Annotated in this window: 49 protein-coding genes, 1 tRNA gene, 2 other RNA genes, 4 pseudogenes and 1 riboswitch (1 of these 57 only partly in view); all 56 genes and pseudogenes read left to right on the top strand. The window is 52.8% G+C overall.

Features of this window, described 5'->3' with window-relative positions:
• Positions 1-344: 344 nt before the first annotated feature.
• Positions 345-2351 carry a single-stranded-DNA-specific exonuclease RecJ gene (gene recJ, locus KIB08_RS04235; protein WP_303990018.1) on the top strand — a complete coding sequence of 669 codons (2007 nt, stop codon included), beginning with the start codon at positions 345-347 and terminating at the stop codon, positions 2349-2351.
• Positions 2339-4558 carry a RelA/SpoT family protein gene (locus KIB08_RS04230; RefSeq protein ID WP_303990015.1) on the top strand — a complete coding sequence of 740 codons (2220 nt, stop codon included), beginning with the start codon at positions 2339-2341 and terminating at the stop codon, positions 4556-4558. The genes recJ and KIB08_RS04230 overlap by 13 nt, the downstream gene beginning before the upstream one ends.
• A complete protein-coding gene (gene dtd, locus KIB08_RS04225) occupies positions 4558-5007 on the top strand; it encodes a D-aminoacyl-tRNA deacylase (protein WP_303990012.1) in 450 nt (149 codons plus the stop codon). Before KIB08_RS04230 ends, dtd begins: the two co-directional genes overlap by 1 nt.
• Before the next feature lie 7 nt (positions 5008-5014).
• Complete coding sequence (locus tag KIB08_RS04220) at positions 5015-5656, top strand: MBL fold metallo-hydrolase (RefSeq protein ID WP_303990009.1); 642 nt, start codon at positions 5015-5017, stop codon at positions 5654-5656.
• Positions 5623-6723: an AI-2E family transporter gene (locus KIB08_RS04215; protein WP_303990006.1), complete on the top strand. Its 1101-nt coding sequence runs from the start codon at positions 5623-5625 to the stop codon at positions 6721-6723. Before KIB08_RS04220 ends, KIB08_RS04215 begins: the two co-directional genes overlap by 34 nt.
• Positions 6724-6738: 15 nt before the next feature.
• Complete coding sequence (locus tag KIB08_RS04210; RefSeq protein WP_303990003.1) at positions 6739-7197, top strand: Fur family transcriptional regulator; 459 nt, start codon at positions 6739-6741, stop codon at positions 7195-7197.
• Positions 7194-8633, top strand: coding sequence for a coproporphyrinogen dehydrogenase HemZ (hemZ, locus tag KIB08_RS04205; RefSeq protein WP_303990000.1), 1440 nt, complete (start codon positions 7194-7196; stop codon positions 8631-8633). The genes KIB08_RS04210 and hemZ overlap by 4 nt, the downstream gene beginning before the upstream one ends.
• Positions 8630-9898 carry a histidine--tRNA ligase gene (gene hisS, locus KIB08_RS04200; protein ID WP_303989997.1) on the top strand — a complete coding sequence of 423 codons (1269 nt, stop codon included), beginning with the start codon at positions 8630-8632 and terminating at the stop codon, positions 9896-9898. The genes hemZ and hisS overlap by 4 nt, the downstream gene beginning before the upstream one ends.
• Positions 9899-9902: 4 nt before the next feature.
• On the top strand, positions 9903-11696 hold the full coding sequence (gene aspS, locus KIB08_RS04195; RefSeq protein ID WP_303989995.1) for an aspartate--tRNA ligase: 1794 nt from the start codon (positions 9903-9905) through the stop codon (positions 11694-11696).
• Between the two features lie 62 nt (positions 11697-11758).
• Positions 11759-11917, top strand: a non-coding RNA gene (ssrS, locus tag KIB08_RS04190) — 6S RNA.
• 53 nt (positions 11918-11970) lie between these two features.
• Positions 11971-13311 (top strand): replication-associated recombination protein A, encoded by a 1341-nt coding sequence (locus tag KIB08_RS04185; RefSeq protein ID WP_303989993.1) that lies wholly within the window; start codon positions 11971-11973, stop codon positions 13309-13311.
• On the top strand, positions 13292-15565 hold the full coding sequence (locus tag KIB08_RS04180; protein WP_438362035.1) for a DNA translocase FtsK 4TM domain-containing protein: 2274 nt from the start codon (positions 13292-13294) through the stop codon (positions 15563-15565). The genes KIB08_RS04185 and KIB08_RS04180 overlap by 20 nt, the downstream gene beginning before the upstream one ends.
• A complete protein-coding gene (locus tag KIB08_RS04175; protein WP_303989990.1) occupies positions 15562-15993 on the top strand; it encodes a helix-turn-helix domain-containing protein in 432 nt (143 codons plus the stop codon). Before KIB08_RS04180 ends, KIB08_RS04175 begins: the two co-directional genes overlap by 4 nt.
• Positions 15994-16130: 137 nt before the next feature.
• Entirely contained in the window at positions 16131-19616 is a 3486-nt protein-coding gene (smc, locus tag KIB08_RS04170) for a chromosome segregation protein SMC (protein WP_303989988.1), read from the top strand.
• Positions 19613-20566 carry a signal recognition particle-docking protein FtsY gene (gene ftsY, locus KIB08_RS04165; protein ID WP_303989983.1) on the top strand — a complete coding sequence of 318 codons (954 nt, stop codon included), beginning with the start codon at positions 19613-19615 and terminating at the stop codon, positions 20564-20566. Before smc ends, ftsY begins: the two co-directional genes overlap by 4 nt.
• 129 nt (positions 20567-20695) lie before the next feature.
• Positions 20696-21274, top strand: a pseudogene (locus KIB08_RS04160) (NUDIX hydrolase); the annotation flags it as partial.
• Positions 21271-21483 carry a heavy-metal-associated domain-containing protein gene (locus KIB08_RS04155; RefSeq protein WP_303989980.1) on the top strand — a complete coding sequence of 71 codons (213 nt, stop codon included), beginning with the start codon at positions 21271-21273 and terminating at the stop codon, positions 21481-21483. The pseudogene KIB08_RS04160 and the gene KIB08_RS04155, both read left to right, overlap by 4 nt.
• Complete coding sequence (locus tag KIB08_RS04150; RefSeq protein WP_303989977.1) at positions 21483-22127, top strand: precorrin-2 dehydrogenase/sirohydrochlorin ferrochelatase family protein; 645 nt, start codon at positions 21483-21485, stop codon at positions 22125-22127. Before KIB08_RS04155 ends, KIB08_RS04150 begins: the two co-directional genes overlap by 1 nt.
• A gap of 27 nt (positions 22128-22154) precedes the next feature.
• Positions 22155-22607: a hypothetical protein gene (locus KIB08_RS04145; protein WP_368487382.1), complete on the top strand. Its 453-nt coding sequence runs from the start codon at positions 22155-22157 to the stop codon at positions 22605-22607.
• Positions 22608-22610: 3 nt separating this feature from the next.
• A complete protein-coding gene (locus KIB08_RS04140) occupies positions 22611-23075 on the top strand; it encodes an NAD(P)-binding domain-containing protein (RefSeq protein WP_368487381.1) in 465 nt (154 codons plus the stop codon).
• Positions 23039-23419 (top strand): annotated as a pseudogene (locus KIB08_RS04135) (porphobilinogen synthase); the annotation flags it as partial. The gene KIB08_RS04140 and the pseudogene KIB08_RS04135, both read left to right, overlap by 37 nt.
• Before the next feature lie 38 nt (positions 23420-23457).
• Entirely contained in the window at positions 23458-24285 is an 828-nt protein-coding gene (locus KIB08_RS04130) for an aminotransferase class III-fold pyridoxal phosphate-dependent enzyme (protein ID WP_303989974.1), read from the top strand.
• 99 nt (positions 24286-24384) lie between these two features.
• Positions 24385-25329 carry a glycosyltransferase family 2 protein gene (locus KIB08_RS04125; RefSeq protein WP_303990030.1) on the top strand — a complete coding sequence of 315 codons (945 nt, stop codon included), beginning with the start codon at positions 24385-24387 and terminating at the stop codon, positions 25327-25329.
• An 8-nt stretch (positions 25330-25337) separates the two neighbouring features.
• Positions 25338-25464: riboswitch (cyclic di-AMP (ydaO/yuaA leader) on the top strand.
• Positions 25459-26121, top strand: a complete 663-nt coding sequence (locus KIB08_RS04120) for a C40 family peptidase (RefSeq protein WP_303989971.1) — start codon at positions 25459-25461, stop codon at positions 26119-26121. Its footprint overlaps the riboswitch before it by 6 nt.
• A gap of 53 nt (positions 26122-26174) precedes the next feature.
• Positions 26175-26891, top strand: coding sequence for a metal ABC transporter ATP-binding protein (locus tag KIB08_RS04115; protein ID WP_303989968.1), 717 nt, complete (start codon positions 26175-26177; stop codon positions 26889-26891).
• A complete protein-coding gene (locus KIB08_RS04110) occupies positions 26888-27706 on the top strand; it encodes a metal ABC transporter permease (RefSeq protein WP_303989965.1) in 819 nt (272 codons plus the stop codon). Before KIB08_RS04115 ends, KIB08_RS04110 begins: the two co-directional genes overlap by 4 nt.
• Positions 27707-27757: 51 nt before the next feature.
• A complete protein-coding gene (locus tag KIB08_RS04105; protein WP_303989962.1) occupies positions 27758-28543 on the top strand; it encodes a carbon-nitrogen family hydrolase in 786 nt (261 codons plus the stop codon).
• Between the two features lie 79 nt (positions 28544-28622).
• Positions 28623-31229 carry an alanine--tRNA ligase gene (gene alaS, locus KIB08_RS04100; RefSeq protein WP_303989959.1) on the top strand — a complete coding sequence of 869 codons (2607 nt, stop codon included), beginning with the start codon at positions 28623-28625 and terminating at the stop codon, positions 31227-31229.
• 13 nt (positions 31230-31242) lie between these two features.
• A complete protein-coding gene (locus KIB08_RS04095; RefSeq protein WP_083631536.1) occupies positions 31243-31503 on the top strand; it encodes an IreB family regulatory phosphoprotein in 261 nt (86 codons plus the stop codon).
• Positions 31500-31967, top strand: coding sequence for a Holliday junction resolvase RuvX (gene ruvX, locus KIB08_RS04090; RefSeq protein ID WP_303989954.1), 468 nt, complete (start codon positions 31500-31502; stop codon positions 31965-31967). The genes KIB08_RS04095 and ruvX overlap by 4 nt, the downstream gene beginning before the upstream one ends.
• Positions 31933-32241 carry a DUF1292 domain-containing protein gene (locus KIB08_RS04085; RefSeq protein WP_303989951.1) on the top strand — a complete coding sequence of 103 codons (309 nt, stop codon included), beginning with the start codon at positions 31933-31935 and terminating at the stop codon, positions 32239-32241. Before ruvX ends, KIB08_RS04085 begins: the two co-directional genes overlap by 35 nt.
• A gap of 97 nt (positions 32242-32338) precedes the next feature.
• Positions 32339-33382: an ABC transporter substrate-binding protein gene (locus KIB08_RS04080; RefSeq protein WP_303989948.1), complete on the top strand. Its 1044-nt coding sequence runs from the start codon at positions 32339-32341 to the stop codon at positions 33380-33382.
• Positions 33379-34722, top strand: coding sequence for a 30S ribosomal protein S12 methylthiotransferase RimO (rimO, locus tag KIB08_RS04075; protein ID WP_303989945.1), 1344 nt, complete (start codon positions 33379-33381; stop codon positions 34720-34722). Before KIB08_RS04080 ends, rimO begins: the two co-directional genes overlap by 4 nt.
• A complete protein-coding gene (locus KIB08_RS04070) occupies positions 34722-35228 on the top strand; it encodes a CinA family protein (RefSeq protein WP_303989942.1) in 507 nt (168 codons plus the stop codon). The genes rimO and KIB08_RS04070 overlap by 1 nt, the downstream gene beginning before the upstream one ends.
• On the top strand, positions 35218-36270 hold the full coding sequence (gene recA / locus KIB08_RS04065; protein ID WP_303989939.1) for a recombinase RecA: 1053 nt from the start codon (positions 35218-35220) through the stop codon (positions 36268-36270). Before KIB08_RS04070 ends, recA begins: the two co-directional genes overlap by 11 nt.
• The gene (locus KIB08_RS04060) at positions 36260-36724 is read left to right on the top strand and encodes a regulatory protein RecX (protein ID WP_303989936.1); all 465 of its coding nucleotides are present in this window, start codon (positions 36260-36262) and stop codon (positions 36722-36724) included. The genes recA and KIB08_RS04060 overlap by 11 nt, the downstream gene beginning before the upstream one ends.
• A 385-nt stretch (positions 36725-37109) precedes the next feature.
• Positions 37110-38630, top strand: coding sequence for a ribonuclease Y (gene rny, locus KIB08_RS04055; RefSeq protein WP_303989932.1), 1521 nt, complete (start codon positions 37110-37112; stop codon positions 38628-38630).
• 95 nt (positions 38631-38725) lie between these two features.
• Positions 38726-40501, top strand: coding sequence for a DNA primase (gene dnaG, locus KIB08_RS04050; protein ID WP_303989929.1), 1776 nt, complete (start codon positions 38726-38728; stop codon positions 40499-40501).
• 20 nt (positions 40502-40521) lie between these two features.
• A complete protein-coding gene (gene rpoD / locus KIB08_RS04045) occupies positions 40522-41613 on the top strand; it encodes an RNA polymerase sigma factor RpoD (RefSeq protein ID WP_303989926.1) in 1092 nt (363 codons plus the stop codon).
• A gap of 59 nt (positions 41614-41672) precedes the next feature.
• Positions 41673-42446 (top strand): annotated as a pseudogene (locus KIB08_RS06935) (RNA polymerase sigma factor region1.1 domain-containing protein); the annotation flags it as partial.
• A 393-nt stretch (positions 42447-42839) separates the two neighbouring features.
• Positions 42840-43553 (top strand): annotated as a pseudogene (gene rpoD, locus KIB08_RS04035) (RNA polymerase sigma factor RpoD); the annotation flags it as partial.
• 54 nt (positions 43554-43607) lie between these two features.
• A tRNA-Ile gene (locus KIB08_RS04030) sits at positions 43608-43682 on the top strand.
• Positions 43683-43736: 54 nt separating this feature from the next.
• Positions 43737-44465 (top strand): tRNA (adenine(22)-N(1))-methyltransferase, encoded by a 729-nt coding sequence (locus KIB08_RS04025; protein WP_303989923.1) that lies wholly within the window; start codon positions 43737-43739, stop codon positions 44463-44465.
• Positions 44447-45562, top strand: coding sequence for a Nif3-like dinuclear metal center hexameric protein (locus KIB08_RS04020; protein WP_303989920.1), 1116 nt, complete (start codon positions 44447-44449; stop codon positions 45560-45562). The genes KIB08_RS04025 and KIB08_RS04020 overlap by 19 nt, the downstream gene beginning before the upstream one ends.
• A gap of 32 nt (positions 45563-45594) precedes the next feature.
• Positions 45595-45933, top strand: an RNA gene (gene rnpB / locus KIB08_RS04015) — RNase P RNA component class A.
• A 187-nt stretch (positions 45934-46120) separates the two neighbouring features.
• Positions 46121-46447, top strand: coding sequence for a thioredoxin (gene trxA, locus KIB08_RS04010; protein WP_303989918.1), 327 nt, complete (start codon positions 46121-46123; stop codon positions 46445-46447).
• Positions 46448-46599: 152 nt separating this feature from the next.
• Entirely contained in the window at positions 46600-46851 is a 252-nt protein-coding gene (locus KIB08_RS04005) for a type B 50S ribosomal protein L31 (protein WP_024048524.1), read from the top strand.
• 107 nt (positions 46852-46958) lie between these two features.
• Positions 46959-47786 (top strand): DUF1385 domain-containing protein, encoded by an 828-nt coding sequence (locus KIB08_RS04000; protein WP_303990027.1) that lies wholly within the window; start codon positions 46959-46961, stop codon positions 47784-47786.
• Positions 47773-48849 (top strand): peptide chain release factor 1, encoded by a 1077-nt coding sequence (gene prfA / locus KIB08_RS03995; protein WP_303989915.1) that lies wholly within the window; start codon positions 47773-47775, stop codon positions 48847-48849. Before KIB08_RS04000 ends, prfA begins: the two co-directional genes overlap by 14 nt.
• Positions 48849-49706, top strand: coding sequence for a peptide chain release factor N(5)-glutamine methyltransferase (gene prmC, locus KIB08_RS03990; protein ID WP_303989913.1), 858 nt, complete (start codon positions 48849-48851; stop codon positions 49704-49706). The genes prfA and prmC overlap by 1 nt, the downstream gene beginning before the upstream one ends.
• Positions 49703-50731 (top strand): L-threonylcarbamoyladenylate synthase, encoded by a 1029-nt coding sequence (locus tag KIB08_RS03985; protein ID WP_303989912.1) that lies wholly within the window; start codon positions 49703-49705, stop codon positions 50729-50731. Before prmC ends, KIB08_RS03985 begins: the two co-directional genes overlap by 4 nt.
• Positions 50732-51196, top strand: coding sequence for a low molecular weight protein arginine phosphatase (locus KIB08_RS03980; protein ID WP_303989908.1), 465 nt, complete (start codon positions 50732-50734; stop codon positions 51194-51196).
• Between the two features lie 63 nt (positions 51197-51259).
• Positions 51260-51715 (top strand): ribose 5-phosphate isomerase B, encoded by a 456-nt coding sequence (gene rpiB / locus KIB08_RS03975; protein WP_303990024.1) that lies wholly within the window; start codon positions 51260-51262, stop codon positions 51713-51715.
• Complete coding sequence (locus KIB08_RS03970; RefSeq protein WP_303989906.1) at positions 51708-52250, top strand: TIGR01440 family protein; 543 nt, start codon at positions 51708-51710, stop codon at positions 52248-52250. Before rpiB ends, KIB08_RS03970 begins: the two co-directional genes overlap by 8 nt.
• A 26-nt stretch (positions 52251-52276) precedes the next feature.
• Positions 52277-53512 (top strand): serine hydroxymethyltransferase, encoded by a 1236-nt coding sequence (glyA, locus tag KIB08_RS03965; RefSeq protein ID WP_303989903.1) that lies wholly within the window; start codon positions 52277-52279, stop codon positions 53510-53512.
• 11 nt (positions 53513-53523) lie between these two features.
• Positions 53524-54034, top strand: partial view of a uracil phosphoribosyltransferase gene (upp, locus tag KIB08_RS03960; RefSeq protein WP_024048533.1) — the 5' portion only. The gene runs 116 nt beyond the window's last position; 511 of the gene's 627 nt are visible here — the first part of the coding sequence; its start codon is at positions 53524-53526; its stop codon lies beyond the right edge, outside the window.

Below are 54034 nucleotides of genomic sequence, written 5' to 3'. Positions count from 1 at the left end.
TAAGCTCGTAAACGCCGAAAGTACTTGGCTGGAAACGGCCCGGGAGCATAGGTAGCTGCTGATTACGCGAAGAGACCGTCGAATGACGGTCTCTTTTTTTATTGCGCGCAGGTATTTTCGTCCGATTATTTTTATGAAATAAACGCTAGCGAACATCGCATGCTTTACACCGTGATTTTCATTTTCGTTTTTGGAGAACACAAAGAGCGATGGCTAAATCGTTGTATAGAAAAGACTTATTAAAGATGATTGAGATGGACTTTGCATACAAATATTGAAAATAAATAGTAATTGAGAATAAAAAGTGCTACAATAGAAAAATAGTAAAAGAAACTGGTGGAAGTATGCAAAAAAAACATTGGCAATTTGTGCCGGTAGAGGAAAATACGGAACAAGCGGATGTACTGGCCCATGCATTCGATTTGCCGCTCATCGTGGCGAATATGCTGGTACAACGGGGGATCTGCACCGTGGAGGCGGCGCAGAATTTTTTTCATGCAACACTTGCGGATCGGTTTGATTCGGCGCTTTTAAAAGGAACAAAGAAAGCGGTAGAGCGTATTTCGCAAGCGTTAAAAGCGCAAGAAACAATCGTTATCTACGGCGATTATGATGTCGACGGAATTACTTCCACGTCGGTGATGTTACGCTGTTTGCGTCGACTTGGCGGCAATGTAGAGTATTATATTCCCGATCGCATTGAGGAGGGTTACGGCCTGAACGAAACGGCGCTTGCGGAACTTGTCGCCAAGGGCGTGAAACTAGTCATCACCGTGGACTGCGGAATCAGCTCGACGCAGTTGTGCAACCGTTTTCAAGGACCGTTGGATTTGATCGTGACGGACCATCACCAACCGCCGGAAGAATTGCCGCAGGCGCTTGCCGTCATCAATCCGAAACAGCCCGGCTGTGCCTATCCCGATAAAAATCTGGCGGGGGTAGGCGTGGCTTACACACTGTGCCGCGCGCTTTGGTGGGAGATCAAAGGCGAAGATTATACGGATGATATTGAACTCGTGACGTTGGGGACGGTCGCCGATGTGGTGCCGTTATTGGCGGAAAACCGTTTGTACGTCAAAGAGGGATTGAAACGGTTTGCAACGACGGATAATGTCGGTTTACGCGCGCTTTTACAGGTCTGTGAAATTGATCCGGAGCAAGTGACCTCCGAGCGCATCGGATTTTCCATCGCGCCGCGCTTAAATGCGGCGGGACGTTTGGCGCATGCGCGTTTGGGCGTGCAGCTTTTAACGGCGACCGACGCGGAGGAAGCGCTGGCGCTCGCGCAAAAATTATTTACGATTAACAGTGAGCGCCAGGCGTTGGAACGTGAGCTGGTGACCGCGGCTCGGCAGCGCTTGGCAGAGCTTGGCACCGGTGATGACCGCATGCTGGTGGTGGACGGAGCGGCTTGGCATCCGGGCGTCATCGGTATTGTGGCCTCGCGCTTGGTGGACAGCTTTCATCGCCCCGCCTTGGTGATTTCCATAAACGACGGGATCGGCAAAGGTTCATGCCGGAGTATTCCCGCTTTGGATATATATGACGCGCTGCATTCCTGCGCGGACATTTTGGAGCAATTCGGCGGACATCATCAGGCGGCCGGATTTTCCATTCGGGAAGAACGCATTCCCGAATTGCGCAAGCGTTTACAGGAGTATGCCGATACGCATTTAACACCGGACGATTTCATACCGGTGCTGCGCGTGGAACGCGCGCTTGCGTTGACGGATGTCGATTTGGATTTCGTCACGGCGCTCGAACGATTAGAGCCGTTCGGCGAAAGCAATCCGTCGCCTTTGTTTGCGTCCCGCGATCTGACCGTGCAAAAAATTCGCCGTATCGGTAAAGATCGGCGCCATTTGAAAGCCAACTTTGCGCAGCAAGGCGATGAATTGGAATGTGTCGGCTGGGGATTTGGGGAACTGACCACCGAAATTTTCACCGGCGATACCGCCGCGATCGTTTACGCGCTGCAAAAAAATATTTGGCAGGATCAGGTGCGGGTGCAGGGCGTGGTGAAAGATATCACGTGGGAAAACGAGCAAAAAGCGCATTTAGACCGCGAAATTATGGTGGCCGTGTATCGTGAACTGCGCGTTCTTTTAGAGCCGCATAATCGGACCGTCGCGCAAGTTCAGACCATTCTCGCGGAGCAGAGCGGCTTGCCGTATGCCGCGCGGGATTTGTTCGCGGCGGTGACCGTGTTGGAAGAACTGCATTTGTTGGAACGTCAACAGTATGAAAATGAAACCTGGTATGCTTGGCGGCCCAGCCACGAAAAACTCGCGCTGGAAAATTCCGCCACATATCGTGCTGGTACGGGAAAGGAGGATATATGGAAACCGTAAACACGGAATTTGATCGGGAAGCGGCGTATGCGAAATTAGTCGCCGATGTCAAAAAATATTTGCCCGATCTCGATGAAGATTCCCTGCGTGAAGCGTATGAACTTGCCGATACGGCGCATGCGGAACAAAAACGTGTTTCGGGCGAACCATATATTATGCACCCGTTGGCCGTCGCCGACATTATCGCCGGCTTGCAAATGGACCCGGACGGTATCAAGGCGGCATTGCTGCATGATGTTGTGGAAGATACCGATTATACGCTGGAAGATATTCGCATGCTGTTCGGCGATGAAGTGGCGTTTCTGGTGGATGGCGTCACCAAGCTCAACCGGATGAATTACAAAACGAAAGAAGATCAGCAGCTCGATACCTATCGTAAAATGTTTCTCGCGATGGCGAAAGATGTGCGCGTGGTCGTTATCAAATTGGCCGACCGCTTGCATAATATGCGGACGCTGTCCTTCGTACGGGAAGAAAAGCAGCAGCGCATTGCCCGCGAAACACTGGAGATTTTTGCGCCGCTCGCGCATCGGCTCGGTATTTTTAACATTAAGTGGGAACTGGAAGATCTTTCGTTCCGCTATTTGGAACCGATGGCTTACTACGATCTCGTCGAGCAGATGCAGGTCAAACGCCAGGTGCGCGAAGAAATCATCAAGCAGACGATCGATATCTTGCGCGATTCACTGCAAAAAAACAGTATCGAAGCGGACATCAGCGGTCGTCCGAAACATTTTTACAGTATTTACAAAAAAATCAAGAAAAAACATCAGGATATCAGTGAGATTTACGATCTGTACGCGACTCGCGTGATCGTTAACACGATTCCGGAGTGTTATGCGGTTTTGGGGATCGTCCACAGCTTGTGGAAACCGTTGCCGTATCGGTTCAAAGATTATATCGCGATGCCGAAACCGAATATGTATCAGTCGTTGCATACGACGGTCATCGGTGAATCGGGGCAACCGGTCGAAATCCAGATCCGTACGCAAGAAATGCACCAGGTCGCCGAGTACGGCGTGGCGGCGCATTGGCGTTATAAAGAAGGCACGAAAAAAGCGTCGCAGCAGCAAAATTTTGATGAAAAAATCGGTTGGCTGCGTAAATTGCTCGAATGGCAGGATACGAGCAATTCGAAGGAATTCGTCGACGCGTTGAAACTCGATGTATTCGCCGACGAGGTCTTTGTGTTTACGCCGAGCGGCGACGTCATTGATTTGCCGCAGGGCGCTATTCCGCTGGATTTCGCGTACCGTATTCATACGGAAGTCGGCAATACCTGCACGGGAGCCAAAGTCAACGGTAAAATCGTGCCGATCGACTACAAACTGAAAAACGGCGATATCGTTTCGATTATTACATCCAAAAACGGCAAACCGAGTTTGGACTGGCTGAACATTGTCGCGTCGTCGGAAAGTCGTTCGAAAATTCGCGGTTGGTTTAAGAAGGAAAATCGCGCGGATAATATTGCCAAAGCGAAAGAGGCGTTGGAGAGCGAAGCGAAAAAACTCGGGTATGAGTTCAAGACGCTGAATAAGCCGGGACGCTTGGAAGCGGTCGCCGAACAGATCAATGCGGGCACGCCGGAGGATTTGCTGGCGGCGGCCGGCTATGGCGGTTTAACCGTGCGCGGAATTACGCTGAAACTGATTGATCTGCACAAAAAAGAGGAAGCGAAGAATAATCCGATTTCTTCTCAGCTGCAACAAACGCTCGACAGCTTGCGGGTCAGCAAAAAGGCGACGAAGGGCAACAGCGGCATTCTCGTCAAAGGCGAGCCGGGGCTGTTGGTGCACATGGCGCGTTGCTGCAATCCGGTGCCGGGCGATCCCGTTATCGGCTACATCACACGCGGCCGCGGTATTTCCGTGCATCGTTTGGATTGCGACAATATTATTCACAACGATGATCCGAATCGCCTGATCGAAGTCAGCTGGATGTACGGGGCGAATGAAACTTTTTTGGTGGTCGTCGAGATCGAAAGTTACGATCGTCGCGGCTTGCTGGAAGATGTCTTGGGCGTCGTTTCGGAAATGAAATTGTCCGTCGGCTCGGTGAACGCCGATTTGCCGCAGGATAATGTCGCCAAAATCCGGCTGGGCGTACAAATTAAAGACTTACATCAATTGGAATTTATGATGACCAAGCTGCGGCGGATTCGCGATGTGTATTCCGTGCGCCGCTTGGAATCGGCCGGAGGAGCGTAATGCGTGCAGTCATTCAACGAACGACACAAAGCCAAGTAACGGTAGACGGTGAACTCGTCGGCAAAGCCGGCGCGGGATTGACGGTGTTGCTTGGTGTCGGGGCGGAAGATACGGCAGAAGATGCCCGTTATCTCGCCGATAAAATCGTTAATTTGCGTATCTTTGAAGACGCGGACGGCAAGATGAACCGGTCTCTTTTGGATATAGGCGGCGAAATTCTCGCAATCTCCCAATTCACTTTATACGGCGACGTACGCAAAGGCCGGCGTCCGAGTTTTACCGCCGCCGCTCCGCCAAGTCTCGCCGAGCCGCTTTATGAAGTATTTGTCCAAGCGTTGCGCGCGCATGATGTGACGGTCGGGACCGGTCGTTTTCAAACGGAAATGCAGGTTACATTGACGAATGACGGACCGGTGACCATTTTGCTGGATAGCGGAAAGTTATTTTGAGGTGGCTATGAAAATTATCGCGTTAACACTCGGACCGCTGGCGACCAATTGCTACATTCTGTTTTCGGAAACGACCAAGCATGCGATCGTCATCGATCCGGCAGCGGAAGCGAAAGAAATCCAAAAAACGCTGACAAAATTTGATTTGCAATTGAAAAAAATTCTGCTGACGCATGGTCATGCCGATCATATCGGAGCATTGGAAGAGCTGCGAGCGTTGTACCCGGACGTGCCGGTGGCGATGCATCAGGCGGATCAGGCCTATTTGAGCGATCCGAAACTGAATTTATCGGCCTACCAATACCAACGCGTGACGGCGCAGCCGGTGGAAGAATATCTGGCGGAAGGTGATACCGTCGTTTTAGATGATATCCGACTTGAGGTTTTGGAGACTCCGGGGCACACGCCCGGCGGCATCAGTTTTTATGTCGCCGAACCGGGAGTGGTATTTGTCGGTGACGCTCTGTTTCAAGGCTCGATCGGGCGCACAGATTTTCCGGGCGGCTCGATGTCGCAACTAATTACAGGTATTGAGGAAAAATTATTATCCCTGGACGATGCTACCGTGGTCTTATCCGGACACGGACCGTCGACTACGATCGGAGAAGAAAAAAGATGCAACCCGTTTCTGAACATGAAAAAACAGTAAATGTCGTACCTTTGAAACGCGATGCGCAATTTTGGCTGCGCATCGCCCTGGTGATTGCTATCGTTTTCACCGTCTACTATGTTCCGTGGATTGTCGTGCCGTTTTTATTCGGTCTCTTTTTGTGTCTGATACTGCGACCGCTCGTCGAATTTCAGATGAAAGTGGCACAGAAATTACGCTGGCACCGGTTCCCTGTCGATATTGCCATTATCATTGCGTTCTTGGTATTTATCGCGGTGATGACCATTCTGGTACGCAGTATTTTCGTGCCGTTCTGGCATCAATTTGAAGGCTTTGTATTACAGATTCCGTTGTTGACGTCGCAACTTTTAGAAACCATGCAGAGTTTGCAGGCGCGCTATATTGACTTCATCCCGCCGGAAGCGCAGAAAATGATCAATGACTCGCTGGTGCGTGCGGGTAACTACTTGATTGACGTTGCGAAAAACGGTATCTTCGCCGTGATTGCATTTACCGGTACTTTGGTCGAGCTGGTCGTCGTGCCGATTATTACATTTTACATGTTAAAAGCGGGCAGCACATTCAAACGCATTTTTGCCGCGTTGTTCCCGATGGAGTATCGTCAACATATTATGGATTTGGTGCAGGAAACGGATCATATTCTGAGCGCCTATATTCGCGGTCAGTTGATTTTGTGCGTGGCGATCGCGAGCATGGTATTTATCGGCATGTGGTGGCTGGAAGTTCCGTATCCGTTGGTCATCGCGTTGCTCGCGGGGATCGTGGAACTGGTGCCGATCGTTGGCCCGATTGTGGGCGCGATTCCGGCTCTTTTATTGGCGCTTACCATCAGCGGCTCGCTCGCCGTAAAAGTACTGATCTTCTACATCATCGTGCAACAGTTTGACGGGCATATCTTAATGCCGAAACTCATGGGCAACGTCATTGAGATTCACCCGGTCGCGATTATCGCCGGCGTTCTTTTGGGAAGCGCCGTTCTCGGCGTGTTTGGCATGATGCTTGCCGTACCGACACTCGCCGTGTTGAAGGTCATTACCAAGCATATGTGGTATTACAACAAGTATAGAGAAATCGCACGTAGTTAACAGAAAGGATTTATCATGCGACAAAATGAAATTATGCGGACGTTGCGCGAAAAGATCAAAGAACACAAGTATAAATTTACCTCGCAGCGGCAGGATATTTTGAAAGTGTTTGTGGAAAGCGACGAAAAACACATGAGCGCGGAAGATGTCTACAATGCGGTCAAAGTCATTCAGCCGGACATCGGTTTGGCAACGGTATATCGTACGCTCGATTTATTTGTGGAACTCGGCTTGTTGAAGAAATTGGATTTCGGAGATGGTCGTTCGCGCTACGAATTATTTGATGATAATATGCCGCATTTCCATCATCACCTGATTTGCTTGGGTTGCGGCGCCATTAAAGAATTTGAGTACGATATGCTGGATCCGCTGGAGCAGATCATCGAAGAAGAGGAGCGGTTCCAAATCGTGGATCATGTGTTGAAATTCTACGGCTACTGCCGGCAATGCCGTCGTAAACAGCGTCGTATATGACGCTGCACACTTACTGCCTGGATGGACCGGCGGCATGGCATTCCCCCGTGGCGCAGCTGATGCTCCGCTTCGGTTTGCGTTGGGACGAAAAACAGCCGGATTGTCGGGTACGAGTGACGCCGCAACATAATACGTACCGGGTAGAATTGTTCTTGGGTAACACCTCGTATGCTTCGCAAACAGTTTCCACGCGGCGCGCGGGCGGTCATTTTTTGAGTGACGTACTTGTTACTCTTTGCGAAAAGCCGCTCGGTGAATGGGGTTACCTTGTCGGGATGCGTCCGACCAAGCTTTTGCACCCGTTGCTTGCAGAAGATGATTTCGCCGCGCAGGCGGAGGCGCTGTGGGCGCGCGAAAAAGTCGCGCCGCGCTGGGGACGACTTTTAACCGCGATCGGTGAACGCCAACGGCCCTATCTTTCCACCGATTGGCGGCAAACCGATCACCAAGCGGCGGTGTATATTGGTGTCCCGTTTTGTCCGAGCCATTGCGTGTATTGCTCGTTTCCGGCTCGTGTCGCGCGACCGGATGAAGATTGGGATGGATTCCTGGCGGCGCTGCTCGAAGATGTGCAGCGCGCCGGCGCGTTGCTGCGCCGACATCAGTTGATGATCGACAGCGTCTACTTCGGCGGCGGTACACCGACCGTACTGCCGGAGCAACACTTGCAAACGTTATTGACGGCGTTACAAACGGAACTTGCGATTCCTCCCGGTACGGAATTTACCGTTGAAGCGGGGCGCCCGGATACGATTACCGCGGCGAAGCTGGCGGCGATGCGTATGGCGGGAGTGACACGGTTGAGTATCAACCCGCAAACATTGCAGGATCGCATTTTGCAAACGATTCACCGCGCGCATACCGGCGCACAGATCGAACACGTGTACGCCGAGGCGCAAACCTATCATTTTGACGCGATCAATATGGATTTTATTGCGGGTTTGCCCGACCAGACCATCGCGGATATGAAAGAAAATCTCGACGCGGTGGCGCGTCTGCGACCGGAAAATGTCACCGTGCATACGTTGGCGTTGAAGCGGCACAGCCCGTTGATGCAAACGGCGGGCGCATACCGATTGCCGTCCGCGGAAACGACGCGCGCGATGGCGGATCTCGCTTATGAAACGTTGTGCGGCATGGGTTATGAGCCGTACTATTTATATCGTCAGAAATATCTCGCGGCGGATTTGGCCAATATCGGGTACGCCTTGCCCGGCACGCTTTGCCGCTATAATATACAAATGATGGGCGAACGCATTCACATACTCGGCATCGGACCGGGAGCGACGAATAAAGTGATCAAAAATGCCGCGTTTCAATTTGATCGTTGCTATTTTCCCTGGGACAATGCAGCGTATTGTGAACGGTTGGAGTCATACCTTACGGAAAGAGATCGCCTGTTTCAATTGATATCGCAAAGGAGCGAAACACAATGATTAAAGCCTTGCGAGGAACGCAAGATATCTTGCCGCCGGAAAGTGAGCAATGGCGGTATGTCGAAGAAATGATACGTAAATTGTGTGCGCAGTACGGATTTCAGGAAATTCGCACGCCGCATTTTGAAAAGACGGAACTGTTTCAACGCGGTATCGGGGAAACGACCGACGTCGTTTCCAAGGAAATGTATACGTTTACCGATCGCGGCGATCGTTCGCTGACGCTCCGCCCGGAAAATACGGCGGCGGCGGTGCGCGCTTATTTGGAACATAAAGTGTATGCGGATCAGAACGTGACGAAATGGTATTACATCGGTTCGATGTTCCGTTACGATCGGCCGCAGGCCGGACGCTACCGTGAATTTCACCAATTCGGCGTGGAAGTATTGGCGACGCCATCGCCGCAGGCGGACGGGGAAATTATCGCGCTCGCGGTACAACTTTTCCAAACGCTCGGCTTACACGATCTGAACGTGTTTGTGAACTCGGTCGGTTGTCCGAAATGCCGACCCGTATATCGGGAAAAACTGATCGCGTACTACGAGGATCATCAGGACGAATTGTGCGAAGACTGCAAGACGCGCTTATATAAAAATCCGTTGCGTCTGTTGGACTGCAAAGAGGAAGCGTGCCGAAAGCTCGCGCAGGACGCGCCGGAAATCACCGATTACCTTTGTGAGGAATGCGCCGATCACTTCGCCGCTACGCAGAAGCTGCTCACGGCGGCGGGGATTCCGTTTACGTTAAATCCGCGTCTCGTGCGCGGTTTGGATTACTATACGAAAACCGCTTTTGAAATTCAGTACGCGCCGCTCGGCGCGCAAAGCGCTATTTGCGGTGGCGGACGTTACGACGGACTCGTCGAAGATATCGGCGGTCCGCATACGCCGGGCATCGGTTTTGCCGTCGGCCTCGAGCGCTTAATGCTCGCGTTATCGATGCAAGATTTATTACCGGAGGTCACCGCTGCCGGCGATGTCGCGATCGCAACTCACGGCGAGGCCGCGAGTGAACTCGGGTTCGCGATTGCGCAGGAATTGCGGGCGGCGGAGTTTACCGTCGATACCGATCTTTTAGGTCGCAGTTTAAAGAGCCGTTTGAAGCAGGTCGGTAAAACCGGCACTAAGTATGTTATAATTATTGGCGAAACAGAATTAGCAGACGGCACCGTGATTATACGCGATTTGGCCGCGCGTGAGCAGACAACGCTGGCGCGCAGCGAGGTTGTCGGCTACTTGCAAAATGAACGAGAACGGAGAGGATAAAGGAATGGAAACAATGGCAGGTTTGCACCGTACGTTGATGTGCGGCGAAGTGACCGAGGCGCAAAACGGCAACGAAGTCGTTTTATGCGGATGGGTGGAACGACGTCGCGATCACGGCGGTTTGATTTTTGTGGATTTGCGCGACCGGACCGGTGTAGTGCAGCTGGTGGCCTTGCCCGATTATGACGAGGAAAGTTTTCATAAAGCGGAAGGCATCCGGAATGAATACGTGATTTGCGTACGCGGTACGGTGCGTGAACGCGATGCGCAAACGGTCAACGAAAATATGCCGACCGGCAAATGGGAAGTCGTAGTGTATGAAATGCGCGTCTTAAATGCCGCCAAAACCCCTCCGTTTTACATCGAAGATAATGTTGATGTGGATGAAAATATCCGCCTGAAATATCGTTATCTGGATTTGCGCCGTCCGGAAATGCAAAAGAATTTGCGGCTGCGTCACCAAGTAGCGAAAGCGATGCGAGACTATTTGGACGAGCACGGTTTCTGGGAAATTGAAACGCCGATGCTGACTAAAAGCACGCCGGAAGGCGCGCGCGATTACCTGGTACCGAGTCGTGTCAACCCGGGCAAATTTTACGCGTTGCCGCAATCCCCTCAGATCTTCAAACAGATCCTGATGGTGTCCGGCATGGACAAATATTTCCAAATTGTACGTTGCTTCCGCGATGAAGACTTGCGTGCGGATCGCCAGCCGGAATTCACCCAGCTGGATATTGAAATGAGCTTTATCGAACGCGACGATATTTTGAAATTAATGGAAAACATGGTCGCTTTCATTTTTGAACGCGCGCTCGGCAAAAAGATTCCCACGCCGTTCCCTCGTATCAGCTATGATGACGCGATGAACCTGTACGGTTCGGATAAACCGGATCTGCGTTTCGAAATGCCGTTCTTCAATGTGACGGATATTGTAGCCAAGACCGATTTCAAAGTGTTCCGTTCGGTCGTCGAAGCAGGCGGCGAAGTCAAAGGCATTGTGGTGAAAGGTTACTCCGACATTCCGCGTCGCGAACTCGACGGACTGGTCGACTATGTCGGCCGTTACGGCGGTAAAGGCGTGGCTTGGATCGTAGTCAATCCGGACGGCTCCGTCAAATCGCAGATTGCCAAATTCCTCGGTGAGGAAATGGTGCAGTCGATTATCGCTCACAGTGAAGCGCAGCCGGGGGACCTGATCCTCATGGTAGCGGATAAAGCGAAAGTCGTTGCGCAGGCGTTGGGCGAATTGCGCTTGGAAATGGGGCGTCGTCGCAACCTGATCGATCCGGATGAATTAGCGTTCACCTGGGTGCTCGACTTCCCGATGTTTGAATACAGCGAAGAAGAGAAACGTTACGTCGCGATGCATCACCCCTTTACGATGCCGCGTGATGAGGATATCGAGTTCCTCGCATCGAATCCGGAACGCGTGAAGGCAAAAGCGTATGACCTTGTCCTGAACGGTATCGAAGTCGGTGGCGGCAGTTTGCGTATTTACCAGGAAGAACTGCAGCAGAAAATTTTCGCGGCGATCGGCATCAGTCAGGAAGAAGCGCAGCAAAAATTCGGTTTCCTCATGGAGGCCTTTGAATTCGGCGCGCCGCCGCACGGCGGTATCGCCTTCGGTCTGGACCGTTTGGTCATGCTGATGGCCAATCGTCAGTCGATTCGTGACGTTATCGCGTTCCCGAAAACGCAAAGCGCGATCGATCCGATGACCCAGGCACCGTCGGAAGTAGCGCCGAAACAATTGCGCGAACTTTCCATTCGTACGGAAGACGATCTCGTAAAAAAATAATTGCAGCGGCGGCAATATAACTTGAAAAATTGCCTGCACTTTGCTATTATATAAGTGTAAAGAAACCCCTACCGTGCACGTGTGGCTAACGTTATTTTGAACCAACACCATCGATAAGGGAGTCCAACTTCGCTCGCGGAGTAGATTTTCTTCGGGCGGGAAGACACCCACCTGCACATGCAGGCTCAAAATACAGCAAATCACGACATGGTGGGGATTTTTCATAGCCGCTGACTTTATGGACAGCGGTTATTTTTGTATGTCGGGAGAGAATATGGCCAATTTATTCGAGCAGACACAGCGCGCGGATTTTCGGCCGCTGGCGGTACGTATGCGGCCCCGCACTTTGGAGGAGATTTACGGACAGGAAGCCGTCGTCGGTGCGCAGAGTTTTCTAGCGGCGATGATTCGCTCGGATACCGTGCCGTCTCTGCTTTTATTCGGACCTCCCGGCACCGGTAAGACAACGATTGCCCGAGTTATCGCCAACCTCACGCAAAGCGAATTCGTGACGGTGAATGCGACGACCAGCGGCGTGGCCGAACTGCGTAAAGTGATTGCCGAAGCCAAAGAGCAGGGCAGTCTTTACGGTCGGCGCACGATTGTTTTTATCGATGAAATTCATCGTTTTAATAAAGGTCAGCAGGATTTATTACTGTCCTATGTGGAAGACGGCACCATTACGTTGATCGGCGCCACTACGGAAAATCCGTTTTTTGAGGTGCAGAAGGCACTTTTGTCCCGCTTGCGTCTGATTCGTTTGGAAGCGTTGACACCGGCGGCCATTGTCCGGATTTTGCAAAATGCGGTGACGGATGCGGAGCGCGGCTTGGGTAAACAAAAACTTACCGTGGCGCCGGAGGTGCTCCGTGAACTCGCGCTACAGGCTAATGGCGATGCGCGGCTCGCGCTGAATATGCTCGAGCAGACCGCGGCCGGACTTGCGCCGGGCGCGGAAGTGACGCTTGCGGAAGTCGAGCGGGCGGCCGGTATCGGGCGATTGGCCTACGATAAAAGCGGCGACAGCCATTACGATATCGCGTCCGCGTTTATCAAAAGCATGCGCGGCTCGGATGCCGATGCGGCGTTGCATTACCTCGCCCGCATGATCGAAGGCGGCGAGAAACCCTCGTTCATGGCGCGACGGATCATGATTTGCGCGGCGGAAGATGTCGGACTGGCCGATCCGCAAGCGCTTGTTGTCGCGCAGGCGGCGGCGCAGGCGGCGGAGATGGTCGGCTTTCCCGAAGCGCGGATTATTTTAGCGGAAGCGGTGTTGTATGTTGCGCTGGCGCCGAAAAGCAACTCGGTGATTACCGGGATTGACGCGGCCTTGTCGCGCGTGCGGCAGGGCGCCATGGGAAATGTACCCGCGCATCTGCGTGATGCGCATTACAGCGGCGCGCAACAACTGGGTCATGGACAAACGTATCGATACGCCCATCAATATCCGAACGGATGGGTCAAGCAGCAGTATTTACCCGATCCGATCGTGAATGATCAGTACTATCAACCGAAAATGTACGGCAGCGAAGAGGAGCTCGTCCGCCGCTGGAACGAACGGCGCGGTCTTAGCGCTACAAAGGAGAAACAGAGTGCCCAAAGCAAATCGTAAATCCCCAACCAAAACAGAAACGGCACGGCAGGAAAGCCGACGCTTTGAAATCGGCGGCGTGCTGATGATCGCCGTCGGGTTGTTCGCATTGATCGCGATTGCCCGTTTTGATGTCGGTATCGCCGGGTATTGGACGCACACGATTTTGGAATATTTATTCGGTCTCGGCGCGTTTATTCCGGCGCTGGCGCTGATCTTCCTCGGCGCGCGATACGTTTATCGCCCGCGCGCGATGGCGGTGAAAACACGGGATACGGCCTGGATTATTTACTTTGTTCTCGGACTGATCACGTTGCACTGGTGGTACGTGCCGACCGGTCAGGAAATCCAGCCGTCCTGGTTTCCGCAGTACGGCGGCGCGCTTGGCGGCGCGGGTTTGCTGTGTCTGCGCACGCTTTTCGGTGAGACGGGCGTGAAACTTGCGCTGCTCGTCATTCTCGTGGTGAATACTATTTTCGTCAGCAAATGGACGGTGACGGACGGCGTCAACTTTGTCAAAGGCAAAGCGCAACCGCATTGGGAAAAAGCGAGTGACAAAGTGAAAGAAACCGTAGAGGCGCATCGTCATGTCGAAACCACGCCTACGGAACAAAAACAGCGCGCGCAGTTTTTTGATTTTGACAAGTCGAAAGAGAAACCACCGGTAAACGATGAACCCTCGTCGGATCGCCATACGCCGGCTGCGGCAGTTACCCCGTTTACACCGCCCGTGAAGGCATCGGCTGTCGCGCCGGAACCGAGCTGGATGAAGCCGGAACCGGACACCGATACGGAACAAGTGAAGCCGGATATCGCGCCCGCGAAGCCGAAAAGTGATCGCGCTGATTATAAATTGCCGCCACTGAGTTTGCTTACCAAAACGCGACAAAGCACGGCCGACACGCAGGCGGAAGTAGCGGAAAACGCGCAGAAACTCGAAGAATTATTGGCGAGCTTCGGCGTGGAAACTAAAATTATTCACGCCAGCCGCGGTCCGTCCGTGACGCGTTACGAGCTGGAACCGGGACCGGGCGTGAAAGTAAGCAAAATCGTTAACTTGGCGGACGATATCGCGCTGCAACTCGCGGCGACCGACGTCCGTATCGAAGCGCCGATTCCCGGCAAAGCGGCGGTCGGCATCGAAGTGCCGAACCGGGAAATTTCTTCCGTGGGCTTACGCGAAGTGCTTGCCTGCGACGAATTTCAACATGCGGTCGGCGGCATCGCCGTCGGTTTGGGAGAAGATATTACCGGTCAGCCGGTGATTACCGATCTTGCCAAGATGCCGCACCTTTTGGTAGCGGGCTCCACCGGTTCTGGCAAAAGCGTTTGCATCAACACGCTGGTATCCAGCATTTTGCTGCGTTCGTATCCCGATGAAGTGAAATTAATTCTGATCGACCCGAAAGTAGTCGAACTCGCGCAGTATAACCATATCCCTCATCTTTTGACGCCGGTTGTCACCGATGTCAAAAAAGCGGCGGGCGTATTGCGTTGGGCGGTGCGTGAAATGGAAAACCGCTACCGTTTATTCGCTTCCGCTAAAGTGCGTAACATTACCGGTTACAATGAAGCGAATCCGGATTCGCCGTTGCCGCTTGTCGTCATTATCATTGACGAACTCGCGGACTTGATGATGGTCGCGCCGCATGATGTGGAAGACGCGATCGCGCGTCTCGCCCAAATGGCGCGCGCGGCCGGACTGCATCTCGTGCTCGCGACGCAGCGTCCGTCCGTTGACGTATTGACGGGTACCATCAAAGCCAACATTCCGAGTCGAATTTCGTTTGCCGTTTCGAGTCAAATCGATTCGCGCACGATTTTGGATATGGCGGGGGCGGAGAAATTACTTGGTAAAGGCGACATGCTTTTCTACCCGATCGGCGCACCGAAACCGCGGCGCGTGCAAGGCGCGTTTATTTCCGATGCGGATGTGGAAAAATTGGTGAATTACATCAAAAAGCAGGGGCAACCGGAGTATAATGAAACAGTTGTGCAACCGGTCGCGGAAGCCGAGGAAGCGCAACAGCCGCGTTGGGAAGATGAACTTTTGCCCGATGCCATTCGCATGGTCATGGATACCGAACAGGCCTCCGTTTCGATGTTGCAACGTCGTTTTCGCGTAGGTTACACCCGCGCCGGTCGACTGATTGACACCATGGAAAACATGGGGATCGTCGGACCGTCATTGGGCAGTAAAGCGCGGGATATTTTGCTGACGAAAGACGAAGTGGAAGAATTGCTGGCACGCTACGAAGGGAACAGCGAGTCATGAATGAAATCGGAGACATTTTACGCCGCGCGCGCGAGGAAAAGGGCTTGTCGCTTTCCGATGCGGCGCTTGGTACTTATATCAGCGCGCGCTACCTGGCGGCATTGGAGCGGGAAGAGTACGGAACGATTCCGGGAACGGTTTACATGCGCGGCATGCTGCGCAACTACGGCAATTTCCTCGGCCTGTCGGGGGTAGGACTCGTGGATCGTTACAACGCCGCTATGGGGGAAGAGCGTCCGGTGGAACGCGCGTACGTGCCGAGCGTCGGAGCAAAAGATTATTTGGACGTCGAACCGACCGCGCGCCCGCAGCGCAAAAAAATGCATCGCAGACGCCGTAAAAACCGCCCGTTCACACGAGTAGAGCAGGGTCTTACGGCACTCATCATCATATTGTTTTTACTGAGTTTGTACTGGATCTTCGGATAACAGCCGCGTCTGCGGCTGTTTTTTTACGCCGCAAGAAAAAAATTACAACCGGCGCCCGCGGCTATTTCTTTCGGCGGACATGATGAACTGACGAAGATTTGCTGTATAATAGAAGTAATTATGTAAAGGGAGTCGGTATGCGTTTATTACGGATGATTCTGCGCGGTTTCAAATCCTTTGCGGATAAAACGGAAGTGGAATTCGCGCCGGGTGTGACGGCGATCGTCGGTCCGAACGGCAGCGGCAAGAGTAATTTAGCTGATGCGGTGCGCTGGGTGCTGGGCGAGCAAAATATTCGCCAGCTGCGCGGTGAGCAGTCGAGTGACGTGATTTTTGCGGGGACTGCGACCGAACGCGCGAAAGCTTCGGCGGAAGTGACACTCGTTTTTGACAATAGTGACGGCTTTTTCCAAACGGATACGGCAGAGGTGGCGGTGACGCGACGTCTGCTTCGTTCGGGTGCGAGCGATTATTTTATTAATCGTCAAAGTTGCCGCTTAAAAGATATTCAACTGTTGTTGGCGGATACCGGTTTGGGTCGGGACTCCTTGGCGGTCATCGGGCAGCAGCGGGTCGATCGGATTTTAATCGGTCGACCGGAAGAACGCAAACTCGTTTTTGAAGAAGTAGCGGGCATTACCCGTTACAAGCTGCGCAAAGAAGAAGGCATGCGCAAGTTGCGCGAGGCGGAACGCAATATGGAGCGCGTCAGCGATATTGCGCGACTGCTCGCGCAGGATTTACCGCCGCTGGAAGAAAAAGCGCGGCAGGCGAAACAACGTAATGAGTTGCGCACGCAGGAGGCAAATGTCGCGCGCAGTATCGCATGGAAAGCGTGGCAAACGGCGCAACGTCAACTGACGCGCGCGGAGAAAGAATGGATCGCCGCGGATCAGGCGGCGACGGCGGCGACAATCGAACTTACGCAGCTGGAAGCGGCGGCGCAGGCGCAAACGGAAGCGGATACGAAAGCGCAACAAATGTTGCGTGAAAAAGAGCAGGCGGCCAACATCGCGGCGCAACATTGCGAACGCTTACGCAGCGAACTTGCGGTGTTGACGGAGCGCGGTCATCAGCACGCGAAAGAAATGCAGGAAGTGGCGCAGGCGCTGGCGGAAAAGCGTCAGACATTGGAACAGCTTACGGCGGCACAAGCGACGACGGTTGCGGCGATAGCGGCCACGGCGCAAGAGCGGGACGAGGCACAGGCGCGTTTGACGGAAGAAACGGCGCGGCGTGAGCGGTTGCGTGCTGTGTTGCAAACGGCCCGTGAACAGGTTGCCGACCGGTTGCGACGTGAGGAACGGAGCGCGGCGGAACAGGAGTTTTTGCAGCAAACGGCGCAGCAATTGCAAGAGCGCAATGCCGAACTGACGCGTCGCGCGCGGGAGTTGGACATACGCAAGGAAACATTACAAACGCGTTTGCAGCAAGCGCAAGCGGCACTTGCGACGGCGCAGGCGACCGCATCGGAAAGCAGCCGACAACTCACGGCGCAGGAAGAGGTTGTGAACAAACTGCAGGCGCAGCGCGAAGCGGCGCAGGCGGCTAACGCGAAAGCGCGCGAAACATTGCAGACAACGCAAACGCGGTACCAATATTTACAACAATTAGCCGACAGCTACGAGGGCTATGGCCGCGCGACGAAAGCGGTTCTTGGCGCCACGGAAGCATGGCGCAGTGACTGCTATGGAACGGTGGCGCAACTTTTGCGCGTGCCGAAGGAATATACGACGGCGCTGGATATTGCGTTGGGCGGTACGCAACAGCATCTCGTGATGCGCGACAGCCAAGCGGCGCAGGCGGCGATCCGTTTTTTGCGCCGCACGAAAAGCGGTCGCGTGACGCTGTATCCGTTGGACGAAATACGGCCGCGGACGCTTGCAGATCGAGATCGGGCGATTTTACACGAGCCGGGCGTGGTCGGTTTGGCCGCGGTGTTGGTGAAAGCGGAATCTTATTTACAACCGCTGGTTGATTATTTGCTGGGGCGCACGGTGTTGGTGGAAGATCTCGCCACCGGTTCGCGCCTGGCGGCAAAATATCAGCAACGCATTCGTCTGGTGACGCGCGCGGGTGATCTTTTTCAACCGGGCGGCGCGCTTACGGGCGGCAGCACGCGGCGCGCGGAGCTGACATTATTCGGTCGGCAGCAGGAATTAGCCGCATTGCGCGCCCGACTGGAAATGCTTGCGGCGCAACCGGAGCGAGAGCTGCCGGATATTTCCGCGGCGCTCGCGCGACGGGATGCGTTACAAAATGCCGCGCAGACGACGGCCTTGGCGATTGCTTCGCAAACGGCGCAACTGCAGGCTCTGCGCGACGAATGGAACGGTATCGTGCGCCAGGCGGATGAAATTCGCAGCGCACAAACGCAGACGGCGGATGAATACCGGCTGACGGTAAACAAGCAAAAAGAACTGACCGTTGCGCCGACAGCAGTCACTGAAACGACAACGGATACGGCCGCTCAGGAGGCGGAGTTGGCTCGCTGCGAGCACGCCTACACCGAAGCGCATGTGGCTTTGGCCACCGTGCAGGCGACGCTGCGGCAACAGGAGCAGGAGAAGCTCCGCCAAGCCGAGCAGGAAAAAAATGCGCAGGCGGAAATGGAACGGCTTACGCAACGTGAAAAGGAAATTCAAGCGGCGGCCAATGCATTGAGCGCTTCGCAGGAAACGTTGCAAAAAGAGGCGGATGAGGCGCAGCAAACGGCGCAGACGGCGAAAGCGCAAGCGGACGCATTTTACGACGCGCACGCGGAACGTTTGAACGCGCAGCAAGCGGGGCAAGAACGGTTGCGCGCCATGCGGGCGCAAGCGACGGAAACGAAAGTGGAAGCGGCGCGGCTTCTGGCAAAAAAAGAAGCGGCGCAGGCGGATGTGGCGCAGCAACGGGAAGAATTGGCGGCGCATGATTTAGATCCGCAGGCTGGGGAACCTGCGATTGTCGAGGGAACACAGGCATCACTGCGGGCCGAACAACGGCGACTGCTGACGGAGATCGCGCGCTTTGCGGATATTTCCGAGCAGGCGATTGAAGAATATGAAAAATCGCGCGAGCGAAGTGAGTTTTATACGACACAACTCGCGGATTTGACGGGGGCCCGGGATACGTTGCAAAATGTGGTGGCGGAGATCGATCGCACCATGCAGGAACAGTTCACGGCGGCATTTGAGGTCGTGGCCGCTGAGTTCCAACGAATTTTCGCCCATCTGTTTGGCGGCGGCGAGGCGCAATTGATACTGACGGCCGCGGACGAAAACAAACCCGCCGGCGTAGAAATTATGGTCCGACCGCCGGGGAAAAAACAGCAGGCGCTCTCGCTCTTGTCGGGCGGTGAACGAGCTTTGACGGTCATTGCGTTACTCTTTTCTTTTATGGCTTATCGGCCGGCGCCGTTTTGTCTGGTAGACGAAATCGATGCGGCGCTGGATGATGCCAATATCAAACGCTTCACACGGTACTTGGAAACGGGACGCAACGGCTTGCAATTCATCGTCATTACGCACCGCAAACCGACCATGGCGGCCGCGGATCGTCTGCAAGGCGTGACGATGGTGAAACGCGGGATCTCGCAATTAATTGCCGTCAATTTGAAACAGTATAAGGAGACACCATGAGCTTTTTGGATAAAGTCCGTGCCGGCTTAGAACGCACGAAAAAAAGTTTTGTCAAAAATATGGAAACGTTGGTTATCGGCTATGACGAAATCGACGAAGAATTTTTAGACGATTTGGAAGCCGTCATGCTGACCGGTGATCTCGGCGTGACGGCGACCGACTATTTGCTCGGTGAAATTCGCACCGCGGTAAAAGAAGGCGAAATTCACAGCACGAAAGAAGTCATGCCCTTCCTCGCCAAAACGATGGAAACATGGCTTGCGGTGGATAATGATCCCGCCGCGCTGCCGCATTCGCCGGAGGTCATTTTAATTGTCGGCGTCAACGGCGTCGGTAAGACAACGAGTATCGGCAAGTTGGCGCAATACTATAAAAACGCCGGTAAAAAAGTTTTACTGGCGGCCGGCGACACGTTCCGCGCCGCCGCGTCCGAACAGCTGACGATTTGGGCGGAGCGTGTCGGAGTACCGATTGTCAAACATCAGGAAGGAGCAGATCCCGCCGCGGTCGTTTATGATGCGTTGGAAGCGGCGTTGGCGCGCAAAAGCGATGTCGTATTGATCGATACCGCCGGACGTTTGCATACCAAAGTGAATTTAATGGGAGAACTCGCTAAAATCAGTCGTGTCGCGGCCAAGTTGGTGCCGGATGCGCCGCACCAAACCTGGTTGGTACTTGACGCTACGACCGGACAAAATGCAGTGAGTCAGGCGAAAGTATTCGGTCAATCCGTACCGCTCACGGGCGTTGTACTCACCAAACTGGACGGTACCGCGAAAGGCGGCGTCGTGATTTCCGTCAAGGAGGAAATCGGCGTGCCGGTGAAATGGGTAGGACTCGGTGAAGGCGTTGACGACTTGCAACCGTTTCGCGCGCAAGAATTTGTCGAAGCGCTTTTCGATGATGAAGCTAAAACCGCGACGGAAACAACAAAGGTACGTTTGCGTTAAGGATGCAAGCAAGTTGGGCATAGCTCATTGCGAGTAATGCAATAATAAAGAACTCGGGGAAGAATCGTGAAGAATCCGTTACCGCGTCATGCGGATTGACGCAGCGTCTTACAATATGCCGTCGCCGTACCGCAGGTGCCTGCCGATGACGGCTGGCACCTGGTATTGGAACTACGCAATCCTCATTTGCGTTCCCATCCCAATGAAGTATCCTTTCCCGGCGGCAGGATTGAAGCCTATGATGCGCATCCCGGTGTGACGGCGCTGCGTGAGATGGCGAAAGAAATCGGCACGCCTTCGGAAAACTGGGAGTTGCTCGGCGCGTTGCTACTGGCTTATACGGTAAACGGACGCATGGTAGCGCCATATCTTGCCATCCGTGAAGATGTACCGGAATTCGTTTGCAATCCGGCGGAAGTGAATGCGGTATTTACAGTGCCGCTGCAATGGCTGATGGAACACGAACCCGTTCGCGTCGAAATGCAGGACGGCGTGCGCCCGGGAGAAAATTTTCCCTATGAGCGCGTCGCAAGCGTTGTACCCGGATGGACCGGCCGTCAGAAGTACGATGTGTATTTTTATACCTATGGTGACTTTACGATTTGGGGATTGACGGCACGTATCATTAAAAACTTTTTGCAAATTTGTCGGGAACAGAAGGTATCATTTGACTTTGATTTTCGGCAATGGAGAGGAGACTTGCCATGAAGACAAGATTGAAAGTGACAGGTATGAGCTGCGAAAATTGCGTGCAATCGGTAACGAAGACATTACGTGGTGTCGATGGCGTGCATGATGTCGCGGTGGACTTAGCCACCGGCATGACGGACGTTGATTTTGAGGAAACCAAAACCGATGTAGAGGCGCTTTGCGCTGCCGTAGAGGATATCGGTTTCGACGCGGCAGCGGCGCAATAATGAAACATAACGACCTGACGGCGGTGTTGGATGTGACACATCGTCGCGTTGTTTGCGTAGGGGCGGGACCGGTGGCGGTTCGCAAACTGCGCAAAGTAATGGGGCGGGCGCAGACGGTCATTGTGATTGCGCCGACGGCGGAACCGACGATTCGGGATTGGCATGAGGCCGGTCAACTCATCTGGTATCCGCGGACGTTTGCGGCGGACGACGTGCAACAAGGTGATATCGTCATTTCCGCTGCAGGGGCGCAAGTCAGCGCATTGGTAAAAACCGCGGCGCACGCCAAAGGAGCGTGGCTTAACGATGCGGTCAATGCCGCCGAGGGGGATCTGATGCTGCCGGCTAACTGGGAAAGCGGCAGCCTTACCGGAACGGTAACATCTCGCGGTGCGATGCCGCGACTTGTCATGCTGCTCATGCGGGATTTGGAGAAACAATACGCGGATATCGGCGCGTTTGCCGCGGAACTTGCGCCGTTGCGGCAAAAGGTAAGGGAACTGTTGCCGCAATCTGCGGAACGGCAAGCATTTTGGCGAACGTACTTGCCCGATGACACCTTGGAACGGATTCGCCGCGGGGAAAAAGAAATCATAAAAGGGGAGATTTTGCATGCAATTGGCCGTCTTGGGGCTGAATCATAAAACGGCGCCTATCGAAGTACGTGAACAATTCGCATTGCACGCTACGCAAGTTCATCAGGCGCGACCGAGATTTACGGTCTGGCCGAGCTGGATGAGGCGGTGCTTTTAGCGACTTGCAATCGCACGGAATTATATGCCGTGGTGGCGGATGATGTTCCGCCGCTGGCAGCGATGCAGAAGCTGTTTGCCAAAAGCGGCACTGCGGTTTCACAAGAATATACGTATTACTACAAGGGTGAAGATGCGGTACGCCATCTGTTTCGCTGCGCGGCCGGCATGGATTCGCTCGTTATCGGTGAAGGACAAATTTTATCGCAAGTGAAAGTGGCTTACTTGACCGTAGTGCGTGTCGGAACGACCGGTACCATCAGCAATATGCTGTTTCAACGGGTACTTGCCATCGGCAAAAAAATCCGCACGCAAACGAGCATTGCGGATAATCCCGTCTCGGTAAGCTATGCGGCCGTCAAACTCACGTAACAGATTTTCGGTTCGCTCGGTGAACGACGGGCGCTGATTTTAGGCTCCGGAACGATGTCGGAACTGATGGCGAAACATCTTATCGGCCACGGCTTGCAAACACTGCTGATTGCTAACCGTAGCATGGATAAAGCGGAAGCGCTCGCCAAAAAATATCACGGTCGCGTCGTGCCGCTGGAAGAGCGCTTGCGCTGGGCGGGATGCGTGGATGTTATTTTGACGTCGACCGGCGCGAATACGTATTTAATGGATTACGAGCAGGCGGTGGAGTTGATGCATAAGCGTCAGGGGCGACCGCTGGTGATGATCGATATTGCCGTGCCGCGTGACATCGATCCGGAAGTCTCTCAAATTGAAGGGGTTACTTTATATAACTGGGATGATTTGGAACAGGTCGTCGATGAAAATAAAGAAATGCGGGCTCAGGAAGCGGAAGCGGCGCGCATATGGTTGCGCCGAGCGATATGATGGACGGTCGCATTGCGGTGCTGCGCGAAGCGTTGGATGAAGCGGGTTACAGCGATGTGGCGATTATGAGTTACGCGGCGAAATATGCGGCCGCTTACTATGGTCCGTTCCGTGATGCTGTACATTCGGCGCCGCAGTTCGGAGATCTCAAAACCTATCAAATGGATCCGGCGAATGCGCGTGAAGCCTTGAAAGAAATCGAACTGGACTTGTTGAAAGGCACCGACGCGATCATCGTGAAACCGGCACTGGCGTATCTTGACGTCGTACGTGCGGCGCGTGAAATTACCCATTTGCCGATCTGCGTGTATAACGTCAGCGGTGAATACGCGATGGTCACAGCGACGGACTCCTGGTCAAGGCGGGATCGGGCGCGGCGACGATGGGCGTTCCCGACAGCCCAGGGATTCCTTCGGAAATTGCAGCAGATACTCTGACGATTCCGCATAATAATCCGGACGCGGTCAAAGAACTTTTTGCCCAATATGGCGATGAAATTGCCGCCGTGATTGTGGAAGGCGTCGCGGGTAACATAGGTTGCGTATTGCCGCAGCCGGGCTATTTGCCGCTCTTGCACGAATTGACGCAGAAAGCCGGCGCGCTTTTGATTGTCGATGAAGTCATGAGCGGTTTTCGCGCGGCGGCCGGTGGTGCCTGTGAATATTTTGACATCACACCGGACTTAATTTGCCTCGGTAAAGTAATCGGCGGCGGTTTACCTGTCGGTGCGTTCGGCGGTAAACGCGAAGTGATGGAAAATTTGGCGCCGCAAGGACCGGTGTATCAGGCGGGGACGCTTTCGGGCAATCCGCTCGTGGTAACGGCAGGATTGGCGACAATGAATAAATTGTCCGCGGACCGTTTTACAGAATTGGCTGCAAAAACGGAAACGTTGTGCCAAGGCTTGGAAGCGGCGGCGCAAGAAGCGGGAGTATCGATCATAGTGCATCGGATCGGTTCGATGTTCACCGTGTTTTTCAGTGAACATGAAGTCACGGATTACGATACGGTAGCGACTTCGCACTTGGATGAATTTAATGTTTATTTCATCGCGATGCTGGAGGCCGGTGTGTATTTAGCGCCGAGTCAATTCGAATGCGGCTTTATGTCGCTTGCGCATACGGATGAAGATATTCGCCAAACGCTTGCTGCAGCGCGCAAAGCGTTCCAAAAAGCAGCGGTTTTTCGGGAGCACAAAGGGCGTAAATAGGGAGTGGTTCGGCGCTCAATAAGAAGCTGTCTGCAGTTGCAGTTGTCGCAGTGGCGCGGTCCTCTCGCGTATGGTAAAATAAAGAAGGAGTAGTGTTTGGTGGTAGAAATGCTGATTTCAATCGTTGTTCCTTTTTTCAATGAAGAGGACAATATATTGCACTTTTACGATGCGTTATGCGAAGTGGTTGCGCATCGTGATGAATCATTTGAGTTTTTATTTATCGATGACGGCTCAAGTGATCGCACACCGTTGATTTTAACGGAGCTTGCGGAACGGGATGCTCGCGTGACAGCTTTTATTTTGGCACGCAATTTCGGACATCAAACCGCACTTACCTGCGGCTTGGATCATGCCCGCGGCGATGCGGTGGTTACCATGGATGGAGACATGCAGCATCCGCCGACGATGATACCGGACCTGCTGGATAAATGGTATGACGGTTATGAAGTGGTACAGACGGTACGGCTTTCGACCGCCAATGTCGGTGCGTTCAAAAAATGGACATCGAAACTCTATTATCGTTTTATTAATTCTATTTCCCAAGTGCAGATTACCGAAGGCGGTTCCGATTTTCGCCTGATTGATCGCAAAGTGGCGGACAGTTTGTTGCTGTTTCGCGAAAAGGCGCGATTTATTCGCGGCCTGGTGAGCGATATCGGTTATCGGCAAACGCAAATTACATTCCGTGCACCAGCGCGCTATGCCGGCGAAAGTAAATTTTCGTTGCGCAAGATGGTGCGGTTTGCCTTGGACGGAATTACTTCATATTCGACGTTGCCGCTGCGCATGGCTCTTTATGTGGGAGTGTTGTCAGGCATCGGCAGCTTGCTTTTGATCATCTATGTGCTGTTGATTAAGTATTATTTCCTGGAAGCGGTTCCCGGTTGGGCCACGCTTGCTGTGATGATGTTACTTTTCGGCGGCTTGCAGTTGATCTTTTTGGGAATTATCGGTGAGTATATCGGGCGCATTTTTGCGGAGGTAAAGGATCGACCTCTGTATTGGTTGCGCGGTACGGTGAATCAGAAAACGAGACATTAACGACAAGACACAAGGGTGTGCCGAAGCGCATATGCGCGCGGGGGAACCAAATGTTTTCGGGGTGTATCTTGCAAAAGACGGTCAGCTCTTGGCCGAACCCGGCAGCTAACCTCGCAGGCGGAAGGGGGCATGATGACGAGAATACGACACTGGGTTTGTATGGCGATGTTTTTGGTAGTACCGATGGCGGTGGGGGCTACCTATCACCCGGGAGATATCGGCGAAGATATCTCGACGATTCAACATCGTTTGGGAACGCTAGGGTATCATTTGGACGCGGACGGCGTATACGGTCCGGCAACGGAAGATGCGATTCGGGAATTTCAGGCGGCGCATGGTTTGGAAGCGGACGGTTTGGTCGGCCCGGCTACCTACCGCGCGTTGTTGAGTCGTGATATACCTACCAGCCGCGGCGATTTTTCGACGATGTTGGTGCGGCGACTGATCTCCGTAGCGCAGGAATGTATCGGTGTGCCGTATCTTTTTGGAGGTTCTACTCCCAGTGGTTTTGATTGCTCGGGATTCGTTCAGTTTGCTGCCAAAGCGGCCGGACTGGTATTGCCGCGGTCGGCCGATGAACAATACCACATGGGGCGTAGCGTGAGTCGCAGTCAAATGCAGCCGGGTGACCTGGTCTTTTTCTCAACATATACGGACGGTGTATCGCACTCGGGTATTTACCTGGGAGGCGATCGCTTTATCAGTTCCACATCGAGTCGCGGCGTAGTCATCGACAGCTTGTCGGAGGGCTACTGGAGCGATTGTTATGTGGGAGCAAAACGGTTAATCTAAGAGGCGCAAGCCTCTTTTTTTATGAAATAAACATTTGAAGGATCGATCAGATAATGAACGAATGGATTACAGCGCAAAACCTGGCATTTTGGTACGACAAAGAGCCGGTATTTAACGCCATTAACTTTACGCTGGCGCACGGCGGATTTACTTTAATCGTCGGTCCGAACGGCGCCGGGAAAACAACGCTGCTGCGGTTGTTGGCGGGACTCCTGACGCCGGCCGAGGGAACGATTACGATTGCCGGCCAATCGCCGCAAGCTTGGCAACGCGCCGGCGGTATCGGTTTCGTGCCTCAGCATTATAATCAAAATACAGCATCATTTCCCGCGACGGTGAGCGAAGTAGTCGATCTCGGCTTCTGGGGAACGGAGATTTCACATGCCGAACAGATCGAACGGCGTCAAGCATTGCTTGCGAAAGTGGGAATGGCGGAATGGGCACATAAGCGCATCGGTGATCTGTCGGGAGGGCAGCAACAACGTGTCATGTTGGCGCAGGCGATCGCTGCGCGGCCGGCTCTGCTGCTTTTGGATGAGCCAACCAGCGGGATCGACTATACGGCGGGCAATATGCTGCTGGATTTGCTCAGCAACATTCAGGCGGAGCAGCAGACAACGATCATCATGGTGACGCATGATATCGCGCGCGCGTTGCCGCATGCCGATCGGGTGCTTTGCATCGACCGTACGCTTTGTTATGACGGTCCGCCGCATCAGTTTGTCACCAGCCATGCGACCGGATTGCATATGGCGGAGGTGGTCGGATGATGGGAATGCTCAGCTATGAATTTATGCAGCGCGCGTTTTTGGCCGGCCTCATTGTCGCGTTACTTTGTCCTTTAGTCGGGATGTTTGTCGTGATCCGGCGGCAGTCGCTTTTGGGAGACGGTTTGGGGCATATCGCCTTTGCCGGTGTGACGGGAAGCGCGTTGCTCGGCATTAATCCCGCGATCGGCGCGGTCATTTTGACGCTCGCCGCCGCAGGCGGTATTGAAATCGTGCGACGCAAGCATCTGCAATACGGCGATATGGGGTTGGCGTTGTTTTTCTACGGCGGTTTGGCGTTGGCGGTCGTGTGCAGTTCGCTTGCACGGATTCCGAATACAAGTCTGATGAGTTTTCTTTTCGGCAGCATTTTAACCGTCAATTGGGCGAATATTGGAGCGATTGCGATCATTGCATTGATTGTCATTCTGTTGCTCGGAAAGTTTCATACGCCGTTGTTGTTGGCCAGCTTTCAACCGGATATTGCACGTACGCGCGGGATTCGTTTAGAACGCATGAATATGTTTTTCGCCTTGCTGGTCGCGGCGGTCGTAGTGATCGGCATGTCGATCGTAGGTATTTTACTTGTAAGCGCGCTCATGATTGTACCGGTCGCGGCGGCTCATTTATGGCGGCGAGGTTTCAAAAAGACCGCTGCCATTGCGGTCGGTTACTCACTTTCTATGGTCTTGTGCGGCCTGTGGGGCGCGTACGCATGGGATCTTGCGCCCGGCGGAACCATTGTCTTAACCGGTCTGGCGTTGTACACATTGACAGCCGTTTTGGCACCGTTTTTACATCCCCGAAACGGTGCGTAAACGAAACGTCGCGCGAATACGGTATAATAAAACTATGAACGGGGTGATCGCATGAAGCGTACGCTGGCATTAATTCAGCTGCATGTCGAAGCGGGAGATAAAGCAACCAACATAACGAATGCATTTGCTCACATTAAAGAAGCGGCTTCTAAGGCCGATATTATCGTGTTACCGGAAATGTGGACAACGGGTTACAATTTGAGCCGTTTAAGTCAGCAGGTAACGCACGAAGGCGATGAACTGCTGCAAAGGCTGGAGGCGTTTGCCCGTGAGCAGAAAAAGTGGATTGTAACGGGCAGCTTGCCGGCGAAAGAAAATGAAAAAGTATACAATCGCACGCATTGTTTCGGGCCGGACGGCGCGGTGGCGCAGTACGACAAGACCCATCTTTTCAGCTTGCTTTCCGAACCGGATAACTTTGCAGCAGGAGATCAAATCGTTTCGGCGAAGCTCGCGGACATTCATTGCGGTTTATCCATCTGCTATGATTTGCGTTTTCCGGAACTGTATCGCAAATTGGCTCTGGACGGTGTTACGCTCGTCTTTGTGCCGGCGGAATGGCCGACTTCGCGGCTGGTCGCGTGGGAAAATCTGATTCAGGCGCGCGCCATCGAAAATCAGATGTATGTGTGCGCGGTGAATGCGGTCGGCACTTTCAAAAACAATATTTTCGCCGGGCGCTCCGCCCTGATTGATCCGATGGGGGAAAACGTAGTAAAAGGCGATCAAAACGAAGCCATTTTGTATGGCGAATATGACAGCGACGTAGTCGAGAAAACACGCGCCCGAATGAGCGTTTTTGCCGATCGCCGGCCCGAGGTTTATGGCGGCAAGTAACTTACGCTGCATTGTTCGTAGCGGGGGCGCATGGTATAATAAGCACACATCGAACAGTGCTGGGGGGAACATATAAAGCATGAAGGGTAATGAAATTCGTGAGCGTTATTTACGCTTTTTTGAAGAACGCGGGCATTTGCATCTGTCCAGCTTTCCGTTGATTCCGAAAGATGATCCGAGTTTGCTTTTGATCGGGGCCGGTATGGCACCGTTAAAACCTTTTTTCACGGGGAAAGTAGAACCGCCGCGCCATCGCGTGGTAACCTGTCAAAAATGTATGCGTACGGGCGATTTGGAGAATGTCGGCAGAACCGCGCGTCACCATACATTTTTTGAAATGTTGGGGAACTTTTCATTCGGCGATTATTTTAAGCAGGATGCTATTCAATGGGCTTGGCAGTTTCTCACGGAAGAACTGCAGCTGGATCCCGAGCGTCTGTACGTGACAGTTCATCCGGATGATAAGGAAGCCTATGCGCTTTGGCATGAAACGGTAGGTTTGCCGGACGAGCGCATTTATAAACTGGAAGATAACTTCTGGGAAATCGGCGAAGGGCCGTGCGGTCCCTGCAGCGAAATTTTTTACGATCAGGGGGAATCGTTCGGCACCGGTCCTGAAAATGCAATGGGCAGTGACGGTGATCGGTTTCTGGAAATTTGGAACCTCGTATTCACGCAGTACAATCGTACAAAGGACGGTCAATACGAGCCGCTCGCCAAGAAAAACATCGATACCGGCGCCGGCCTGGAACGACTGGCAGCCGTTTTACAGAAAAAACGCAACAACTTTGAGACGGATTTGATTTTTCCGATTATTGAACGCGCGGCGGCGCTGGCGGGAACAAAATACAACGCCTCGGCGGCGACTGACGTTGCGCTTAAAGTTATTGCCGATCATTCACGGGCGGTGACGGCGTTGGTCGGTGACGGCGTACTGCCGTCGAATGAAGGACGCGGTTATGTATTGCGCCGAATCTTACGACGGGCGGTACGGCAGGGCAAATTGCTCGGTATTAACCAACCGTTTATGGCCGAGTTGGTGGACTTGGTCATTGATTTGTTGGGACAGGGCTTGCCGGATCTCTTTGAAAAGAGAGCTTATATTAAAAAGATTGCAGCCAGCGAAGAAGCCCGTTTCCAAAAAACGCTGGACCAGGGCAGCTTGCTGTTGCAGGAAAAAATAGACGCCGCAAAAGAGCAGCAGAAAACGGTACTCGGCGGCGAAGACGTTTTCCAACTGTATGATACGTACGGTTTTCCTTGGGAACTGACCGAAGAAATTGCTGCCGAAGCAGGACTTACGATCGATATCGACGGCTTCAAAACGGCAATGAAAACGCAACGCGAACGAGCGCGTCAGGCGCGTGCGAAAGTGTCTGCGAAGGTCGTGACACCGGATACTACCCGTTTGGCGGGGGCCGGTAAGACGGCAGATGAAACGGCGACGGTCAGTGAGATTTTGATGCTCGGTCGCGACGGTGTCGAAATCGAAGCGGCCTCCGACGGCGAATCGGTGCTCATTATTTTGGCCACCAACCCGTTTCATGCCGAAGGCGGCGGTCAGCTGGGCGATATCGGCGAACTGCAAAGCGCTACGGGTAAGGTAGAGATTACCGATACGAAGAAAAACCCGGACGGCACGATTTATCTCCTGGGTGATGTCACCGAAGGGACGATCGAACGCGGCGCGGAAGTGACGCTAGCCGTCGATACGGAGCGTCGTCATGATATGGCGCGCAACCATACCGCAACGCACCTTTTACAAGCGGCGCTGCGCCATGTACTGGGCGATCATGTCACGCAGGCGGGTTCGGTCGTAATGCCGGAACGTTTACGCTTTGATTTTACCCATCCCGAACCGCTTTCCTCCGACGAACTGAGAGCGGTCGAAGCGGAAGTCAATGAGCGCATTTTAGCCGGCATCGCCACCGAGATTCGCGAATTGCCGATCGAAGAAGCTAAAGAGTTGGGCGCCATCGCACTCTTCGGCGAAAAATACGGAAACATCGTTCGTGTGGTCGAAGTACCGGAGGTCAGCATCGAATTATGCGGCGGCAGTCATGTCCGCAACACCGGTGAAATCGGTTCCTTCCGGATTCTTTCGGAAAGCGGTATCGGTTCCGGCATTCGTCGCATCGAGGCGGTGACAGGGCATGCCGCGTATCGGTTGGCGAAACAGGACATGAATGATCTGGCGCAGGCGGCGGAGCTTTTAAAAGCACGCCCGCAGGAATTGTTGGAGAAACTGGAAAAACTGCTGGCGGAAAAGAAAGAGTTGGCGCAAGAGTTATCTTCATTGCATCAGGCGCAGGCCAAAGATCAGGTCGGCGATCTGGTGAAAAATGCAGTTACGCAAGACGGCCTGCGGATTGCCAAGGGCATCGTTGAAGTGGCGGATGTACAGGAATTACGCGCCTTGGGCGATATGCTCAAAGGGCGCGATGATATTCAGGCGCTTTTATTGGGCGCACGGATCGGTGAAAAAGTCAATTTAGTCGCCATGGCGGACGCGACCGCAGTGGCTCGCGGTATTCACGCGGGAAATGCGGTCAAGGCGGCGGCCAAAGTAGCCGGCGGCGGCGGTGGCGGTCGTCCGGATATGGCGCAGGCGGGCGGCAAGGATCCGGCTAAGCTTGGCGAAGCGATTGAAGCCGGTGTAGCGGTGATGCTGCAAGCCTTGGCTTGAGAGGAGGACTATCGTGGCAGTGAATGATGAAACAAAATTTTATGCACCTATAAAAAAAGGAGATTCGGAAGTATCTCTGATGCTTCGCGAAGTCATTGCGGCGATGCGTGAGAAAGGTCACGATCCGGTCGTACAGCTGGCGGGCTACCTGCTGTCCGGTGATCCGACTTATATTACCAGTCACCGAAATGCGCGCAATTTGATTCGTGGGTTTGAACGCGATCGCATTTTGGAAGACTTGATTACGTTGTACGTAGCCCACGATCGCCAATGAAACGAATTTTAGGGCTCGATGTCGGCACGAAACGCACGGGAATTGCCGTGAGCGACCCGCTCGGGCTGACGGCGCAGGCGGTGGAAACGTGGGAGCATATTTCCCGCAACGCCGATCTGGAACGCATGGCCGAATGGGCGCGTCATTATGACGTGGCGAAGATTGTGGTTGGCTTACCGAAAAACATGAACGGGACCCTTGGTGAAAGGGCGGAAAAAACGCAAAAGTTTGCGGCGCGTTTACAACGCCTGCTCCCCGACACCGAAATTGTTTTTTGGGATGAACGACTCACGACAGTCGCCGCGCAAAGGAGTCTCTTGGCGGGTAACGTGCGTCGCGATAAGCGGCGTACCGTGGTTGACCAATTGGCCGCAGTGCTTATATTGCAAGGGTATTTGAATGCCATCGTGCAGAAAGAAGGGGTAGGCAATGGAAAAGCAACCGGAACAGGAACTGCAGAATGATGAAGAAGTAGTCATCGTGGAAGTGGAAGGTCCGAATGGCGAAGAGGAGTACTACGCGCAGGATATTATTATTCCGTATAACGGCAAGCAATTTGCCGTACTGGTGTCCATCCCGGATGACGACGCACCGGAAGAGAAAGAACCGGATCTGATTTTAGCTCGTATGGATACGACCGAAAATGGCGAGATCGAATATGTATCGCCGGAGGAAAATGAATTTGAAGCGGTCCAAAAATTGTACGACGATATGTTTGAAGCGGAAGACGAAGAGTAAAAAACACATCGGCTGTCAGCCGATGTGTTTTTGTTTGCGACGATTTTGGGCGAATCCGTAAGGAGTGGCTATGGTATAATAAATTCGAGGTGAAAACATGCGGAAATGGTTGCCGGTAGGGCTGTTGGTTGTCGTCGTACTATGGCTTGTCGCGACGGCGCACTTACCCACGCAAGATGCGGCAGAAGAAGGGATGGTCCCGGTCAGGGAGAAGCTGGTGGTGTATTCGGATATGCCGCCGGATATTATCCAAACCTTGGCGGAGGTCTATCGCAACGAACGTCAGGTGGAACTTACCCTGGTGCCTTTGACCGGGGAGCAGATTGTAGACCATCTGAAATCGCCGGGGAATACTCCCGCACCGGATCTTGTCTGGGCGAGTCAGGCGACGCTGCAAGAGCTCGCTCGCTTTGATTTGTTGCAACCGTATATGTCGGAGCAAACGGATCTTGTCGCGCAACAATTCAAAGATGAAGACGGACTGTGGACCGGCACATGGTATATTCCGATCGTGTTTGTCGTGACCAACGATTACTATCGCTCCATGTCGAAGCCGCTGCATTCGTGGCAGGATTTGACGGCGCATGATGATGTCCGCATTACGATGACCGATTTCGTAGCGGCGGATCTTTCCGCGGAGCTTTTATACTCGATGGTGGAACAATACGGGCATGTCGAAGCATTCCGTAAACTGGATTTTATTCATCGACATGTGGTGCAGTATTCAAAATATTTGTCGACATCGGTACGCGTTCTGGCGATGCAAAAAAGTGACGTGGCCATTTCCGATGCGGCTACCGCGCGCGAATTTATGGTGCAGGGTTTGCCGCTGACTATGATTTATCCGCAGGACGGGACGGCGTATTACTTATACGGTATCGGGATTCCCAAATCGACATCGCAGGCGCAGGAAGTCGGCGCCTTATTGGACTGGGTGATGGAAGGGAATGCGTTTACGCCTTTGCATCGCAAGCATTATTATTTTTACTACACCGGTTTTCCGAGTGCGCAGGTAGTGGATTCCGAAAACCAGGAATTGCAACTCTGGCCACTCCGTAAAACCTACACTCCGACCGGACGCAAAGCGTTATTGGCGGCGTGGTTTAAGGAAGTACGCTTTGCAGGAAAGGAAGTTGAATGAAACAAGTCGCAGTGATCAGCCTGGGCTGCTCAAAAAATTTAGTCGATGCCGAAATGATGATGGGGTTGCTGCAAAAGGCGCAATGGCAATTGACGGAAGATCCGGCGCAGGCGGATGTTATCGTCGTCAATACCTGCACGTTTATCGAAGCGGCTAAGGAAGAATCTATTCAGGAAATTTTGCAGGCGGCGCAATATAAAGAAACCGGTCGCGCGCGGCTGCTGGTTGTCACCGGTTGTTTGAGCCAGCAATTCCGTGAAGAGTTGTTTCGTGAGATTCCGGAAATTGATATTTTGCTGGGCACGGAATCGTGGGAACGCATTGTGGAAGCGGTGGAGCGTTTTGAACGTGAAGGCAAGTCACATGTCGCTTACTTTGATCGGGCGCCGCTGCCGGATTTGGCCGCTTTGCCGCGCGAGCGTACCACTCCGCATTACAGTGCGTATGTCAAGGTGGCGGAGGGCTGCAGTAACGGTTGCGCGTTTTGCCTGATTCCCTACGTGCGCGGACGCTTTCGCAGTCGCAGTGTAGCATCCATCGTCAGTGAAGTGCGGAAGATGACGCAGGAGGGTGTCCGTGAAATTAACGTGATCGCGCAGGATACCACGAGCTACGGCCGAGACTTGGAGAATCCGACGACTCTTGCCTCGTTATTGCGAGAATTGACGGCGATTGACGGAATTGAATGGGTACGGCTTTTATATTTATACCCGAAATATTTTACGGATGAACTCTTACAGGAAATCGTTACGAATCCCAAAATCTGCAAATATATCGATATTCCCTTGCAACACATCAGCGATCGCATTTTGCAGCGCATGAATCGTCGTGACCGCAAAGCGGATATTATCAGTTTGCTTGAAAAAGTACGCGCGCAGGCCGTTCCGATTACCTTGCGTACGACGTTTATCGTCGGTTTTCCCGGCGAAACGGAAGCCGATTTTAAAGAACTTTGCGAACTCGTGAAAAAAATCCGTTTCGATCGCGTGGGCGTATTCCCTTATTCACAGGAGGACGGCACGCCGGCGGCACGCATGCCGGAGCAGGTGCCCGACGAAGTCAAGCGCCAACGCTACGATATTCTGATGTCCATACAGGCGGCGATTTCCGAAGAACTTAATCGCGAAAGCGTCGGTCAGGAAACGGTCGCCCTGATTGAAGCGGCGGCGACGGCGGAGACTCCGGCAGAAGGACGCCTGATCAGTCAGGCGCCGGACGTGGACGGCAAAGTGTATTTGGAAAATGAACCGAGTTTACGGCCGGGGGATTTCGTGCCTGTAAAAATTGTGGCGGGTTACGCTTACGATGTCGTAGCGGAGCCGATCGGACCGGCGTACTGATGCGGTCTTTGATGCCGAAAGCGTTGCATGAAGCATTATTGCAAAGCGGTTTACGCGTAGCGACCGCAGAATCCTGCACCGGCGGCATGCTCGCGGCCGCATTGACAGATCGGGCGGGCAGCTCCGCGTACTTCGAGGGCACGATAGTTGCGTATCAGGAGCGTCGTAAAGAAGCGTGGCTCGGCGTTCGTGCCGAAACGCTCGCGCGGTATACCGCCGTTTCCGAAAAAACGGCACAGGAAATGCTCATGGGAATTTTGGCCAGCGCCGCGGCCGATATCGGTTTAGCGACGACAGGATATGCGGGGCCGGGTGGCGGCACGACGACCGAACCTTGCGGCACGGTATATATCGCCTGCGGCAGCAAAACGGATTATAAGGTACAACGCTGCGTGTTTAGCGGCACGCGCGCGGAAGTGCGCGCAAGCGCCGTGCGATTTGCCTTAGCGGAATTGGCGGCATGGTTACAGATACATTCGAAGGAGGATACGATCGATGGAAAATAACAGCCTGAATGAAGGCAAAGTAAAAGCGCTGGAACGCGCGATCAAACAGATCGAACGGGATTTCGGTGCAGGCGCCGTCATGCGTTTGGGAGATGTCGGCTCCAACATGAATTTGGAAGTTATTTCTTCGGGCTCACTGGCGTTGGATTTGGCGTTGGGCATCGGCGGTTTTCCGCGCGGACGTGTCATTGAAATCTACGGACCGGAATCGTCCGGTAAAACAACGGTCGCCTTGCATGCGATCGCGCAGGCGCAAAAACAGGGCGGTATCGCCGCTTTTATCGATGCGGAACACGCGCTGGATCCGATTTACGCGCGCCATCTCGGTGTCGACACACAGAATCTCTTGATTTCGCAGCCGGACACCGGTGAACAGGCGCTGGAAATTTGCGAGATGCTGGTGCGCAGCGGCGCGATTGATATTATCGTTATCGACTCGGTGGCGGCGCTGGTTCCGAAAGCGGAAATTGAAGGGGAAATGGGCGATTCACACGTCGGTTTGCAAGCTCGTCTGATGAGCCAGGCGCTGCGCAAATTGACCGGTATCATCAGCAAATCCAAAACGATCGTCATCTTTATCAACCAGTTGCGTGAAAAAGTCGGCATCATGTTCGGCAACCCCGAAACGACCACAGGCGGTCGTGCGCTGAAATTTTACGCGACCATTCGCATTGATATTCGTAAAGGCGAAACGATTAAACAGGGGACCGATGTGATCGGTAACCGAACTCGTGCGAAGATTGTGAAAAATAAAGTGGCGCCGCCGTTCCGTCTGGCGGAATTCGACATGATGTACGGCTCCGGTATTTCGCATGAGGGCACGTTGATCGACATCGGCGTGAACATGGACATTATCCAAAAGAGCGGCTCGTGGTATTCCTACAACGGCGAGCGCATGGGTCAGGGTAAAGAAAATGTCAAAGAATATCTGAAACAAAATCCGGCGATCGCGCAAGAGATCGATAAATTGATTCGCGATACGTTGTTGGCCGAGCCTGAACTTTTCGAAGAGGGCGAGCTGACGGAAGCGAATGACGAATGAGGATCGCGCCTATGATCAGGCGCTGACATATCTTTCGAAGCGCAGCTATTCCGTATTGGAGATCCGACGCAAACTCACGGCGAAAGGGTACACGGATGAGGAAAAAGACGCCGCGATCAAGCGTTTGCAGGACAATCGCTTCATTGATGACGAGGCGCTGGCAAAACGTGTGTATCGTCGCTTTGTAGAGGAAGGCGTCTACGGCAACAGCTATATCGCCTTCAAAATGAAGGAGCGCGGGTTGGAGATGCCGGAACGGCTGAACGCAGAGGAAGAAAAAGAACGGGCTCTTGTTCTTGTACTTGCGAAATTAACCAAAAACGGTTCGGTATTACGTCGGAAAGTCGGTTCCTATCTTGCCAATCGCGGTTACGGACAAAGCACGTTTTATGCGGTTTTGGAAGAACTCGCCGCACGGGATTTATTGCTCTCCGAGCGTTCAAAATACGATTGATATTCTCACAGTAAGACAAGCGCCGCTCCTACTTCGAGACGGAGTGGTGACGATGAATGGAATCGGTTTTTCATATGAAGCAGAAAAAACATCATAAAAAATGACTCCTTTTGCGGGAGTCATTTTTTGTAAACGTATTTATGAAAATTATTTTTTTGCTACTCCTGTCGTTGCTTTTAGCGGCGCGCAAAACATCCGCATTAAAAAGCTTTTTGCCCATGCCGGAGATATTTATAAGACGGCGCGTTACTTGACAGTATTATTAAAAAAATCTACAATAAATAAAGGCAATCTGTAAGAAACGAACATAAAAAACCAAATAATATATAGAAAATCAATTGATTTTCTATGCGCAAGGGAGGTGGAGATCATAGTTGAGACTCTCATGATAGGACTTCTCTTGGCGATTATCGGCGTGGCATGCGGCTATTTTTTACGACGCAGTTTAGCGGAATCGAAAATCGGCAGTGCCGAGCAGGAAGCTTCCCGCATCGTCGCTCAGGCGCGACGGGATGCTGACAGCACGTACAAAGAGAGCGTCCTGCAGACAAAAGACGAAATGCATCGTCTGCGTACCGATTTTGAACAGGAAGAAAAAGAACGCCGCACAGATTTACAACGGTATGAACGACGTTTACTGCAAAAAGAAGAAAATTTGGAGAAACGTGCGGATTCGCTGGAACATAAGGAAGAAGCGTTGCAGCGCCGTGATGCGAAAGTAAAAGAACGGCAAAGCGCGGCAGACAGCCTGTATGCGCAGCAGTTGCAAAAGTTGGAAGAAATCTCTGGCTTGACTGCGGAACAGGCGAAGGCATTGTTGCTGGAGCAAACGGAGACGCAAATTAAGCATGATCAAGCGGTCTTGATTCGTGAATTACAAACAAAATTCGAAGCGGAAGCGGATAAAAACGCACGTGAAGTGATTTCACTGGCGATTCAACGCAACGCCGCCGATCAGGTCGCCGAAACTACGATTTCGGTGGTAAGCTTACCGAATGATGAAATGAAGGGTCGGATTATCGGTCGTGAAGGGCGCAACATTCGAGCGCTGGAGATGGCGACCGGTGTAGATTTAATCATTGATGATACTCCAGAAGCGGTGACGCTGTCCGGTTTCCATTCCATACGGAGGGAAATCGCGCGTATTGCCTTGGAGAACTTGATTAAAGACGGCAGAATTCATCCGGCTCGTATTGAAGAAACCGTCGAAAAAGCCAAACGAGAAGTGGATAAAGCGATGCGTGAAGCCGGTGAACAGGCGACATTCGACGTCGGTATCCACGATTTACATCCCGAGCTGATTAAGATATTGGGACGATTGAAATATCGTACCAGTTATGGTCAAAACGTTCTGCAGCACTCCGTGGAAGTGGCGATGTTAGCGGGCACGCTGGCCGCCGAGATCGGAGCCGATGTAGGCATGGCACGTCGTGCCGGCCTGTTGCATGATATCGGCAAAGCGATCGATCAGGAAACGGAAGGCACACATGTGGAATTGGGTGTAGAGATTGCCAAGAAGTACCATGAACCGGACGTTGTGGTGAATGCGATTGGATCCCATCACGGCGATACGGAAGCGACCTTTGTGGAAGCGGTTTTGGTAGCGGCAGCGGATGCGATTTCAGCTGCACGGCCGGGCGCTCGTCGCGAAACGCTGGAAAATTATTTGAAACGTCTCACGAAGTTGGAAGAAATCGCCAAGTCGTTTGACGGTGTGGAAAGTTGCTTTGCGATTCAGGCCGGTCGCGAAATTCGTGTCATGGTCAAACCGGAAAAAGTGAACGAGGACGAAGCTACGTTGTTGGTACATAAAATTGCCACGCGTATCGAAAACGAACTCAAGTATCCGGGGCAGGTCAAAGTAGTCGTCATTCGGGAAACCAGGGCGACCGATTATGCCAAATAAATAAAACCGTCGTCATAATGACGACGGTTTTTACGTGGACGAAAAAAGGATTTTGCCGTTCCACGGTTAATACATATATCAGAAACGGAGGCGTTATGCAGTTCAGCAAAGAATTTATTGAGCAGGTACGTGCCGGCAATCCGATTGTCGATGTGGTCGGAAGTTACGTGCCGCTGACCCGAAAACAGAATAACTATTGGGCGTGCTGTCCGTTTCATGAAGAAAAGACGCCGTCATTTTCCGTCTCACCCGACAAGGAGTTTTTTTATTGCTTCGGTTGCCATGCGGGCGGTGACGTTTTTCAATTTGTGCAAAAGATAGAAAACATTTCGTTCCCGGAATCCGTGGAAAAACTGGCGCAACGGATCGGCTTGGAAATTCCCAAGGCGGATCTGTCACCGGCCGAGCGCAAGCGGGAAGAAGAGCGGCAACGATTGTATGAGATCTGCGATTTGGCGGCTGACTATTTTCATAATTGTCTGACGAAAACACGCATGGGCGCTGTAGGGATTGACTATTTTAAGAAACGAGGCCTATCCGCGCAGACCATTGTCGATTTTAAACTCGGCTTTGCGCCGCCGCAGTGGGACCGCTTGTATCATGATTTTCGCGAACGCGGTTACCGGGAAAAAGATTTGATTAAAAGCGGTTTGTGCTTGACGAAAAACGGGAAAACGTATGATCGTTTCCGCGGGCGCTGTATGTTTCCGATTCGCGACAATAAAGGCCGTGTGGTGGCTTTCGGCGGGCGCATTGTCGAAGAAGGTGAGCCGAAGTATTTAAATTCACCGGAATCGCCGATCTTTCATAAAGGCGACCTGCTCTTCGCGATGGAACGGGCCCGCAAAGAGATACGCAGAACAAAACAGGCGGTGCTGGTCGAAGGTTACATGGATGTCGTGGGCGTTCACAATTTGGGAGTGACCAATGTCGTCGCTTCTCTCGGTACGGCATTCACGCAACGTCAGGCGCAACTGTTGCGCCGCATTTGCGATGTGGCAATCGTCGCGTATGATATGGATCGCGCCGGCCGCGAAGCGACTCGACGGGCGATTGCCATCGCGCGCGAGACGGGTTTGAAACTTCGTATTGCGACACTTCCCGACGGGAAAGATCCGGATGAATACATTAAACAACACGGCGCTAAAGCGTGGGAAGATGTCATTACCATGGCGCAAAACGTGTTGGATTACCGGCTGGATGAAATCCTTGCTGCTCACGACGCGACCAGTACTGACGGCAAAAATATGATTGTTCAGGAATTTATTCCGGAAATCATGCAAACGGATAATGCCATTACGATCGACAGTTATCTGCGGCGTTTGGCGACGCGCTTACGCATGAATGAAAATATTGTGCGCAGTGAAGCACAAAAAATCGCCAAAACGCAAGCGAAAAGCGTGTACATCGCGCCGGTGGGCAATCGGGCGGAAGCGGCCGATGCGCCGCGCGCCACTGCCGATCCGGCGGAAGACGATGCGATGCATCTGCTGTTCAGCGGGTCGGCGCAACGCCAAGAACTCCTCGATCAGTTGACGACGGAGGATTTTATCGATCCGCTGTGGAAAAAAATTTTTGCCTTTTTACAGACGACGGCAAATGACACTGTGAATGCGGCGCAAATCGGTCGGGAAATTCCTTTGACGGCCGACGAGCAAGCACGGCTTTCGGGTGTTATAATGGATGGGCTGACGCCACGAACCACCGACGTGGCATTACTTATCCGACGTCTCCGCAAGGCGACGCTGGTGCGTTCCTATAATGCGCACAGAAAAGCGGCCGAACAGTATAATCAGGCGGGAGATGTCGAAGCGTTTCGCAGGGAAATGGAATTAGTCGTAGAAATTTCGCAAACGATCCATTCCTTGTGATGAGTGGTAAAGGAGGCGCCATGCAAGCAACGGAGAAAGGCAATCGCGCGCACGTCGCAAGTCTTGTAGCCCGCGCGGATAAGCAGGGGAACCTTGCGTACAGCGTTTGGCAAGAGTATGCGGTGCAGCAGGGGTTTTCGTATCGTAAATGGGACCAGATGCTCGCCGCGCTGGCCAAGCGGGGACTTGTTCTTTGCGCGGTCACATCGCCCGCCGCCGCGCAGGCGGAGGCGACGGAAGCGTCCGGCAGTCGCGTCGATGACGCGGTGCAAACCTATTTAAAAGAAATCGGTCAGGTTGACTTGTTAACCGCTGACGAGGAAGTGGAACTGGCGCAGCGTATCGAAGCCGGCCGCGAGGTGGAAGGCTACACGAAACGCGAGCAGCGCGAGCTGGAAGCGGATGCCGATATGGCACGCAAAGAGCTTTCCGATGCGAATCTGCGGTTGGTAGTCAGTATTGCCAAAAAATACCACGGTCGCGGTTTGCCGTTTTTGGATTTGATCCAGGAAGGCAATCTCGGTTTACTGCGAGCGGTGGAAAAGTACGACTATACAAAAGGATTTAAATTCAGCACGTATGCGACCTGGTGGATTCGTCAGGCCATTACGCGGGCGATTGCCGATCAGGCACGCACGATCCGTGTTCCGGTGCATATGGTAGAAACGATCAATCGGATGAACCGATTGACCCGCCAGATCGGACAGGAAAAGGGACGCGAGGCGACGATTGAAGAAGTCGCCGAAGCGATGGAAGTAACGGTTGAGCGAGTACGAGAGATCCGAAAAATTGCGGAAGAACCGGTTTCGTTGGAAAAACCGGTCGGGGAAGAGGAAGATTCCCATTTAGGTTCGTTTATTGAGGATCGCGATGCGGTGGCGCCGGAAGAAGCAGTGGCGGAAACATTGCAGCGCGAACAAATTGAAGCGGCGCTTAATACGCTGCCTGAACGCGAACGCGAAGTCATTTACCTGCGCTTCGGTTTGCGTGACGGCAAACATCGTACGCTGGAAGAAGTCGGACGATATTTTGACGTTACACGTGAGAGAATCCGGCAAATCGAACGCAAAGCATTGGAAAAGCTGAAAACGAAAGAAAAATTATTGCGCTGATTTAAGGAGAGAGATTTTTGAAACAAAGCAAGTACGGAGCTGTGGAAGAGGAAGGAACTATGACGGCAACTAACCAAACCAAGACGACAAAAAAACAGACGCGCCTGACGGTGCCGGAACGAATCGAAATGGCGCGGCAAAATTTGATCGAATGGTATCAGTCAAAGCCGCAAGGTACTGCCGCCGCATCTTCCATTTTGGCTCCGCATCATTTTTCGAAACGCAGTCGCACATTGTTGACGCAGCAATTACAGGAGGCGGGTTTTCCGCTTGCGATCACGGAAGATGATCAAGTTACCGTGACGGAACCGGCAGAAATCCCCTCAAAGAAAACTAAACAAAAAGCAGGCACCGACAAAAAAGCGACCGCATCCAAAACTAAAAAGAAGAGTAAAGGGAAGGTATCGAAACGCACCGTCGCCGCCGATGATGCCCAATCGATGCAACGGCTGATCAAAGAAGGCGCCAGCCTTGATCAGATTCTGATGCTTTTGGTGGAACGCGGCCGTCGTGACGGCGTGTTGACGTATGAAGAAGTCATGGATGCCTTCGAACGGTTTGATTTAAGCGCGGAAAAAATTGAAAAAATTTACGCTCGCTTCTATAAAGAGAATATTGAAATGGTCAACAGCGAAGAGAAGGAAGAGGCGCTGGCGGAAGAGGATGAAGACGAAGACAGTGAAGCGCGCGAAGCGCGTAAAGCGGCATCGGAAAACTTGCAGGATGGCAATGACAATATCCATTTAGATGATCCGGTACGCATGTACCTTAAAGAAATCGGTCGTGTGTCACTGTTAAAAGCGCCGGAAGAAGTAGCGCTTGCCAAACGTATCGAAGCAGGCAAATTGATTATGGAAGCGCAGGCGCAACGACAGGCCGTGATCCGTTGGGTGACGGTGATGGCGCAGGTAAGTGATGCGCAGGGGGAAATTCCGTATACGGCGTTCCAAGTTCCTTCCGAATTGGAATGGAACGAAACGACGGCGGATATTTTGCAAACATCATTGGACATTTTGCAGATGAAGCCTGCGGACGGATTAAATATAGAGCAGGCGGTAGAAATGGCGACGGCCATGGCGGAAATTCCATCCGATGAGGGCAGTGCGGAGACAACGCCGAGCGAAGCTTTTTTATCACCTGACGAAGTGCAAAGCCGGTTGGAGGCAGGGCTCGTCACGGATGAAATGCGCCACAACGAGGGCAGCATTTTAGCGGACGCGCATTTTGCCAAGCAGGATCTGACGGATGCCAATTTGCGTTTGGTCGTCAGCATTGCGAAACGCTACGTCGGCCGCGGCATGCAATTTTTGGATTTGATGCAGGAAGGTAACCTCGGCTTGATCAAAGCCGTCGATAAATTCGATTATAAAAAAGGTTACAAATTCAGTACGTATGCGACCTGGTGGATTCGCCAGGCGATTACCCGTGCGATCGCCGATCAGGCGCGTACGATTCGTATTCCGGTGCATATGGTGGAAACCATCAACAAACTTTCACGGACTGCCCGCAATTTATTGCAGGAACTGGGACGCGAAGCAACGCCGGAAGAAATCGCCGAACAAATGGACATTACCGTGGAACGTGTGCGCGAGATCATGAAGATTGCGCAGGAGCCGGTTTCGCTGGAAACCCCGATCGGCGAAGAGGAAGATTCCCACTTGGTAGAATTTATCGAAGACCGTAATGCCGTCGCTCCGGAAGAAGCGGCTTCGGCCATTTTGCTCAAAGAGCAGGTCGATGATATTTTACAAGGTCTTACCAAACGCGAGCGGGAAGTCATTTATTTGCGCTTCGGATTAAAAGACGGCAAGCAGAGAACGTTGGAAGAAGTCGGCCAGTACTTTGACGTCACGCGCGAGCGGATTCGTCAGATCGAGCGCAAAGCCTTGGAAAAATTGCGCAGTCGCGGGAAACGCGAGAAGATTACCGACTACCTCTGATGTTTGACAGGTCTTTATATGCTTTTGTATAATAGAAAAGTATATTTATACACCGGGCCTATAGCTCAGGGGTAGAGCAGCCGGCTCATAACCGGTCGGTCCCTGGTTCGATCCCAGGTGGGCCCACCACATTGCATTGTAGGACGACTGCGGTCGTCCTTTTTTGTCTAAAGGAGTTTTTGTATGCAGGATGGCATAGCGCCTTCTGTGACATTGTCACCGCGTTTGCAAACCGTTGCGGACGCCATACCCGTATGCGATACCGTAGCCGATATCGGCAGTGATCACGGCTACGTGCCCTTGTACCTGCTCGAAAAAAAGCGTGCGCGGTGCGTCATCGTCAGTGATTTGCGACAAGGACCGCTGGCTAAAGCGCGGCAAAACTTTTGCCGGACCCCATACGGTACGCAGGCGGATTTTCGCTTGGGCAGCGGTCTGGAAATATTGCAGGCGGGCGAGGCGGACGGTATTATTTTGGCGGGGATGGGCGGCCCGTTGATGCGGGAACTTTTACAGGCGCGGCCGGAAGTGTACCGAGAACTGGCGTTTATTATTTTGCAGCCGATGACAGGTCAGGCGATGTTGCGACGAAGCTTGCGGGAACTCGGTCTGAAAATTGATCGGGAATGGCTTTGCGAAGAAGGCAAACACCTCTATGAAATCATTCGTGTCGTTCCCGGGAAGCAGGATTTGCCGGAGAAACTCACGGCGGTCGGACCCTACCTTTGGGAAACTCGCGCGCCGCTGCTCTCCCGCCATCTGCATCGGTTAATTACCCGCGCGCAAGCCCACCGTAACGGCTTATTGCACGCGAAAGAGCAATCCGCGGCACGACAGACGGAATTATATTCGTTGGAGAAAGATATCGCACAGTGGAAGGAGATGCTGCAGCAATGCGAATCCGAAAGATAATGCAGGCGTTGGAAGAATGGGCGCCGCCGAAATTGGCGGAAGACTGGGACAATGTAGGATTGCTGGTCGGTGATCCGGAGACGGAAGTGACCGGTGTTTTAACGGCGCTTGATGTCACAAAAGAAAACATCCGCTATGCGAAAGAGCACGGTATCAACCTCATCGTTGCGCACCACCCGATTCTGTTTAAACCGTTGAAACAATTGGTTGCGGGAGATCCTATCGCGGACTTGGTGCGACTTTTGGTGCAAAACGATATCGCTTGCTACGCTGCGCATACGAATTTGGATATTGCGACCGCCGGTGTAAACGATCTGCTGGCGGAACAAATCGGGCTTGTCGATGTCGAAGGACTTGTACCGGTGCATCACGAGCCGTTTTACAAAGTGGCGGTATTCACCCCGCAAACGCATGCGGACGCGGTCCGTGCTGCCATGGGGGGTCACGGGGCCGGTGCGCTCGGCGATTACTCGCATTGCACGTTCAGTGTGCAGGGGCAGGGACGCTTTTTACCGTTATCCGGCGCGCAGCCTTTTTTGGGAAATCTGGGGCAAATGGAAACGGTCGAAGAAGAACGCGTGGAAGCCATCGTGCCGGCGCAGGACTTAAACACAGTACTCCGCGCGATGCTGGCCGCGCATCCCTACGAAGAAGTGGCATATGATGTGTATCCTTTGGAACAACCGCGGGAAACGTTCTACCTGGGTCGGATCGGTCGCTTTCCCAAAACGTTGTCGTTGGAGGAAGCGCTCAAGAAAATTCAAACCGCCTTGGAGATTCCGGTGTTGCGGTATGCCGGACAACGTGAAACCGTTGAACGCGTGGCGCTTTGCAGCGGTGCCGGTGTAGAATTTGCCGATGCCGCGGTGCAGCAGGGCGCGGATTTGTATTTGACCGCCGACGTCAAATACCACGAGGCGCAGCGTGCCGCGGCGCAGGGAATCGTGGTAGTCGACGGACACCATTACCACACGGAGATCAAAGTCGCCGATTGTCTGGCGGAGTATTTGACGCGAACGCTTGCGACGGATGGCGTCCGCTTAAACATTGTCGCCGATCCTGTGCGGGCGGATATATTTTCGTTTTTGGTAAATTGACGACCTCGCAGAAACATGATACACTATCGAAACGAGTACGAAAGACAATCGCGAGCGTAAGCTCGAGGAAAGTCCGAGCTCCGCAGGGCAGAGTGCCGGATAACATCCGGCGAGGGTGACCTCAGAGACAGTGCCACAGAAATGTAGACCGCCGGCAACGGTAAGGGTGGAACGGTATGGTAAGAGCATACCGGCGGCGGGGTAACCCGTCGGCCAGGTAAACCTCACTCGGAGCAAGACCGAATAGAAAAGGGATGAAGTTGCCCGCTGACCTTTTGGGTGTGTCGCTTGAGCAGTCGAGTAATCGGCTGTCTAGAAAGATGATTGTCACGTGCAAACGTACAGAACTCGGCTTATTGACTACTCGTAATAAAAAAATCCGCTACGGCGGATTTTTTGTTTGCACTTTACTCTCGAATAAAGTGCAACAACGCCTGTCGAATCGTTATTCTAATGTATACGCACTAAGGACAAACTTGACAGACCGAAAGAAAGTAGGTATGATATTGATACAGGATTTCTATATTTTTCGATATACATTATATGAGGTGATACCCAATGGCAAATATTACAGAAATTACCACTGCACAAGAATTTGAATCGGAAGTAAAATCTGAAAAAGGCGCTGTATTGGTTGATTTTTGGGCTTCGTGGTGCGGCCCGTGTAAAATGATTACGCCGGTAGTTGATAAGCTCGCGGAAGAATATGCGGGCAAGGTCAAAGTTGTTAAAGTGAATGTGGATGAAGGTGGCGATCTCGCCGGTCAAATGGACGTGATGGGCGTACCGAGCCTCATTTTCTTCCAGAACGGCGAAGAAGTAAAACGAATCGTCGGTAATCGTCCGGATGAACTGAAAGCGGCATTTGCGGAATACGCAAAATAAAATAATTTTACGCAAACGGCACTTCGGTGCCGTTTGTTTTTTTGTAAAAAACGGATATAAAAATAAGGCATCGCAAGTAATTTATCTTGCATTTGATATGGGCATTTGTTATACTATCTTAGTGTCAGTATGTTAAGAAAAGAGGTGCAACTGTGAAGAAAGGAATTCATCCCGAATATCATCCGGTCGTATTCCAAGACGCCGGCGCGGATTACGCGTTTTTGACTCGTTCCACCATGACGTCGAGCCAGACAATTAAATGGGAAGACGGCAACGAATACCCCCTGGTCAACGTGGATATCAGTAGCAAATCGCATCCGTACTATACGGGCCAGCAGCGTTTCGCGAAAGCGCGCGGCCGTATTGAAAAATTCAATAAACGATACGGCAAAGAGAGCGAATAAAAGGGTAGGCAGGCGCGTACAGTGTCTGTCTATTTTTATACATAAATGAAAGTAGGAATTTGGTGAAAAAAGCTTATGTAGGAGGTCAGGCGGTCATCGAAGGTGTGATGATGCGCGGGCCGGAGTATGTTGTCACGGCGGTTCGTGATGCCGGCGGCGAGATCATTGTGAAAAAGGACAGGGCTTTGCCTTTGGGCGTGAAGTATCCGGTTTTAAGCAAGCCTTTGCTGCGCGGTATGGTGGCGCTGTACGAATCGCTTGTGATCGGCATGCGCTCCCTGATGTTTTCGGCGCAGGTCGCGGGCGAAGAGGACGAAAAGCTCGATGACAAAGAGATTTATATTACGATGGCGGTGTCGACTGTGTTTGCCGCGGTTTTATTTTTGGCGATTCCGACATACGCGGCGAAATTTATCCCGGGTACGGGTTCCAACCATATTCTGTTGAATCTGGCGGAAGGAATCCTGCGGCTCCTGATCTTTTTAGCGTATTTATACGGTATCTCACGAACGAAAGACATTCAGCGCGTGTTCGAGTATCATGGCGCCGAGCATAAAACGATTTACTGCTATGAAAAAAATTTACCGCTGACGGTCGAAAATGTCCGTCCGCAATCCCGATTGCATCCGCGTTGCGGTACAAACTTTTTGTTGATGGTTGTGATTGTCAGCATTTTTGTATTTGCTTTTTTAGGCTGGCCAAGTTTGTGGGAGCGCTTTCTTTCCCGCATCATTTTGATGCCGGTCGTAGCGGGTCTTGCCTACGAATGGATTCGTCTGGCTGCGCGCAGCGACAATTCAGTGGTGCAGGCATTGGTGAAGCCGGGGCTGTGGTTGCAGAATATTACCACTCGTCCGCCGGATGACAGTCAGATCGAAGTCGCTATTGCCGCGATGAACGCGGCAAAACCGCAGGAGGAATATGTTAGAGGATAAATTACAAACGGTGGAAGATACCTTTTTGGATTTAGAGCAGCAAATCAGCGATCCGGACGTTATCGCGCAGCAGGCAAAGTGGCGCGCGTTGATGCAACAGCACGCCGCCTTGGCGGAAACGGTCGAAACGTTTCGCGAGTACAAAAAAGCCGTGGCCGGTATCCGTGAAGCGGAAGAATTGCTGAACGATAAAGACCAGGACGCGGATATGCTGGCTCTGGCCAAAGAGGAACTTGCCGAGAATAAACAGGCGAAAACGGAACTTGCCGAGCGGTTGAAAATCTTATTATTACCGAAAGACCCCAACGATGAGAAAAATGTCATCGTGGAAATCCGCGCCGGTGCCGGCGGTGATGAGGCGGCTTTATTCGCCGCGGAATTAATGCGCATGTATACGCATTACGCCGAAGCGCAAGGCTGGCATTGTGATTTGATCGATTGGAATGAAACCGGTTTGGGCGGCTATAAAGAAGTCGTCTTTTCGATCACGGGAGCCGGCGCGTATTCCAAATTGAAATACGAAAGCGGCGTACATCGCGTGCAACGCGTGCCCGAAACCGAAAGCGGCGGTCGTGTCCACACATCGACGGTGACGGTGGCCATTTTACCGGAAGCGGAAGATGTGGAAATCGAAATCAAACCGTCGGATCTGCGCATCGATACGTATTGCGCATCGGGGGCCGGCGGTCAGTACGTCAACCGTACGGAAACCGCTGTACGCATTACGCACTTGCCGACCGGCCTGGTAGTGACCTGCCAGGATGAGAAAAGTCAGGCCAAAAATAAAGATAAGGCAATGCGCGTACTAAAAGCGCGCCTTTACGATTTAGCGCAACAGGAAGCGGATGCGAAACTGGCGGCTGACCGTAAGAGTCAAGTGGGAACCGGCGATCGTTCCGAACGCATTCGCACGTATAATTTCCCGCAAGGCCGCGTGACGGATCATCGTATCAATGTAACGATTTACCAGCTGCAGGCGGTACTTGACGGCGATTTGGAAGAACTGTTATCCGGTTTGATTGCCGCGGATCAGGCGGCCAAACTGGCGGAAAGCGAGAACTGATGGCGAACGAGCTCTGGACGATCGGTCGTATGTTGCAATGGTTGGTGGCGTATTTTACCAAGCACGAAATAGAAAATCCGCGCTTGGATGCCGACTTATTGGTGGCGGAAGTGCTCGATGTCAATCGACTGTATTTGTATACGCACTTTGAACGTCCGCTCGAAGCGTCCGAACTCGCCCGACTGAAAACATATATTCAACGTCGCATCGAAGGCTACAGCGTTGCGGCGATCGTCGGTAAAAAAGAATTTATGCGCTTGCCTTTCGTGGTGACAAAAGATGTTTTGATCCCGCGTCCGGCGACGGAAACGCTCGTGGAAACGGTACTGGAGCACTGCGGTGAAACGCCTTTGCGGGTATTGGATATCGGTACCGGCAGCGGCGCGATCATCTTGAGCCTTTTGCACTATCGTCCGCACTGGACGGGCATCGCTTGCGATATCTCCGCTGCCGCCTTGGCGGTTGCGAGGCAAAATGCGGCGCGTTTGGAAGTAAGCGATCGCGTGGAAATAATCGAGAGTGATCTTTTCCGTTCCCTTGCCGACCAAACATTTGATATCATCGTGTCCAATCCGCCGTATATTCCCGATGGGGAGATTGAAGCCCTTGCGCCGGAAGTACGGCACGAACCGATGACTGCGTTGCGCGGCGGAGAAGACGGCTTAGCCATCTACCGCCGAATAATTCCGGCCATGGTACATCATTTGCGCAAAGGCGCGCTTTGTGCGGTGGAGATTGGCGCGGAGCAGGGGGCCGCGGTAAGCGCTCTTGTGCGTGAAGTGAACGCGTTCAGCGAACCTGCCGTCAGGCAGGATCTGCAGAATCTTGATCGTGTAGTTTGGTGGAAACGGATATGAAAACAAAGTATGTAACAATTGATCACTCACGGCCGCTGGGTCCGCAGGTGGCTCCATGGGGCGAAATTCTGCGGGCCGGCGGCCTTGTCGCATTTCCGACGGAAACGGTATACGGTTTAGGGGCCAACGGCTTGGATAGTGAGGCGGCGAAAAAAATTTATGTTGCCAAAGGACGTCCGAGCGACAATCCTCTGATTTTACATGTGCTGGATCGCGACGGCTTGGCGCCTTTGGTAAAGGAAATTCCGCCGCTTGTTGACCGACTTATTTCCGAATTTTGGCCGGGACCGCTGACGTTGGTATTGCCGAAATCGGACATCGTTCCGACAACCGTGACGGGGGGCGGTGAGACGGTAGCTGTACGGGCACCGAGTCAACCGGTGGCGCGCGCTTTAATTGCCGCGGCAGGCGTACCTTTGGCCGCGCCCAGCGCGAATTTGTCCGGACGGCCGAGTCCGGTGACCGCGCCGGCGGTGCGGCATGATTTAGACGGCAGAGTGGATGCTATTTTAGATGACGGCGCTTGCCGAATCGGCTTGGAATCTACCGTGGTATCACTGCAGGAGAATGAACTTGTCATATATCGACCGGGAGCGATTACCTTGGAAATGCTGTCCGCCTTTGCGCCGACACGTTTGGATTCGGCGCTTGTCACCGGTCAAGGCATTCCGAAAGCGCCGGGTATGAAGTACCGTCATTACGCGCCGCGTGTACCGGTGTATTTATATACGGGAGAAACTGAAAAAATTCGCGCTGCGCTGGCAAAAACGTACGACCCTCGCCGCGGCTACCTGGTAAGCGCCGAGACGTCGCGCGCCTTACCTGCCGGTGAGAACATCTATATTTGGGGCGACGCAGCTGACGCTGCGGCGTATGCGGCGCATTTATACCAGGGCTTGCTGTATCTTGACGAGACGGCGGCGGAGGAGATTTATGCCGAAGGTGTTTCCGATCAGGGCATCGGGCTTGCGGTCATGAATCGTCTTTTGAAAGCGGCTGCGTACCAGGTTCGAGAGGTGAAATAAATGAAAGTCGTATTTGTATGTACGGGCAATACCTGTCGCAGTCCGATGGCGGAAGCGATGTGGCGATATTTAATGAAAGATGTTACTGACGATTCATACACGGTCCATTCGGCGGGGTTGGCGCCGGCCATCGGTATGCCGGCGGCGCCGTTGGCAGTGGCGGAACTGTCACGTCGTGAGATTCCGTTTTCCGGGCATACCGCGAAAGCATTGACACGGGACATGTTACAAAATTCGGATGCGGTTGTGGTGATGACGCAAAGTCAACGGGATCTTTTACGGCGCTCGTTCGGTGAGTTGGAAAAGAAAATCCAAACACTTGGCGAATGGAGCGGTTTGGGCGGAGAAATCCCCGATCCTTTCGGCGGTGACGCAAGCTTGTATGCGCAATGCGCAAGCTCGATTTGGGAGCATCTGGTAGCGGCGAAACAAAGACTCTATCCGGAGCATGGCAACACAAAATAAGTGTACTTTTTATGCCCTTACCGCCTGTTTTATGGTAGGATAGAACTACCAAGGAGGGATATGATGAAGATAGTGATCGGCAGTGATCATGGCGGATTTCATTTGAAAGAAGCGATTCGTCGTGAGCTCGCAGAGGAAGGTTATGAAGTAAAAGATGTGGGGACTCACTCGTTAGATTCTTGTGATTATCCCTTAATTGCGCAGGATGCCACTGCGGCGATACTCGCCGGTGAAGCCGAGCTGGGCATTTTGATTTGCGGCACGGGGATCGGGATCGGCATCGCCGCGAACAAAGTGCCGGGCATTCGTGCCGCGCTTTGTCACGATGTCTTTTCCGCGAAAGCATCGCGTGCGCATAATAATGCCAACATTTTGACGATGGGAGAGCGCGTCATCGGGCCGGGTTTGGCGCTGGAAATTGTGCACGCCTTTTTGGAAGGTCAATTTGAAGGCGGTCGTCACGAGCGTCGGGTGAACGAAATTACCGTACTGGAACAAGGGGGTTCTACGCATGAGTGAAATATATGAACAGACCAAAGCGGCTTTTAACGAACTTTGTGAGATCGCGCAATTTGCTCCGCAGGACTTAATCGTGGTTGGCGGTTCATCCAGTGAAATTCGCGGCGGTCATATCGGCAAAGACAGCTCCGCGGAAGTGGGCGAAGAAGCGATCAGGGCATTGATGGAAGTGGCGCAGGCGCAACATTTGGAATTGGCGATTCAATGCTGCGAACATCTAAACCGCGCGCTGGTTGTCGAACGCAAAACGGCGGAACGCTTACATTTGCAACAAGTCACGGTCGTGCCGTGGCTGCATGCGGGCGGTTCTTTTTCTACCAATGCCATGGCGCTTTTTGACGATCCGGTTGTGGTGGAGGAAGTATCGGCGGCGGGCGGCTTGGACATCGGTTGCACGATGATCGGCATGCATTTGCGTCGCGTGGTAGTGCCGGTACGATTGCAGCAAAATCATATCGGGTCGGCTTTGGTAGTCGCGGCTCGAACAAGATTTCCGCTGATCGGAGGCGAACGAGCCCGGTATACAAAAGCATAAAATTTTCATTGAGTAGGAGGATGATCATGCGAAAATTACGCGAACAGGATGCAGAATTATTTGCTTACATTACCGATGAATTGCATCGGCAGCAAAACAAATGGGAACTGATTGCTTCAGAAAACTTTGTCAGTGAAGCAGTCCTCGAAGCCCAAGGCTGTATTTTAACGAATAAATACGCTGAAGGGTATCCGGGAAAACGTTACTACGGCGGCTGCCAATTTGTCGATAAAGTAGAGAATTTGGCGCGCGATCGAGCCAAAGAACTGTTTGGCTGTGACCATGTTAACGTGCAGCCACATTCCGGTTCACAGGCCAATTTCGGTGTATATTTCGCGTTGCTCAAGCCGAATGACACGATCATGGGCATGGACCTTTCCCATGGCGGCCATTTGACCCACGGCAGTCCGGTCAATGTTTCGGGCAGCTACTTCAATGTCGTTTCCTACGGGGTGGATCGGGAAACGGAACGTATCGATTATGACGCGATGGAAAAAATCGCCCGCGAAGCGAGACCGAAGCTGATTATCGGCGGCGGCAGCGCGTACTCGCGGATCATTGATTTTGAACGTATGGCGGCGATTGCGCATGCCGTCGATGCAATTTTCATGGTGGACATGGCGCACATTGCAGGTCTTGTCGCGGCGGGTGTACATCCGAGTCCGGTGCCGTTTGCCGATATCGTAACAACGACTACGCACAAAACTTTGCGCGGACCTCGCGGTGGTATGATCATGGCGACGGAAAAATATGCGAAGGCCGTTGACAAAGCGATTTTCCCGGGCATCCAGGGCGGGCCGTTGATGCATGTCATTGCCGCCAAAGCGGTAGCTTTCGGCGAAGCATTGCAGCCGGAATTTAAAGCCTATGCGAAACAGATTATCGCCAATGCCAAAGTACTTGGCGACACATTGGTGGAAAACGGTTTGCGTGCCGTCACGGGCGGTACGGACAATCATTTGTTGCTGATTGATGTACAAGGTCTCGGGATCACCGGCAAAGACGCGGAACATGTTTTGGATGAAGTGGGCATTACCTGTAACAAGAATACGATTCCGTTCGAAACGCAAAGTCCGTTCATCACGAGCGGTATTCGTCTCGGTTCGCCGGCCTTGACGACACGCGGTTTCAAGGAAGAAGATTTCAAAACGGTAGGGCGTGTGATCGCGTCTGTTTTGAAAGCACCGCAGGATGCATCCGTCGCGGAAAAAGCACGTAAAGAAGTCGCGACACTTTGTGAAAAATATCCGATTTATAAATAACGGGAGCGCTTATGGCTGTACATATTCTGGATCATCCGCTGATTCAACATAAAGTCACTTTAATTCGTGACAAAAATACAAGTTCCAAAGATTTTCGTGAACTTCTGCAGGAAATTACATTGCTGATGGGTTACGAAATCACGCGTGATTTGCCATTGGAAGATGTCGAAGTGGAAACGCCGATCACTAAGACGATAGGTAAACGTCTGGCCGGCAAAAAAATGGGCATTGTGCCCGTACTGCGTGCCGGTCTCGGCATGGTTGAAGCGTTGCTTGATTTGATTCCGAGTGCGCGCGTCGGTCATATCGGTTTGTATCGTGATCCGCAAACATTGAAGCCGGTGGAATACTATTGCAAGTTGCCGTCCGATATCGGGGAGCGCTTTTTCATCGTTACTGACCCGATGCTTGCGACCGGCGGTTCGGCTTCAGCTGCGATTACGCTTTTGAAAGAGCGCGGTGCGAAAACGATTAAGTTGATGTGCCTTGTCGCGGCCCCGCAAGGCGTTGAAGTGGTACAAA

The organism is Negativicoccus succinicivorans, assembly GCF_018372215.1.
In the GTDB taxonomy this organism is placed as follows: Bacteria; Bacillota; Negativicutes; order Veillonellales; family Negativicoccaceae; genus Negativicoccus.
This window is presented reverse-complemented; position numbering and strand designations above follow the sequence as displayed.

Coding starts and splice junctions, on each gene's coding strand:
- KIB08_RS03980 (WP_303989908.1), top strand. CDS start 50,732: ATGAAAGTCGTATTTGTATGTACGGGCAATACCTGTCGCAGTCCGATG.
- KIB08_RS04060 (WP_303989936.1), top strand. CDS start 36,260: ATGACGAATGAGGATCGCGCCTATGATCAGGCGCTGACATATCTTTCG.
- dtd (WP_303990012.1), top strand. CDS start 4,558: ATGCGTGCAGTCATTCAACGAACGACACAAAGCCAAGTAACGGTAGAC.
- KIB08_RS04085 (WP_303989951.1), top strand. CDS start 31,933: ATGGAAAAGCAACCGGAACAGGAACTGCAGAATGATGAAGAAGTAGTC.
- KIB08_RS03985 (WP_303989912.1), top strand. CDS start 49,703: ATGAAAACAAAGTATGTAACAATTGATCACTCACGGCCGCTGGGTCCG.
- prfA (WP_303989915.1), top strand. CDS start 47,773: ATGTTAGAGGATAAATTACAAACGGTGGAAGATACCTTTTTGGATTTA.
- smc (WP_303989988.1), top strand. CDS start 16,131: ATGCGTTTATTACGGATGATTCTGCGCGGTTTCAAATCCTTTGCGGAT.
- KIB08_RS04110 (WP_303989965.1), top strand. CDS start 26,888: ATGATGGGAATGCTCAGCTATGAATTTATGCAGCGCGCGTTTTTGGCC.
- KIB08_RS04130 (WP_303989974.1), top strand. CDS start 23,458: ATGGGCGTTCCCGACAGCCCAGGGATTCCTTCGGAAATTGCAGCAGAT.
- rpoD (WP_303989926.1), top strand. CDS start 40,522: ATGCAAGCAACGGAGAAAGGCAATCGCGCGCACGTCGCAAGTCTTGTA.
- recA (WP_303989939.1), top strand. CDS start 35,218: ATGGAAAATAACAGCCTGAATGAAGGCAAAGTAAAAGCGCTGGAACGC.
- trxA (WP_303989918.1), top strand. CDS start 46,121: ATGGCAAATATTACAGAAATTACCACTGCACAAGAATTTGAATCGGAA.
- KIB08_RS04070 (WP_303989942.1), top strand. CDS start 34,722: ATGCGGTCTTTGATGCCGAAAGCGTTGCATGAAGCATTATTGCAAAGC.
- ftsY (WP_303989983.1), top strand. CDS start 19,613: ATGAGCTTTTTGGATAAAGTCCGTGCCGGCTTAGAACGCACGAAAAAA.
- alaS (WP_303989959.1), top strand. CDS start 28,623: ATGAAGGGTAATGAAATTCGTGAGCGTTATTTACGCTTTTTTGAAGAA.
- KIB08_RS04175 (WP_303989990.1), top strand. CDS start 15,562: ATGAATGAAATCGGAGACATTTTACGCCGCGCGCGCGAGGAAAAGGGC.
- recJ (WP_303990018.1), top strand. CDS start 345: ATGCAAAAAAAACATTGGCAATTTGTGCCGGTAGAGGAAAATACGGAA.
- KIB08_RS04155 (WP_303989980.1), top strand. CDS start 21,271: ATGAAGACAAGATTGAAAGTGACAGGTATGAGCTGCGAAAATTGCGTG.
- KIB08_RS04105 (WP_303989962.1), top strand. CDS start 27,758: ATGAAGCGTACGCTGGCATTAATTCAGCTGCATGTCGAAGCGGGAGAT.
- dnaG (WP_303989929.1), top strand. CDS start 38,726: ATGCAGTTCAGCAAAGAATTTATTGAGCAGGTACGTGCCGGCAATCCG.
- KIB08_RS04025 (WP_303989923.1), top strand. CDS start 43,737: ATGCAGGATGGCATAGCGCCTTCTGTGACATTGTCACCGCGTTTGCAA.
- rimO (WP_303989945.1), top strand. CDS start 33,379: ATGAAACAAGTCGCAGTGATCAGCCTGGGCTGCTCAAAAAATTTAGTC.
- rny (WP_303989932.1), top strand. CDS start 37,110: ATGATAGGACTTCTCTTGGCGATTATCGGCGTGGCATGCGGCTATTTT.
- KIB08_RS04000 (WP_303990027.1), top strand. CDS start 46,959: ATGATGCGCGGGCCGGAGTATGTTGTCACGGCGGTTCGTGATGCCGGC.
- KIB08_RS04020 (WP_303989920.1), top strand. CDS start 44,447: ATGCGAATCCGAAAGATAATGCAGGCGTTGGAAGAATGGGCGCCGCCG.
- aspS (WP_303989995.1), top strand. CDS start 9,903: ATGGAAACAATGGCAGGTTTGCACCGTACGTTGATGTGCGGCGAAGTG.
- KIB08_RS04185 (WP_303989993.1), top strand. CDS start 11,971: ATGGCCAATTTATTCGAGCAGACACAGCGCGCGGATTTTCGGCCGCTG.
- rpiB (WP_303990024.1), top strand. CDS start 51,260: ATGAAGATAGTGATCGGCAGTGATCATGGCGGATTTCATTTGAAAGAA.
- KIB08_RS04080 (WP_303989948.1), top strand. CDS start 32,339: ATGCGGAAATGGTTGCCGGTAGGGCTGTTGGTTGTCGTCGTACTATGG.
- KIB08_RS04220 (WP_303990009.1), top strand. CDS start 5,015: ATGAAAATTATCGCGTTAACACTCGGACCGCTGGCGACCAATTGCTAC.
- KIB08_RS04115 (WP_303989968.1), top strand. CDS start 26,175: ATGAACGAATGGATTACAGCGCAAAACCTGGCATTTTGGTACGACAAA.
- prmC (WP_303989913.1), top strand. CDS start 48,849: ATGGCGAACGAGCTCTGGACGATCGGTCGTATGTTGCAATGGTTGGTG.
- KIB08_RS04230 (WP_303990015.1), top strand. CDS start 2,339: ATGGAAACCGTAAACACGGAATTTGATCGGGAAGCGGCGTATGCGAAA.
- ruvX (WP_303989954.1), top strand. CDS start 31,500: ATGAAACGAATTTTAGGGCTCGATGTCGGCACGAAACGCACGGGAATT.
- hisS (WP_303989997.1), top strand. CDS start 8,630: ATGATTAAAGCCTTGCGAGGAACGCAAGATATCTTGCCGCCGGAAAGT.
- KIB08_RS04215 (WP_303990006.1), top strand. CDS start 5,623: ATGCAACCCGTTTCTGAACATGAAAAAACAGTAAATGTCGTACCTTTG.
- KIB08_RS04120 (WP_303989971.1), top strand. CDS start 25,459: ATGATGACGAGAATACGACACTGGGTTTGTATGGCGATGTTTTTGGTA.
- KIB08_RS04150 (WP_303989977.1), top strand. CDS start 21,483: ATGAAACATAACGACCTGACGGCGGTGTTGGATGTGACACATCGTCGC.
- KIB08_RS03970 (WP_303989906.1), top strand. CDS start 51,708: ATGAGTGAAATATATGAACAGACCAAAGCGGCTTTTAACGAACTTTGT.
- hemZ (WP_303990000.1), top strand. CDS start 7,194: ATGACGCTGCACACTTACTGCCTGGATGGACCGGCGGCATGGCATTCC.
- KIB08_RS04210 (WP_303990003.1), top strand. CDS start 6,739: ATGCGACAAAATGAAATTATGCGGACGTTGCGCGAAAAGATCAAAGAA.
- glyA (WP_303989903.1), top strand. CDS start 52,277: ATGCGAAAATTACGCGAACAGGATGCAGAATTATTTGCTTACATTACC.